At 61.1% G+C, this 46,470-nt stretch carries 39 protein-coding genes and 2 pseudogenes; 30 read left to right on the forward strand and 11 right to left on the reverse strand.

Annotation, left to right across the window (positions count from 1 at the left end; all coding sequences use genetic code 11):
- Positions 1 to 245, reverse strand: a 245-nt coding sequence (locus ACIBST_RS48455) for a hypothetical protein (protein ID WP_397180213.1), incomplete at its 3' end; no start/stop codon positions are given.
- A 167-nt stretch (positions 246 to 412) separates the two neighbouring features.
- On the opposite strand from ACIBST_RS48455, the gene ACIBST_RS48460 reads away from it, so the two are divergent.
- From ACIBST_RS48460 to ACIBST_RS48515, 12 genes are all read left to right on the forward strand, one after another.
- Positions 413 to 1,153, forward strand: a complete 741-nt coding sequence (locus tag ACIBST_RS48460) for a CBS domain-containing protein (protein WP_397180214.1) — start codon at positions 413 to 415, stop codon at positions 1,151 to 1,153.
- A 227-nt stretch (positions 1,154 to 1,380) separates the two neighbouring features.
- On the forward strand, positions 1,381 to 3,207 hold the full coding sequence (locus ACIBST_RS48465; protein ID WP_397180215.1) for a DNA/RNA helicase domain-containing protein: 1,827 nt from the start codon (positions 1,381 to 1,383) through the stop codon (positions 3,205 to 3,207).
- A 384-nt stretch (positions 3,208 to 3,591) separates the two neighbouring features.
- On the forward strand, positions 3,592 to 5,778 hold the full coding sequence (locus tag ACIBST_RS48470; protein ID WP_397180216.1) for an McrB family protein: 2,187 nt from the start codon (positions 3,592 to 3,594) through the stop codon (positions 5,776 to 5,778).
- Positions 5,775 to 6,992: an McrC family protein gene (locus ACIBST_RS48475; protein WP_397180217.1), complete on the forward strand. Its 1,218-nt coding sequence runs from the start codon at positions 5,775 to 5,777 to the stop codon at positions 6,990 to 6,992. Before ACIBST_RS48470 ends, ACIBST_RS48475 begins: the two co-directional genes overlap by 4 nt.
- A 585-nt stretch (positions 6,993 to 7,577) precedes the next feature.
- A complete protein-coding gene (locus tag ACIBST_RS48480; RefSeq protein ID WP_397180218.1) occupies positions 7,578 to 7,928 on the forward strand; it encodes a hypothetical protein in 351 nt (116 codons plus the stop codon).
- A gap of 29 nt (positions 7,929 to 7,957) precedes the next feature.
- Positions 7,958 to 9,589, forward strand: coding sequence for a YDG/SRA domain-containing protein (locus tag ACIBST_RS48485; protein ID WP_397180219.1), 1,632 nt, complete (start codon positions 7,958 to 7,960; stop codon positions 9,587 to 9,589).
- A 286-nt stretch (positions 9,590 to 9,875) separates the two neighbouring features.
- Positions 9,876 to 10,292 carry an HIT family protein gene (locus ACIBST_RS48490; RefSeq protein ID WP_397180220.1) on the forward strand — a complete coding sequence of 139 codons (417 nt, stop codon included), beginning with the start codon at positions 9,876 to 9,878 and terminating at the stop codon, positions 10,290 to 10,292.
- Between the two features lie 518 nt (positions 10,293 to 10,810).
- Positions 10,811 to 12,112 carry a helix-turn-helix domain-containing protein gene (locus tag ACIBST_RS48495; RefSeq protein WP_397180221.1) on the forward strand — a complete coding sequence of 434 codons (1,302 nt, stop codon included), beginning with the start codon at positions 10,811 to 10,813 and terminating at the stop codon, positions 12,110 to 12,112.
- Between the two features lie 17 nt (positions 12,113 to 12,129).
- The gene (locus tag ACIBST_RS48500) at positions 12,130 to 12,861 is read left to right on the forward strand and encodes a toll/interleukin-1 receptor domain-containing protein (protein WP_397180222.1); all 732 of its coding nucleotides are present in this window, start codon (positions 12,130 to 12,132) and stop codon (positions 12,859 to 12,861) included.
- A 56-nt stretch (positions 12,862 to 12,917) separates the two neighbouring features.
- Positions 12,918 to 14,768: a hypothetical protein gene (locus ACIBST_RS48505; protein ID WP_397180223.1), complete on the forward strand. Its 1,851-nt coding sequence runs from the start codon at positions 12,918 to 12,920 to the stop codon at positions 14,766 to 14,768.
- Positions 14,769 to 14,789: 21 nt separating this feature from the next.
- Positions 14,790 to 15,860, forward strand: coding sequence for a hypothetical protein (locus tag ACIBST_RS48510; protein ID WP_397180224.1), 1,071 nt, complete (start codon positions 14,790 to 14,792; stop codon positions 15,858 to 15,860).
- Between the two features lie 4 nt (positions 15,861 to 15,864).
- Positions 15,865 to 16,272 carry a hypothetical protein gene (locus tag ACIBST_RS48515; RefSeq protein ID WP_397180225.1) on the forward strand — a complete coding sequence of 136 codons (408 nt, stop codon included), beginning with the start codon at positions 15,865 to 15,867 and terminating at the stop codon, positions 16,270 to 16,272.
- Between the two features lie 294 nt (positions 16,273 to 16,566).
- Here ACIBST_RS48515 and ACIBST_RS48520 read toward each other — a convergent pair whose 3' ends face one another.
- The 4 genes and pseudogenes from ACIBST_RS48520 to ACIBST_RS48535 form a co-directional block, all read right to left on the reverse strand.
- Positions 16,567 to 17,559 carry an IS3 family transposase gene (locus tag ACIBST_RS48520; protein ID WP_397180226.1) on the reverse strand — a complete coding sequence of 331 codons (993 nt, stop codon included), beginning with the start codon at positions 17,557 to 17,559 and terminating at the stop codon, positions 16,567 to 16,569.
- Positions 17,538 to 18,650 (reverse strand): IS30 family transposase, encoded by a 1,113-nt coding sequence (locus tag ACIBST_RS48525; RefSeq protein WP_397180250.1) that lies wholly within the window; start codon positions 18,648 to 18,650, stop codon positions 17,538 to 17,540. Before ACIBST_RS48525 ends, ACIBST_RS48520 begins: the two co-directional genes overlap by 22 nt.
- Positions 18,651 to 18,732: 82 nt before the next feature.
- Positions 18,733 to 18,963: pseudogene (locus ACIBST_RS48530) on the reverse strand (transposase); the annotation flags it as partial.
- 154 nt (positions 18,964 to 19,117) lie between these two features.
- Entirely contained in the window at positions 19,118 to 19,279 is a 162-nt protein-coding gene (locus tag ACIBST_RS48535; protein WP_397180251.1) for a hypothetical protein, read from the reverse strand.
- Here ACIBST_RS48535 and ACIBST_RS48540 point away from each other — a divergent pair.
- From ACIBST_RS48540 to ACIBST_RS48570, 7 genes and pseudogenes are all read left to right on the forward strand, one after another.
- Positions 19,239 to 19,430 (forward strand): DUF4276 family protein, encoded by a 192-nt coding sequence (locus tag ACIBST_RS48540; protein WP_397180227.1) that lies wholly within the window; start codon positions 19,239 to 19,241, stop codon positions 19,428 to 19,430. The genes ACIBST_RS48535 and ACIBST_RS48540 overlap by 41 nt on opposite strands.
- A gap of 42 nt (positions 19,431 to 19,472) precedes the next feature.
- Positions 19,473 to 20,078: pseudogene (locus tag ACIBST_RS48545) on the forward strand (transposase); the annotation flags it as partial.
- Between the two features lie 350 nt (positions 20,079 to 20,428).
- A complete protein-coding gene (locus tag ACIBST_RS48550) occupies positions 20,429 to 22,123 on the forward strand; it encodes a hypothetical protein (protein WP_397180228.1) in 1,695 nt (564 codons plus the stop codon).
- Between the two features lie 27 nt (positions 22,124 to 22,150).
- Positions 22,151 to 23,293 (forward strand): multiprotein-bridging factor 1 family protein, encoded by a 1,143-nt coding sequence (locus tag ACIBST_RS48555; RefSeq protein WP_397180229.1) that lies wholly within the window; start codon positions 22,151 to 22,153, stop codon positions 23,291 to 23,293.
- Between the two features lie 14 nt (positions 23,294 to 23,307).
- A complete protein-coding gene (locus ACIBST_RS48560; RefSeq protein WP_397180230.1) occupies positions 23,308 to 23,766 on the forward strand; it encodes an NUDIX hydrolase in 459 nt (152 codons plus the stop codon).
- Positions 23,767 to 23,806: 40 nt separating this feature from the next.
- Entirely contained in the window at positions 23,807 to 24,796 is a 990-nt protein-coding gene (locus ACIBST_RS48565) for a hypothetical protein (RefSeq protein ID WP_397180231.1), read from the forward strand.
- A 329-nt stretch (positions 24,797 to 25,125) separates the two neighbouring features.
- Positions 25,126 to 25,248: a hypothetical protein gene (locus ACIBST_RS48570; RefSeq protein ID WP_397180232.1), complete on the forward strand. Its 123-nt coding sequence runs from the start codon at positions 25,126 to 25,128 to the stop codon at positions 25,246 to 25,248.
- Positions 25,249 to 25,291: 43 nt separating this feature from the next.
- On the opposite strand, the gene ACIBST_RS48575 is transcribed toward ACIBST_RS48570, so the two are convergent.
- Entirely contained in the window at positions 25,292 to 25,474 is a 183-nt protein-coding gene (locus tag ACIBST_RS48575; RefSeq protein ID WP_397180233.1) for a hypothetical protein, read from the reverse strand.
- A 925-nt stretch (positions 25,475 to 26,399) separates the two neighbouring features.
- The gene (locus tag ACIBST_RS48580) at positions 26,400 to 27,848 is read right to left on the reverse strand and encodes a PIN-like domain-containing protein (RefSeq protein WP_397180234.1); all 1,449 of its coding nucleotides are present in this window, start codon (positions 27,846 to 27,848) and stop codon (positions 26,400 to 26,402) included.
- Positions 27,849 to 28,938: 1,090 nt separating this feature from the next.
- Between ACIBST_RS48580 and ACIBST_RS48585 the strand changes: the two genes are divergently transcribed.
- The 3 genes from ACIBST_RS48585 (at position 28,939) to ACIBST_RS48595 (ending at position 32,765) form a co-directional block, all read left to right on the forward strand.
- Entirely contained in the window at positions 28,939 to 30,765 is a 1,827-nt protein-coding gene (locus ACIBST_RS48585) for an ATP-binding protein (protein WP_397180235.1), read from the forward strand.
- Between the two features lie 180 nt (positions 30,766 to 30,945).
- Positions 30,946 to 31,233: a hypothetical protein gene (locus tag ACIBST_RS48590; protein ID WP_397180236.1), complete on the forward strand. Its 288-nt coding sequence runs from the start codon at positions 30,946 to 30,948 to the stop codon at positions 31,231 to 31,233.
- Between the two features lie 83 nt (positions 31,234 to 31,316).
- On the forward strand, positions 31,317 to 32,765 hold the full coding sequence (locus tag ACIBST_RS48595; protein WP_397180237.1) for a DNA phosphorothioation-associated putative methyltransferase: 1,449 nt from the start codon (positions 31,317 to 31,319) through the stop codon (positions 32,763 to 32,765).
- Here the strand turns inward: ACIBST_RS48595 and dndA are convergent.
- On the reverse strand, positions 32,752 to 33,909 hold the full coding sequence (gene dndA / locus ACIBST_RS48600; protein ID WP_397180238.1) for a cysteine desulfurase DndA: 1,158 nt from the start codon (positions 33,907 to 33,909) through the stop codon (positions 32,752 to 32,754). The genes ACIBST_RS48595 and dndA overlap by 14 nt on opposite strands.
- 82 nt (positions 33,910 to 33,991) lie before the next feature.
- On the opposite strand from dndA, the gene dndB reads away from it, so the two are divergent.
- The 8 genes from dndB to ACIBST_RS48640 all read left to right on the forward strand — a co-directional run bounded on the left by dndB (position 33,992) and on the right by ACIBST_RS48640 (position 44,373).
- Positions 33,992 to 35,125 carry a DNA sulfur modification protein DndB gene (dndB, locus tag ACIBST_RS48605; protein WP_397180239.1) on the forward strand — a complete coding sequence of 378 codons (1,134 nt, stop codon included), beginning with the start codon at positions 33,992 to 33,994 and terminating at the stop codon, positions 35,123 to 35,125.
- Positions 35,122 to 36,645, forward strand: coding sequence for a DNA phosphorothioation system sulfurtransferase DndC (dndC, locus tag ACIBST_RS48610; protein ID WP_397180240.1), 1,524 nt, complete (start codon positions 35,122 to 35,124; stop codon positions 36,643 to 36,645). Before dndB ends, dndC begins: the two co-directional genes overlap by 4 nt.
- Positions 36,632 to 38,620 (forward strand): DNA sulfur modification protein DndD, encoded by a 1,989-nt coding sequence (gene dndD, locus ACIBST_RS48615; RefSeq protein ID WP_397180241.1) that lies wholly within the window; start codon positions 36,632 to 36,634, stop codon positions 38,618 to 38,620. Before dndC ends, dndD begins: the two co-directional genes overlap by 14 nt.
- The gene (dndE, locus tag ACIBST_RS48620) at positions 38,610 to 38,987 is read left to right on the forward strand and encodes a DNA sulfur modification protein DndE (RefSeq protein ID WP_397180242.1); all 378 of its coding nucleotides are present in this window, start codon (positions 38,610 to 38,612) and stop codon (positions 38,985 to 38,987) included. Before dndD ends, dndE begins: the two co-directional genes overlap by 11 nt.
- A gap of 514 nt (positions 38,988 to 39,501) precedes the next feature.
- Positions 39,502 to 39,834 carry a transposase family protein gene (locus ACIBST_RS48625; protein WP_397180243.1) on the forward strand — a complete coding sequence of 111 codons (333 nt, stop codon included), beginning with the start codon at positions 39,502 to 39,504 and terminating at the stop codon, positions 39,832 to 39,834.
- Positions 39,831 to 40,832, forward strand: coding sequence for a transposase (locus tag ACIBST_RS48630; RefSeq protein ID WP_397180244.1), 1,002 nt, complete (start codon positions 39,831 to 39,833; stop codon positions 40,830 to 40,832). Before ACIBST_RS48625 ends, ACIBST_RS48630 begins: the two co-directional genes overlap by 4 nt.
- A 613-nt stretch (positions 40,833 to 41,445) precedes the next feature.
- Entirely contained in the window at positions 41,446 to 42,132 is a 687-nt protein-coding gene (locus ACIBST_RS48635) for a hypothetical protein (protein WP_397180245.1), read from the forward strand.
- A gap of 3 nt (positions 42,133 to 42,135) precedes the next feature.
- Positions 42,136 to 44,373 carry a hypothetical protein gene (locus ACIBST_RS48640; protein ID WP_397180246.1) on the forward strand — a complete coding sequence of 746 codons (2,238 nt, stop codon included), beginning with the start codon at positions 42,136 to 42,138 and terminating at the stop codon, positions 44,371 to 44,373.
- Between the two features lie 162 nt (positions 44,374 to 44,535).
- Here the strand turns inward: ACIBST_RS48640 and ACIBST_RS48645 are convergent, their stop codons facing one another.
- The 3 genes from ACIBST_RS48645 to ACIBST_RS48655 all read right to left on the reverse strand — a co-directional run bounded on the left by ACIBST_RS48645 (position 44,536) and on the right by ACIBST_RS48655 (position 45,709).
- Complete coding sequence (locus ACIBST_RS48645; protein WP_397180247.1) at positions 44,536 to 44,919, reverse strand: transposase; 384 nt, start codon at positions 44,917 to 44,919, stop codon at positions 44,536 to 44,538.
- A gap of 48 nt (positions 44,920 to 44,967) precedes the next feature.
- Positions 44,968 to 45,093: a hypothetical protein gene (locus ACIBST_RS48650; RefSeq protein ID WP_397180248.1), complete on the reverse strand. Its 126-nt coding sequence runs from the start codon at positions 45,091 to 45,093 to the stop codon at positions 44,968 to 44,970.
- Between the two features lie 115 nt (positions 45,094 to 45,208).
- Entirely contained in the window at positions 45,209 to 45,709 is a 501-nt protein-coding gene (locus tag ACIBST_RS48655; protein ID WP_397180249.1) for a hypothetical protein, read from the reverse strand.
- Between the last annotated feature and the right edge of the window lie 761 nt (positions 45,710 to 46,470).

Below are 46,470 nucleotides of genomic sequence, written 5' to 3' on the forward strand. Positions count from 1 at the left end.
CCACCCGGTACGACAAACTCGCCGTCCGCTACGAAGCCACCGTCCACATCGCCGCCATCAACGACTGGCTCACGATCCTTTGAGACACGGCCTAGCCCGCGCAAGATCATCCCGCACATATCCCCCATCCCGCCATAGCGAGAGAGCGGCTGATGCGGCTTGGGCATGCGGATGCTGTCCTCGGGCGGTGCACTCTTCCTTGCATGGCCGAGCCGGGGGAAGACATTCGAACGAATGTGTTCCACCCGGCCCCTCGAACAGCTATCGTCTCAACATCAGTTACGGCACGCCGGGCTTCCGCCGCGACGCGGTTTAGGAAAGCCCCCAATCCGTAGGAGTAGCTCATGCTGCCCAAGCGCATGGCCGCGTCAGCGTGGCCTTGTTCGCACATCGCCCCACTCAGGGCCCTTTAATGATCAACGACGGCAGTATCGTGCTGCGTGTAGGTGATCTTCCAACCGCTCGTATCGCCAAGCTCGTAAGCCTTTCACCGGCCGATACGCTGGCTCGAGCTGAGACCCTCCTGACGCTCCACAAGTTCGATCGGCTTCCTGTCCTCGTAGACGCCTCGACCCTGTTGGGCGTCGCAACGCTCCGGTCGATCTCCATCGTTCGTATGAGCGCCCGGTCGGCAGATCTCCTCGCTGCGGTGCAACAGGCCCACGTGGTGAGTATCGAGGCCGAGTTGGAGAACGTCATGCCGATCTTGACTTATCACGGCTTCGCCTATGTTCAGGATGAGCAGTCACACGTATCCGGGATCGTTACCCTGAAGGGTGCCTTGTCACTGCTGGAGCGGTTCAGCGGTACCCACCTGCCCCTGGGGGAAATCGAACGTCGTCTGCGCGGGATCGTGAACCAGGCGTTCCATACCATCGCTGAGTTGCGGGACGTGACTGGCCGATCTCGTATTCACTCGGTGGAGGACCTGGACCTGGGCGGCATCGAGCATGTTCTGCGACGTGCCGACTGCTGGCACCGCCTAGGGTGGCAGGTAGACCAGGATGCGTTCATCGAAGAGGTCTCGGCCGTCCGTCAGATCCGAAACGGGTTCGCGCATCATCGAGGTGCGGTGCTCTCACCCCCAAATGATGGCGAAGTCGACCGCTTGGTCACGTTCCTGAGCTGGCTCCGCGCGTTGACAGCTCAGTAATTCCCTGACTGGGAACAGAGCTCTGCAGAGGTATAAGTGATGTCCCAGATGACGTCCTTCGAGGGGAGGCTGCAATGATGGTCCGTAGGTCTGTCGAGGCGAAGAAAACGGTTTCGGGGGGTAGCCCTTCGGCTAAAAATCTCAGTGAGTCCATGGGGGTACCGGCCAGCCTGCCGTCTGGACCCCTTCAGCATTCGGCGGAGAGTCTGGTTCGGCTGACGTCGGAGTTGGCATCCGAACGTACTTTGGGTCAAGAGATCGCCGAGCACCTACGGGCCAGCGCTGGGATCACTGCCAGTCAGGCTGAGCAGCGTCTCTGGGCCCAGAGCCTGCCACTTCTTGCGCGGGATTTGGTCGATGCAGGGCTTGGCGGGGTCGAGATGTTGGTCGAATATCAGATGCCGCTGACGAGCAGGCGGGCTGATGTGGTCCTGGCCGGGATTAATCCCAATACCGGCCGTGACCAGCTCGTCGTAGTCGAGTTGAAGCAATGGACACAAGCCACGGTGTGTGGAGAGGACCAGAGTGTGGTCCAGGTAGCCGGCATGGGCAGTCGTCCCAAGCTTCACCCAGTGATTCAAGCTCGTGGATATTGCGAATATCTGGCCGACTTTCTGGGCGCTGTTAACGACCAATCTGGCGCTGTTCATGGCGTGGTCTACCTGTACAACGCCACTGATTCGGAAATTCTAGATCTTTATGCCATGGAGGATGATCGCGTACAGCTATTCAGCAAGAGTCGGCGCGTGCAGTTCCTCGACTATCTTCGGACTCAGTTTGCCTCTGTGCCAGGGAAACCGGCAGCCGAGCGCCTGTTGAAGAGCCCGGTGCGGGCGTCAAAGTCGCTGCTCAAGGTGGCCGGAACGGAGATTAGGAATCGCGGTCAGTTCGTCCTCATTGATCGGCAGCGGCTGGCCTATGAGTTGGTCCTACAGGCCGTTCGCGAGGCGATGAACAGCGACCGCAAGAAGGTCGTTGTGATATCTGGTGGGCCAGGATCTGGCAAGAGCGTGATTGCTCTCTCTCTTCTTGCCGAGTTGTCTAGTCAAGGTTATCGAACCTTGCATGCGACGGGCTCTAAGGCATTCACGGAGGTCATGCGTCGGGTAGTGGCAAAGGGCTCAGCTCAGACTAAGTCAATGTTCACATACTTCAACAACTTCATGACCGCCAAGCCAAATGAAATTGACGTATTGCTCTGTGACGAGGCGCATCGAATTCGAGAGACGTCGGCTAACCGCTTCAGCAGGTCGGCAGATCGGACTGGCCGTCTCCAGCTCGATGAGCTAATCGCCGCAGCTCGTGTGCCGGTGTTCCTGCTCGACGAGCACCAGGCGGTACGGCCAGGCGAGACGGGAACTGTGCATCGGATTCGGGAGCGCGCTTCCGCACTCGGCCTAGCTGTACAGCAGGTCGACCTAGACGCACAGTTCCGTTTTGGCGGGAGCGATGCTTATACGGAGTGGGTCCTGAGGCTGCTTGGTCTCGACAAGGAGGAGTTGGCGCCCCGACTGTGGTCGGGCGGCGACAGCTTCACTGTTACTGCCGCCCAGTCTCCGCATGAACTGGAGTCGCTGCTTCGGGCGAAGTTGGCTGAGGGTTTCTCGGCGCGGATGACAGCAGGGTTCTGCTGGGAGTGGAGCGCTCCAGTTGGGGACACGCTTGTAGCTGATGTTCGTATCGGAGATTGGGCCCGACCTTGGACTGTCAAGGGTGACCGTCCGATTGGCGACGCTCCAGCAAGCGCTCTTTGGGCAGCTCTGCCAGGTGGGTTCGATCAAGTCGGTACCGTCTATACGGCGCAGGGGTTCGAGTACGACTGGAATGGCGTAATCTTCGGCCCCGACCTAGTCTATAGGGAAGGGCGATTGGTTACAGTGCCGGCGGCGAGCAGGGATCCCGCGATTAGGAGTATTGGGGGAGCCCATGCCGATAGGTTGATTCGCAACACGTATAGGGTTCTACTGACGCGCGCAATGGTGGGCACCGTAATTTACTCGACGGACCCGGAGACGCAGGCGTATTTCACGTCATTGATTGCCGCGTCTAGGTAGTCTGGGCTTGCCATGGTTCGGCCAAAACTAGCGCCTGATCCAGCCCGAGGCTGGATCTTTTTTGGGGCCGAAGGGTCAAACCTGTGGCACCCATTATAGGAGAGCGCGGGCTGTACCATTCAGTTACGCAACCTGACTTGGGCAAGCGCCCTAGACCGATGTCCGCTCTTTCCTGGTTATCCCGTTTATGTCCCGCAATCGATCGTCCTCGCGGGATCCGCTAGAGCGTGCGACATTGGTGGCGGGCCGGCCAGGCGCGGATGACATCTCGACCACGTTCCGGCCCGCCAGATCGTCCATGGGTCAGGTCGCCTTGTGATCAACCTGCGTAACGTCATGCAGGATTCCTGAGGATGTATAGAAGACTTCAGGTGGAAGGGACTCATGGTGGATTGGGACCAGGGCGTGATCGTGTGCCGCGCGGCACGCCAGGTAGTCGAAGCTGGTGTTCTGACCGGGGAGTCGTCGTTTGTTCCTGGCCGGCGCACCTGGACAGTGGATGCCGCGGACGAGTTGTTCCGCCGGTTCGTTGAGAACTTCGACGAGTCGTCTGACGAGTTCCTGGTCAAGCTCAAACGGCAGATCGCCGAGGGTAGCGACGAGGCGATCGTGCTTGCCGCAGAACTGCTCTACCTCAACGTCATGCCGCTCAGCCCTGCCACCATTGGCGTCAATCGCAAATTCGAGATCCTAGGCAGCGTGTTGTCGTGGGCTTCCTTCGAGGCGAAGGTGCCCGACGATTTGGCCGCGGCAGCCTCACCGGGCTACATGAAGGGTGGCCAAGCGTTCCTCAACTACCGCTGGGCCCAGTTCGCCTTCCTCATCCGCCTCACGCAGCTGCTGGTGAAGCTACCGCTCCACGAACGGGAATCGGCTCTGCGGGATCCGTGGTGCTTCCGGGACCTGGCCGAATCGGTGCTCACGGACTACGACGGCAAGTCGCGGGCCCGTGCCCAGTTCCACGTGCTGCTGTTCTTACTGTTCCCTGATGTGTTCGCCCCGGTCTCGGTCGAGCGCAACAAGCAGCTCATCCGGGATGCCTTTGCAGACCGGCTGGCCGAGCCGACTGGGGATCTCGATCGAGACATACACGCCATCCGCCAGCTGATCGAAGCAGAACACGGCGGACGGTTCAGTTTCTATGACGAGCCCTGGCGGTCTCGCTGGGAGCCGCCTCCGCCACCGCGGTCGCAGAAGGGCTGGCTGGTACGCGGAGCCAACGTCGACAGCGTCAACGCGATCCCGCAGTGGCTGGCCGACGGCTTCTGCTCAGTCAGCTTCTCTGAAATCGAACAACTGCCCGCCGGCGCGTCCCGGCAGCAGGTCAAGGACGCTGTTGCCGTGGCGCTTCCCGACGCCAAACAAGGCAAAAGGGACGTCACGGCCGGTCAGCTGTGGCGTTTCCTTAGCGGCTTCCAACCCGGTGATCTCATCGCGACCGTCGACGGCGATGCCGTCTATGTCGGCACCATCACCAGCGACGCGTATTACGACGATTCAGCCGGCCGTGGACTGGCTCGCCGTCGCTCGGTCGAGTGGCAGCCCACCGCCATGAGCCGCCAGACCCTCCCCGAGGAAGCCCAGGCCAAGCTTAAGACCGCGATGACGATCGGTGAGCTGACCAGTGTGATCGCGGCGCTGGCCACCAGCGCAGGGCTGGAAGAAAAACTCACCGACGAGGTGTTGGCCCAGGACGAGACCCGCGGCCTGATCGTGCCCACACTCACCCAGGCGTTCGCCGACGACCTGCTCATGCCGCTCAGCTGGCTGCAGGAGACCGCCGACCTGCTGACCGCCAAGCGGCAGATGATCCTCTACGGCCCACCCGGGACCGGCAAGACCTACCTGGCAACCAAGCTCGGTGAAGCGCTGGCAGGCCCCGATCGCACCAAGCTGGTGCAGTTCCACCCTTCTTACGGGTACGAGGATTTCATCGAAGGCTTCCGCCCCCGGCTCGGCGAGAACGGCACGGTCGGCTTTGACCTGGTGCCCGGCCCGTTCAAGAACGCGGTGGAGGCGGCCGAGAAGGAGCCCGACCGGCCGTATGTCCTGGTCATCGATGAGATCAACCGCGCCAATCTGGCCAAGGTGTTCGGCGAGTTGTACTTCTTGCTGGAGTACCGCAACCACGAGATCACTCTGCAGTACTCGCCGGATGAGCCGTTCAAGCTACCCAAGAACGTTTTCGTCATCGGCACCATGAACACCATTGACCGCTCAGTGGCATTGATCGACGCGGCCATGCGCCGCCGGTTCGTCTTCCGCGCGCTGATCCCAGACCGGCTCCCGGTCGACGGACTGCTACGCCGCTGGCTGGAGCGCGAGGGACTCTCCGTTCTGCCCGCGCTCCTGCTGGAGGAAGTCAACCGCCGCCTGAATGACCCGGACCGGGCCGTCGGCCCCTCGTACCTGATGACGCCCAACGCGGCCACCCGCCGCGGACTGGAACTCATCTGGGCGGCGGAGATCCTGCCCCTGCTGGAAGATCAGCTCTACGGCAAAGTCGACGACATCGAGGCCGAGTACGGCCTGCCGGCCCTGCTCGCCGCGCTCGGTCACACTCTGCCGTGACCCTGCATCTCCACCTCGCCGAGGCCACCGCCAGCCTGCCTCAGCCCCTGACTCCGGCGCAGGTCGCCACGCTGGCCACCGTCCCAGAACTGGTCACCATTACCCCGACTGCAGGCGGACGGTGGCGGCTCGCGGGACGCCAGCGCGTCGGGACCGTACGGCTTGGTCACAAGGACGGCGCCATCGAGCTAAGCATCCAGCCGAAATTGCCCGTCCGGCGGCTCTTTGGCCTGCTAGGTGACTACGACGACGTCTGGCAACACCGCCAGATCACCGCATCGACCGACGATCTGCTCGTGCCCGCACTGGCCACTGTGTTCGCCCGCGCGGCAGAGCGTGCGCTCCGCGGCGGGGTTCTGCACGGCTATGTCTACCGCGAGGACGCTCTCGCCGTCATCCGGGGCCGCATCCGGACCAGCGCTCAGCTGAGCCGCCGGATGGGGCTGCCCACTGTGATCGAGGTCGCCTACGACGACTACCTGGCCGACATTCCCGAGAACCAGATACTGCTCGGCGCGATCGAGCTCGCCCAGACCCTGCCGGGCGTCGCGGACACCACGATTGCGCTGCTGCGGCACCTGGCCGGGCGGCTCGTCGGCGTTGTCTCCGCCCGACCAGGGGCGCTGCCGACGTGGCGGCCGACCCGGCTCAACGAACGCTATGTCCCCGCGCTCCGACTAGCGGAATTGATCCTTGCTGGGGCCTCACTGCAACAGGAGGGTGCGCAGGCGATACAGATCGACGGCTTCATCCTGAACATGGCCCAGATCTTCGAACGCTTCCTCACCCGGCAGTTGACCACTGGGCTTTTGCCGTACGGCTTGCGCTGCGTCGCCCAGCAGGGGCACCGGCTGGATCAGCAGAGGCGGGTGCTGATCCAGCCCGACATCCTCATCTACCGCGACGGGCGACCCACCGCGGTCGTGGACGCGAAGTACCGGACTCTGGACGGGGCTCCGCCAACGGGGCATCTGTTCCAGCTGATCTCCTACTGCACCGCTCTCGGCCTTGCCGAGGGGCACCTCGTCTATGCCTCCGGAACGCCGTCAGCAGAGCCGTACCGGATCAAGAAGTCGGATATCAGGGTGTACGTGCATGGTCTGGATCTCAGCCAAGGGCCCACCGATCTGGCAATCGCGGTAGCCGCGTTGGTCGACCGCCTCGCTGCAGGCCCCGAAGGGCCACGCCAAAGGGTAGATCCAATCCCACTGTAGGAGGAAGCGGTTAATCCGTCCCGTGGGGTGGCTTGAGCTGGGCCAACAGCCCAAGCGTGGAAGTCAGCCGGGATCATCCCGCATGTGTCCCAACACATACAGGCGGCCCACGGCAGTCAGTAGAGGAGTTCAGTGTGCCCCGTGTGCGTTGATGACGAGTCAGGTGTTCGCGCAGATGTGCTCCGACTTGATGGTCACGGTGGATCTCGCCAAGCAGCGGTCTTTGGTTGCCGTCTACCGGTTGGCAGGGGCCACGGGGACACCTGCTGCCACGTTCAGCGTGTTGTGACGGAGCTTGCGGTCAAGAGTGCACGGCGCTCGGATCCGTTGGCATCAAAGAGGCAGCCTCATCGTGGTCCGTGGCCGGGACAACGTCCAGTGCGTTACTAGTGGTGCTCCCTGTAGCTGAGGCCCTTCTAGATCGATCTTCCTATCATGCTCGTGTCCGAGGAAGATTGACGGTGGGGATGGCTGGCGAGGAAGGGGTGCGAGAGGTGCCCGTTTTTCGTGTATTTGGATGCTCATGTGAGGTGGGTGCCGGTAGCATCCCGGATGTAGATTCGTCGTGGATTGGTGGAGGTTGTGGTGGATGAAACAGTGAACCTTCGGATGAGTGGAGGTTTTGCCGAGCAGGAGCTCCGGTCGCTCTACGATTGGTTGTTGAGGGACCTCGATGCCCTTGACTATATGGATGTGCGCCTGCAGTCTAAGGACCCGGAGCCCGGTGAGATGGGCGACACTCTCGATCTCATCGCTCTGGCCGTGACGAGCGCATTGCAATGGCCCGCTTTCATCGAGACAGTGGCGCAGTGGCGTAGAACGCGGCGGCATCGCCCACAGGTAACCATTGAACGTGGGGGAACCACCGTCGTGGTATCCGAGGCGGAGTCGGAACTCGTGGTTCAGATTCTCAAGGCGTTGGAGGGGAACGATTGAGTCTCCCTGATCCCTTAACCTCGCGTGCCGTGCTGATTGGCACGAGCAAGTACACCTATCTAGCGTCTCTCCCTGCCGTTGAAAACAACCTGACGACCTTGGGCGGTCTCCTTCAAAGATCTGACCTGTGGGGACTGCCGGCAGAACACTGCACGATTGTCCATAATCCCACCACGGTAGATGCGATGATGGATCCACTGTGGCAGGCTAGAGAAGAGGCAAAAGACACTCTTATCGTGTACTTCGCTGGCCATGGATTGATGCATTCCGTGGAGAGCGATCTGTATCTCACTCTAGTAGACTCGCATAAGGACCGCATGTACAGTGCGGTGGCCTATGACACGGTACGAAACGAGCTTCGAGCGAGTCGCGCGCAGCGAAAAATCGTAATCCTAGACTGTTGCTACAGTGGACTTGCGCTAGGGCTGATGGGCGCCGAAGACGGTACAGAACGTGTCGCTAACAATGCCCGTGTCACTGGCACATACTTGATGACTGCGACGGCCGAGAATAAGACGGCGCTCGGCGGTCTCGACACCTATACTGCCTTCACTGGCGAGCTCATACATCTCATTAGTACGGGAATCCCGGAACAGCCTGAGTTTCTCGAGCTGGATACAATCTTCCAACATGCGCGCGAGTCGTTGCGAGATAAGGGCCTTCCTATCCCACAGAAGCGCGAGTCACACTTTGCCGCGCGCCTCACCTTGGTGCGTAACCGCGCACATAAAAGCCAGCAACGTATTACGACAAAAGAGTTTTACGGTGTCATCGAGGGGATTCGGCCAGGGACCATTTTCGAGAGCCGTAGAGCTCTGCACGACGCAGGTGTTCACCGGCCGTTGCAGGCAGGCATCTGCGGCACTGCTGAGCGGGGCGGCGCCGAGTCCATCGTCGTTTCGGGGGGTTACAAGGACGATGAGGATTACGGGGATGTGATCATCTACACCGGACATGGTGGGCGTGATCCTAATACTGGCGTGCAGGTCAAAGACCAGTCGGCAGACGACTCGGGCAATGCTGCTCTCATCAAGAGCATTATGACTGGGCTGCCAGTTCGGGTCGTTCGTGGCGCTGGGGGTGTCAAGGAATTTTCGCCGCCAGCTGGCTATAGCTATGACGGGATATTCACGGTAGCTGATTACTGGACCAAACGCAGCGTCGATGGGCCTATAGTCCTCCAGTTTCGACTTGAGCAGATAGATGACGGGACGCCTAAGAAGGCTGGGGCGCTCCATCTGAGTCGCAAGCTTTCCCCTGGACGTAGGGAAGAGGTCGCTCCAGGAGTTTATGCGGACAGGCTGCTCGCGGCGGAACTAAAGCAAGTGTACGACCATGCATGTCAGGTATGTGGCACTGTGCTAGAGGTGCCAGGGGGCCTACGAATTGCTGCTACCGTGCATATCCGTGGGCGAGAACAGCCTCACATGGGCCCTGACAGCAAAGACAACATGCTTTGCCTGTGCCCTAACCATCGAGATCTTTTTAGATACGGTGCGATCACCATTGAGGATGATTACAGCATAATTGATCGTACGGATGGCGAGACAATCGGAAAACTTGTGCTGAAGCATGACGTTGATCGTGACTTTCTCCGCTACCATCGCGAGCATCACGCTCTCGGGCCCAGTGGTTCGGCGGATGGTCAAATGCAGCTCTAAATAGGTGGAGCTTCTGCCTTCAAGGTCGTGCCAATGCGTGCGCAAATTAGAGCGTGTGAATTGAAGCAGGTAAGGAAAGAGGGCGTAACCAGGTTGCGGCGCGCGAACTAGATTGGTCATGGAGGGGTGGGCTGAGACCTTCGTTTGTGCCCGAGGGCATGCCTGGGATGGCGCGCTCGGATCATACGACTTCCGTGGCGCTGCGATCGGCCGCTCCTGACGGATCCTTATGCTCCCATATACGAGCCTCACGAGATGCGGGAAGATCGGAAATATGCCAATATCCATGCCATCCGTCGACCGATGTCCCTTCTGCGATTATCTCACCGGGTTTCACTCTTCCACCATCCTGGAACGAGGGGAGCAGGTCGCGATCCTTGTCACGCGTTGGCAACGTGGGCAGGGACACGTGCTGGTGATCCCGGTGGCTCACCGTCCTACCGTTATGGACGTGGCCCCGGCAGAAGAGCAGCAATTGATGAGCGCCGTGCGGCGCGCGGCCCGTGCCATCACAGCGGCCTACGACCCTGAGGGCATCGCTGTCTGGCAGAACAACGGGGTATCTGCGCGCCAAGCCGTCCCCCATGTTCACTTCCATGTGGCCGGCACTCTCCCCGAGGGTGGCACGCAGTCGGGCGAGGTCCCTTGTCTCGACCTCGATGAGACCGAAGAGATCGCCAAGCGCCTCAGTCCATATCTCTGAGGGTCCCGCTGGTGATGACGTCCCTTGGACTCCTAACCAGCTCAGATCGCCGGAGCATATGCACTAGTTAGGCGCCCAGACTGGTCTGAGGCAGCGCGTTCAGTCTTTCGGATCGTCAAGTCTAGGGGCCTTCGTTGGCGGTCGAGCTCATCAACTGCCTGACACCGCCGTCCCGCCCTCCCATCTGCGATCAGTGGTGGCTCGCTGGCATGGGGCGAACACACGGGCACTGGTGTGGTAGAGCCCGTTTGGCCATGGTCGGCAGTCGGTCGTGTATGTCCTTATCCGGTTCGTCGTGTGGCTCACCTGCCCCCTGAACAGGCTTCCGGGCGGCCGTCTCCCCTCAGCTTCGCTTCCAGCATCGCAGAGGGAAGCCCGTTGACTTCACGCATGGCTTCCCTACCGCAGCCATCCTCCGGCTGGAAACGGGAAACGTGGCGACTGGCCTTGCCCGCGCCGCACCGGTGGCGCACTCTTACAGACAGTAACTCTCGGTGCCGCGGACATGCTGGAGGTCCATGGTGGTCCAGGGGCAGGTCCGCTTCGGTCGAGAATTGCGCAGGCGACGCCTCGCCGCCGGCCTCACTCTCACCAGCCTGTCCAAGCTCGTCCACTACAGCAAGGCTCAGTTGAGCAAGGTCGAGAGGGGCTTGAAAGCGCCCAGCCAGGAGCTGGCCCGTTTGTGTGACACCGCGCTCGGCGGTGGGGGCAGTCTCGCTGCCCTCATCCCCATGCGGCCCGCTGGAACGCGAGTTTCCGAGGCGACAAACGATGACGTGGAGGAGGTGTGGCTGATGCAGTTGTCTGGCGACGGGCAGAGCTGGTTTCAGCCGTTGAGTCGGCGACAGGCGATGACGATGGGCGTAGCGACGGTTGCTGGCATGAGCATTGGCCGCCAAGACACGGCCTTTCCTGTTGAGAACGGCACTCTGCTGGGGATGTCCCGCGCATTATTCGAGCACTACCGGCAGCTTGGGCAGGTGGCCGGCCCGGAGCTGGTGCTACCCGCGCTCATCGCCCAGGTTCACTCGCTTCAGGAGCTTTCCTCCCGTATGGGGTCAACCACCAGAAACGCGCTCTTGCGGCTCGCCTCGCGGTACGCCGAATACGCCGGATGGATGATGCAGGAGTTCGGCAACGATGAGGCTGCCTTGTGGTGGACTCGGCGGGCAATCGATCTCGCGGCCGCCGGCGGAGATCGCGACTTGGCCGCGTACGGGCACGTTCGCCACGCGCTGGTCACGCTGTACCGCGGCGATCCATCACAGACAATTGAGCTGGCGAAGCGCGCGCAGGGCGCCGGATTGCCGCCCCGCATCCGCGGCCTGGCCGCACAGCGCGAGGCCCAGGGGCACGCCCTCGCGGGCGACTATGACTCCTGCATGCGTAGCCTTGACCAAGCTCGCGCGCTGCTGGATCAGCACGCGCCCAACTCGCAGTCGCCCGTCATCGGCACGACGAATCTGTCCGACCCGGTCGGCATGATCACCGGCTGGTGCCTGCATGATCTGGGGCGACCGCAGGAGGCGGCTCAAGTCATCGGTACGCACTTGGCGCTTGTACCGCCGCAAGCGCTGCGCACCCGCGCTCGCTTCGGTATTCGTCACGCACTCGCCTACGCCGTGGCGGGCGAGATCGAACACGCCTGCCGCCTGTCCGCCGAACTGCTGGCCGGCGCTGTCACCGTGAGCTCCGCCACCATCGCCCAGGACATACGCGCTCTTGCGCGGACGCTCGCTCGACACCCTAGAAATCCGGCAGCACGCGAACTGGCGCAGGAAATGGCCGCAGCCGCGCAAGCGGTCAACCTGCAGACCTAGAGAAAGGGCAGCCAGTAATGCACGAGGTGTTCATCAACTATCGCACAGGAGATGGCGAGAAGGTCGCCGCACTGCTTGAGCGGGATCTCTCGCACCGTTTCGGAGACGAGCACGTCTTCCGCGCCTCTAAGTCCATTCCGCCCGGGTCTGCGTACCCTCGCGAGCTGATCAGCGCGGTACATCGCAGCTACGTCGTGCTCGTCGTGGTGGGAGAGAACTGGTCGAGGCGTCCAGAACTGCACGATGAGGACGACTGGGTGCGCAGGGAAATACTGGAGGCGTTCACCTGCGGCATTGAGGTGATCCCCGTCCTGGACGGTAGGAAGACCGAGCGCCTGAACCCGGCCGATCTGCCCGAAGCGCTGAAGCGCCTCGCGAACGTGCAGTCGGAACGACTCGACTTCCAGGATCTGCAGTCAGGTCTCATCCGCATAGGCAACATGCTGGCCACAAAGCTGCCCCAGTTGAAGGCAGTGGATCGGTCCGTCCAGCAAGAGCCAAGGGGCGGCAGCGTGAGCAACTCGGTCGACGAAGTCCAGGGGACCGCCATCCAGAGCCGTGACATCACCGGCGACGTCGGCACAGTCATCAAAGGCAATCAAGGACCCGTCCACACCGGCAAAGGCGACCTCTACCATCATTCCCCCCACGTTTCCGGGACCGGCGGAACATACATCGCCGGCGACAACCAGGGCGGCGTGCGGCACGATTTCGGTGGAGCCCGCCGGCATGAGGGGGACGACAGTTGACCGAGGTCTCAGACGTTCACGGGCCTGTGCATACAGGGACCGGAGATCTCTACTTCATGGAGGCGGCGCGGGGCCGAGGCCCCCGACCGACCTTCATCGAGGAACTGGACTGGCTGTGGCGACATTATGTCCACCCGCCCGGCCATGGGCAGGCGAGCGACATCCTCAAGGCTTGCCGAACGTTGCTCCTGGACGGCGCACCAGGGAATGGTCGGATAGCCACTGCAAGGGTCCTGTTGCGCGAGCTGTCCTCTGGAGCGGAACGGTTCCACGAGTTGACATGGGAGGAGAAGAACGGGCGATACCTACTGGAACCGGCCTCGATCGGCGATGACGACCGCGTGTGGTTGGACCTGTCGCGAGCCGACGAGCGGGCCTGGCGCTGCTTCCAAGACGAGTTGTCCTCGCTACGCAAAATGGTGGTCGAGCACGCCGCGTTCCTGGTGATCGTCCTGCCCGGTAACGGACGCGAGGGGCTCTCGCCCGAGTTCGGGCAGTTCCACTGGACGATCGGCCATCCTCCAGCTCAAGAGGTCCTTCGCCGTTACCTGCGGCTGGCGGGCGTACCAGGCGCTGTGACCATTCCTCCGCCCGAGTTCCTGAAGACCGAGCGGCCCGTCAGGGAGATCGCCAAGTTCGCCGATCTCGTTGTCTCGGCGTACAAGAACGCACCTGAAGCCCCGCACCATGCTTGGTACAAATCCGCAGAAAGTGCGTACAGCGGCTTTGGAACAGGGGTTGCCGAGGCTGTCAAAGAGCTGCGTCACGGCCCCCAGCGCGCCTTGCTCCTGGCCACGGCGATGCTGCACAACGCGCATGTCGACCATGTCCACGATGCCGCCGTGGCGCTGCTTGACATCGTCGGCTACGCGGACGAACGACATTCACTGGAACGTTCCGATCTCCTCACCAGCCTCGGCGAAATCGGCGCCGTCCCCGACGCCAACGGCCACGTACGGTTCAAGGAACTCGGATACGACGCTGCCGTCCGCGCACTCTTCTGGCATCACATGCCGGGCTTACGCGACGGCATCCAGAGATGGGTCGGAAGGATGATCGACGACCCGTGCCTTCCTGATGACGATCGCTACCAGCTGGCGAAGCGCTTCGCGGAGCAGTGCCTGAACCTGAGATACAGACATGTCCTGGTCGAGTCGGTGGCGGAGTGGACCAAGGGACCGAAGACCTACCGCAGGCAGATGGCTGCTGACCAAGCGTTGCGCCGCGCGCTCACAGCCGAGGAACACGGCATGTCCTTCCGCAAGCAGATCTACAACTGGGCGCGCGACGATCACCTGTCCGAGTCGCTGGCGCAGGTGATCATTAGGATGTGTACCGAGGTCATCGCTGTCACCCACCCTGATCAGGCTGTGGTGCGTCTCCACCACCGGGCCCGGCGCGAGAGCCGCAGCACGAATGCTCGTACAGCACTGCTAGAAATGGTCGCCGCGGACCCGTGGCTCCGCCGACTGCTGCTCGTCCGGCTCACCCGGCTCGCCATAAATGGCAGGGAGTGGCGAAGAGACGTCGAGCTCTTCCTCGACGTCGCCGAACCCACCGTTTTCACCGCTCCCGGCGATCGAGATCGGCCGCTTGTCGCGGAAGCAGAGATACGAGCCTTGCTGACCGAGGGGTGGAAGCGCGCCTTCCGCGAGACTGCCGCGCTGGCCTGGTACGACAGGGCGCGGGAGTGGCTCATCACGGCTCTTCATGACGATCGCCATCGTGACCTGCTCGTTGACATCCTCATCGAGGGAAGTGAGCGCCGTGGCGACGTCCTGGGCGGCCTCTACACCGCGGCCCGTAGCCTGTCGCGATTCACGCCGGATGACCGGGCGCGCAGCGCCACCCTTCTCAACGTGGTCCTGTGGAAAATCTGCACCGCCCAAGGCATTCAGGTCAGCTGATCAACCTTCGTGGAGGGCACCATGAGTTCGGGCCGCAACACGGTCATGATCTACCTTTACGCCGTCGGCGTCCTCCTGCTGGCGGGCCTCATCGCCTTTGCTCCACGCCAGATATGGCTGCCGGCCCTCGTGATGGCACTGGCCGCGGGCGCGGCTCCGCCCATCAGGGCTGTGATTCGACGCCGGTCACGTACGCAAAGAGAACCCACGACCCTGTACGTACCTCCGCCACCGCCACCAGTAGAGCCTCGTGAACACCGGGTAGAGAGGGTCCCGCTGCCGAGCCGGGAGGATGACTACGACTTCCTGCTGTCCGCCACCATCCTTTGGGCACCGTTGAAGCGGCCATGGGACGACCGGCGCATCAATCCCGAGGCGCTGGCCGTGAACGCGATCCTCAAGCGCGCACGAAAGATCACGGAACAGTGGGAACCGGGCCGCGCCTCGCTCGTCATGCACGAACTGGGCGAAGTCCTGGGCTCGATGGAGCCGGACAACACCGGCTGTGTCCAGGTGATGGCTCAGGCCATCCAGCTCACTCTCTCCACGGAGGACCAGGAACGCCTTAACAAGCTGGCTGCTGTGCGGAAGGACAAGGTGGTCTGGGAACACGACCGCAAGTATGAGCAAAGCAAGCGGGAGTACCTCGGCGAGGACGTGCTCAAGGACACCGGCAGCGCCGTGGTGTGGTGGCTTGCAAAGAACGACGACCACATTGAGAGAACGGTGAACGACCTCGGCCTGCTTGCCAGACTCACCTCGGCTGCCAACAACAGAGAGCTGCTCGAGTCGAACGGCCACGGGAGCACGCCCTTCGAGCCGTTTGCAGAGACACCGTCGCCGAATGGCAACTCGCCGGTGGACCACCTGGCCGCCTTCGTGCAGATCACGGATCTACGAGAGAAGGACCTGTTCACTCACCAGGTAGCTCTGCTGGTCGGCACGTACGGCCGGCCAGACGTGGCCGATGAGATCCTCAGCAGGTTCGGGCTGTCCGATCCAGAGCCTCCTGACAGCGCGAAGGCTCCGCAGGATGAAGGTCCGGACGACCCAGACGGTTTCCATCAAAACGGGTGGGACGAGGGGATCTGAGGACATGGAAGCAGAGCTCGTGGCGCTGGCAACCTCCGGCGCGACCACACTGATCACACTGATGATCTCCGACGTATGGGCGCAGACGAAGGAGAAACTCGCAGGCATTCTTGCCAGACCTGGAAATGAGGATGACGTGCTGGAGGAACTGGAAGCCTCCCGCGCCGACCTGGTGGACGCTCTTACGCGAGGTGACGGAGGGAGAACGGCTGCGATCGAGGCCGAGTGGCGCGCCCGCCTGCTGAGGTTGCTCCTGGAGGTCCCAGGCTCGGCCGATGCCCTGCAGAGTCTTCCGGCTCCGGCGACGGGCACGGTCTACAACCACATCAGCGGGCCGGTACGGTCTGCTGTGGTCGTCCAAGCCGGGCGGATAGATGGGTCTACGTTCAATGCTCCTTCGGATACGACCTAGAGCGATCTTGCTAGGTGGAAGCAGGCAGTATGGAGAGCCTGGGGCTGTGTCTTCCCGCTAATCCGCCCATAGCTGCCGCTGTGGGACTCTCCGGTCCGTCGTGAAATGATTCTTGCCGCGATCGGCGAGTACGACGCCATGGGGCGGGCTACTTGTCCTAGACATGTCTGGTTGAGCGCACGGCGATTCCTCGTTCTCAAGGGTGTCCAGCCATGCGAGGCTGGCGACTTCGGTTAGACGCCCTCCAGGCCGCGGGGGATGCGTGCATGAACCGCCCCGGCTTCGATGGAGGCCTCAGCGGTTGATTGCTGGGGCTTCGTTGGGACGGTGTTCAGCGTAGTGGTTCGCCTCCAACTTCTCGGGCGGGAGGTGTCCGATGGCTGAGTGCAGGCGGGTGGTGTTGAACCAGGCCACCCATTCGGCGGTGGCCAGTTCCACGTCGGCCAGGCTGTGCCACGGGCCGCGGGGCTTGATCAGCTCGGTCTTGTAGAGGCCGATCTGCGATTCCATCAGGGCATTGTCAAGCGCGTCGCCGACCGTGCCGATGGAAGCGTCGATCCCGGCCGCCAGCAGATGGGTGGGGAACCGGAACGACGTGTACCGACTGCCCGCGTCCGAGTGATGAATCAGTCCCGGCCTGACCGGGTGGCCGGTGCGCTCGCGCCGCGACAGGGCCATGTCTAGGCCGTCCAGCACGAGGGTGGTGTGCTTGCTCAGCGAGGCGGCCCAGCCGACGATCGCCCGTGAGTAGATGTCGACCACGAACGCGACATAGACCACTCCGAACCAGGCCGTCACGTGGGTGAAGTCGGCCACCCAGGTTGCGTTCGGCCACTGGGCGGTGAAGTCGCGCCGCAGCCGGCCGGCCGCCCGTGCATGTCCCGGATCGGGTGTCGTGGTGCGGATCTTCCTGCCCCGCCGGGCGCCTTGCATGCCGAGCGCGCGCATGCGCCGCTCGACGGTGCAGCGCGCCACCTGATGCCCCTCGCGCAGCAGGTGCTGCCAGCCCTGCGGGCGCCGTAGACGCCGTAGTTGTTGGTGTGGATGCGAGAGATGTGCTCGTCGAGCTCGGCATCGCGCAGGACGCGGGCCGAGGGCGGTCGGTTCTTGGCGGCGTAGTTGGTGCTGATGGAGATGGGGCAGCCGTGCTGGGTCAGGACACGGCAGACCGGCTCGACACCGAACACGCCGACGTGCTGGTCGATGAAGCTCACGAGTGCGTGTGTGGCAGGTCGAGCTCGGCCGCGAAGAAAGCCGACTTAGATTCAAAGAGTCAAGGCAACACATTGGGCCGGGGTTCGGTAGCCGAGGCACTTGCGGGGACGGTTGTTCAGTCGGGCGGCCAGGGCATCAAGGTCGGCTTGGCTGTACAGGCTCAGATCGGTGCCCTTCGGTAAGTACTGCCGGATCAGTTTGTTCGTGTTCTCGTTGGTGCCCCGCTGCCACGGGCTGCGCGGTGCCGCGAAGAAGACGTCGACGCTGGTCGCTGCGGTCAGCAGCTGGTGGCCGGCGAGTTCCATACCGCGGTCCCAGGTCAGAGTGCTGCGCAGGCGAGCATCCATCCGTGAGAACGCCTGCTGCAGGGCAGGAATGACGGTCGTGGTGTGACGGCTGGGGAGCGCGACCATGGTCAAGTAGCGGGACTTGCGGTCGACCAGCGTCGCGATCTGGCTGTTCTTGGCTCCGATGATGAGATCGCCTTCGAGGTGGCCGAGCTCGGTTCGGGCGTTGGCTGCCTCAGACCGTTCCTCGATCGGTCGTGCCCCGGTGATCTGGGAACGCCACTGGCCCTTGACCGTGTTCTTCTTGTTCTTGCGGATGGGACGGCGGGTGCGCAGCTTGGTGCACAGTTCACGCGGGATCAGCTTCCACCGGGTCGTGTAGATCGCTCGGTAGATGCTCTCGTGGCTGATCCGCATGAGCGGGTTGCCAGCGTGCATCAGCCGCAGATGTCCCACGATCTGCTCCGGGGACCACTCGTTGTCGAGCAGCTCGATCACCAGCCGGCGCAGCACCGGGTTGTCCTGCAGCGCGGACGGTTTTGGGCGACGTGCCCGCTCCTGAGCACGTTGCTCGGCGGCGAGCGCACGGTACTTCACCCGGCCGCCGTTGCGGGCCGCCTCCCGGCTCACCGTGGATGCCGGGCGGCCGATCGACACGGCGATCGAACGGAGGGAGGCTCCGGCCTCGAGACCGCGAGAGATCGATTCCCGCTCCTCAGCGCTCAACCGGTCGGCCCGGCGCACCCGCTCGGCCGGCGCAATACCGCCATGGTGCTTCAGCACCGTGAAAACCGAGCCCGGGGGCTTGCCCAGTGCCCGGGAGATCACGCTGATGGACTCACCGGCACGCCAGCGCCGCCACAGGTCTTCTTTCATCACGTCCGACATCCCCGGCCGACCCATCCGAGCCACGATCCACCCATCCACGAGCAGTGTTGCGTTGATCGTTTGAATCTAAGGACGCGGCCTTGAGGATCTCATTGGCGCGCCGGAAACCGGCGTTCTCTCTGCGCAGCCGCTTCAGCTCGGCCGACTCGTCCGTGGTGCGGCCGGGCCTGCTTCCCTCATCTATCTGGGCCTGGCGGACCTAGGTACGCAGTGTCTCCGCAGTGCCAATGCCGAGATTGGTCGCCACTGCCTTGATCGTGGCCCACTCGGTTGGGTAATCCGGCCGCACTTCGGCGACCATCCGCACCGCTCGGCGGCGCAGCTCGGCGGGATAGGCAGACTTACCTAGTAAGGACTCGATCCTCTCAAGAGACCAAAGTCTCCACCGAAATCGGGGCGATTCGGTCACTCACGTCGAGCGTGCCATGGCTGCCACTATTAACGGCCCTCGCTTCTTACCACACCTGATACTTCACGAGCTGGAAGCATGGGTTCTGCTGGGCCATGAGGCACGCGAGCTCACCGGCGATGACGCACTCGCCCAGGCCGTCGAAGCGATTGTGGCGCAGGCCCAAGGTGCCGAACTGGTACGACGAGGTCAGGACAGCACCATCCAAGCGTCTACTTCGCCTATATCCCCGGTATCGCAAGACCTCTGACGGCCCGCTCGTTATAGCTGAGATCGGCATTAACACCATGAGGAATGCCTGTCTTCACGCGGACGCCTGGTTCTCCGCGGTGACCACTGCGGTGACGAAAGAACTCTGACGCACCGGATCAAGATGCCTCGGCAAGCCGATAGCCAGCTGGCGGCCCAAGCTGACCGCCAAGCATGGTCCGCATCGCTGGCCGGTCTTGCTCGACCTCACCGCCGGCTCCGTGCACTCCCGTGCGGGGCGGCCGGTGTGGGCCGCCGATGAGACCCACATGCACTGGCTGCCGCACGTCCGGGCGAGTTGGATGTTGCACGGCACCGGCCCGAGATCACAACGCCGGGGCAAGAACCGGCCGGTCACCGTATTCGGTGTGTTGGAGATGACTACCGGCCGGTGGGTGTACCGGCTCGGTCACCGGCGCGCCGCCTACTTCCTGCTCCTGCTCGATGCGGTGCTCGCCGCGTTCCCGGCCGCCTGGGCGATCGTGGTGATCTGCGATAACGACAGCATCCACCACGTCAAGACCGTCATTGCCTCCCTGGCGGAGCACCCTCGCCTGGAACTGCTGTACGGGGTGCGCTATAGCCCGCACGACAACCGGTCGAACACGTCTGGGCCCGGCTGAAGGCGTTGATCGCCAACACAGCTGTCCCCTGGCCCGGCCGGCCCAGACAGATCCACGCCTCTATCGCGCCCGTTCACGCGACCAGTTCCTGACCGCCGTGGCCCCTGAGGCAGCCCCTGGTTCCCCGCCGGTCACAGCACTAGCAGCATGATGAGCACAATTATGAGATACCGCACAGTGGTGTCGTCTCCGGAGCAACTATCCGCGAGCGACTGCGTCACTGCCGCGAATAAAGTAGCAGCCGTCGTACTTGATTCGTCGCGGTCAGGTTGAATCGGTGGCATCTGAGATCGCCTTTCCGAGATCGATGGCCGTCTCGCACGGCGCGTTGAAGCAACTCTGAATCGGGTCTGTATGTGCCCGCTTGTTAATTCCCGGAGGCCGCTCGCTTCCCTCAGCGCCGGGCTTGAATAGGTCTGCAAGCGAACCTGTTAGCTTCTGCCTAACGTCGTGAAGAACGGCACAACAGACAGCGGAGGGATCTCATGAACGCCAATCCGTCAGAGCACTACGTCAACGTCTTCTTCTCGTCCAAGACCATCGAGCTGATGGAAAGGGAACTGATCCTGCAGCCGGGCGGCTCGCCGGACACCCTCATGGTGAACCTGATCGCACGGCTGGCTCGCGCCGAGAAACAGCTGGGTGAGGCGCACCGTAACACCGACTCGGTGCTCGCTGCCTTCTACGACTTCACGCGACGGGGGCTGTGCACGCTCGGATCGCCGTTACTGACGAACATCGCCGCCGGACGTCAGACGCTCGGCTCGTGCTCGGCGGTACCGATCGACGTGGGGGCGCTGTCAGCTTCCGACCTAGACCTTGCTGAGGCGTATTACAACCTGAATATGGGTTCCGGATACGACCTCACCGACTCTCCGGACCCATGCGACACGCTGTTGCGGTTGAACAGGCACGCGACACGCGTCGAGAACTCCGGCAGCTGCGAACGCTACGTTGGCAACATCGCGCATTTGAGCGTGCATCACCCCCGAGTGCTCGAGTTCATCGAGGTGAAGAGGGGCCGCGAGGACATCGTTCACTTCAATATTTCCGTCGACGTCACCAAGGAGTTCATGAGGGCGCTCTTCGCGGGAGCGTACGTCCGCATGAGCGACGGCACAGAGCTGGCCAGCCGGGATATCTGGGACGCGATCGTGGCTGGAGCATGGGAGTGTGGCGACCCTGGAATCATCGCCTTGGAGCGCTACAATCAGGGCAACGCGCTCCGTGCCCACGCGCCCTACGTGACCACCGCCCCATGCGCTGAGGTCGGGCTATCGCCGGGAGAGACCTGTGTGTTCGCCTACATCAACCTCGCGGCGTGTCTGCGTGCGACCCCGCGGCTTGGCGTCGACCTTGAACTTGTAGGCGACGTCGCGGCCTGCCTCACTCGTGTACTTGATGACGCAGTCGAAGCCAACCTCAACGCCTTTCCGACCGCAGCCAGCACGTCAGTGGTAGCGGCCAAGCGGAAGATCGGCATCGGGCTGTGCGGGCTGGCGGACGCACTGCTTTGGCTGGGTGTCCCATATGCAAGTCCGGAGAGCGCACGGCTACTCGCGGACGTGCTGGCCACACTCAACTACCGTTCCAAGGAGGCGTCGCTGCAGTTGGCTGAGCGACGCGGGCCCTTCCTCAGCTTCCATCTGTCGGAATACCAGCACAACACCGACTTTCTCAGCCGTTTTGGCAAGGTCGAATCGGTCATCGGCCCGTCGACCTGGAACGCCCTCGCCAAAAAGGTCTCCCGGCACGGGTTGCGTAACGTTATGACGACCGCACTGCCGCCGTCGGGTCGCAGCGCGTTGCTACTCGGAGTCAACCCCAGCATCGAGCCGTACCTGTCTTTCCGGGACGACAACGACTTCGTCATGCCAGTGCAGATGCTGCTCTCGACTGGTCAGGTACGGCTTGCAGATAACTTAGGAAAGATCGCCGACAACGGTGCCGGGAGGCCGGAAGACGTCTTCCGGACGGCTGCGGAAATCGCTCCAGAAGAACATCTAAGCCTCCTCAGGATAGCCGCGGGAGTCGTGGACGACGGCGTCTCGAAAACGATCAATCTCCCGCCTCACGCGACGCCCGAGTCTATCAGCGATATATTTCAAGCAGCGTGGGACGCTGGCCTCAAGGCCATTTCTGTCTATCGCGTCGGCAGCCGAAATCCGCAAGTATCCTGACCGATTCTGCGGTAGCTGGGAGGGGCTGTGAACCCGTTACGAGCAGTGTCGAAAGATTTCGACGATCGCTTCGGAGCCATACTTCGGCAACTCAGAAGTGAACGCGGCTGGCGGCAGATCGAACTCGCCGTTGAGATTCCCGTGGACCACAGCCTGGTCAGTCGCTGGGAAACTGGCGCGGTGCTGCCGACGGGAAAAGACGTCGACCAGATCTGCCGCGCACTGTCCCTCGACGAGGAGAACGTCGAGCGGCTTCGCTACGCCTGGCGGAGAGAGCGGGATGTCTCACACGGCGATGAGGTCGCTCTGGCCTGGCTCCCCAAAGTTGACTGGGTGGAGTCGATTCAACTGTCGGTGGAGTCCGTGCGCGCGCTACGCAAGAGCGGCCAGCCGCGCACGGCCCTCATGCTTGGTCATAGGGACGCGTTGTACGGCCTCGACTTTCTACGGTCGCACCCGTGGCGCATAGATCACCCAGAGGCGCTGAGCCGCCTTTCCGAACTGCTGCTTGAAGAATGTAAGGCAGGACTCGACTACCTGCCACAACCGGCCGTTCGCGCCGGGTGCCTGTCCCATACCATTAGGGCCCAGGCCATCGCAGCCAGCGGCGCCGCCCGTCCCCTGGCGACGCTGTTCCATGCAATTGCGAAGGAAGGCGTGGCTTATGTCTCGGGGAATATCGGCGATGCTCACGAACTGAGCAGACAGCTTCTCACGAAGTCGGAGGACATCCCCCCCGAATGGCTGCCAGAGGTGGTGCGGGCATGTGCCATCAACTCCGGCAAACTGTCCGATGTGGAGACATTGCAGGCAACCGAACGCGCATTGAAGGTTCTCCTCGACGAGCGGGACGACCTGCCGCCGGGGACACATGCGTTCGTCCTTGAGGGCCTCGCCCGGGGGTGGGCCGGCGTCGAACCACGCCGGGCCCTCGAGGTGCTCGATACAGCCTGGCGTACGCGCAATAGCTCCGAGGACTCGGAGGCGACCTCTTCCCTCCGCTTCGTTCAGCTCGTACGAAGTCAAGCGGAAATCGAGCTCGCCCTGCACTATAGTGGCAACGTCGGTGACACTGCCGCGAAGCTCGAGAGAGCGCTTGATATTTGCTCGCGGAACAAGTACGACAAATACAGTATCGAGTTAGAAAAACTCGCGCAGCGGATAGGCTGACCGAGGGAAGCGACATGACTCAACTGATCTTCCAGTACTGCCCGAAGATTACTGTCTTCAGTCGAGACGGCAGCAGCGTCCTGCTGTGTCGGAGAAAAGACGAGGCGGACTACGATGGCACATTCTCGCTGATCGGCGGCAAGATGGAACACTCCGATATCTCAATCGAAGAAGCGCTGCGGCGTGAGAAGACTGAGGAAGTTGGAGATGCTTTCAAGGTTCGGATTCTGCTGCACTTCACAGTGAATGTACTGTTCGTGAAGGCGGACGGCAATCACATGATTCTCCCGCACCATTACGCGCGCCATGTAGCAGGCGTCCCGGTTCTGAATGAGGAATATTCGGAGGCCGCCTGGGTGTCTCTGGACGAGCTTCCCGAGTTCGGGCCAAAGATCGAAAATATCGCCTGGATCGCACCAATGCTGAAACGGCTCGACGGTGCCGTAGGTGATGACGACTACGTGCTTATCTGATTTCGAACTCGTCCGCAGCATATTCGGAGAGGTGTCGACTTTGCAGTACTACGACGATGTCTACGGTTTAAGCATGGTGCCTGGCGGTTTGCTTCATGACCTTGTCCGTAGTGAAGCGGTGCGCCGCCTACGCAACGTCAGTCAAGCCGGGGCATCCTCATTTGTACGGGCCGGAAGGAACAACAACCGCTACGAGCACAGCCTGGGCGTCATGACCCTTACCAGGCTGCTCGGCGGCAACGAGGTGGAACAGGCTGCGGGGTTGTTGCAGGATCTCTCGCACACCGCCTTCTCTCACACCATTGATTATGTGTTCGATGACCGTGGAGAGGAGTTCCATGAGCGGATCTTCCAGTACGTCATCGAGCGCAGCGATGTACCGGAAATCTTGGAGAGACACGGTCTGGACTGGGGAACGCTCTTCACCAAGGACAATCTCCTCCGCGTCGATGTCTCGGCTCCGCTGCTCTGTGCGGACCGCATCGACTATACGCTGCGGGATCTCGTTCGGTTGGGCGATATCGCGGCCGGCCAGGCCCGTGCTTTCGTGCGGCAGTTGACCTTCCGCGACAACATGGTGGTCTCACGGGACGTAGAAATGGCCGTGAATTTTGTGGCATGGTACGCGCATCTGGTGCGGGACGTCTTCATGAACCCGTTGGAATTGTTCGTACACGACGCGTTCGCCAAGCTCATCAGACGGGCCCTTGAGACGAAAGTGCTGACCGAGTCCGATCTCCTGTCCACCGACGATGCGGTCCTAGCCAAACTACTTGTCGACGAGACTTATGGCCTCGATGTGAGCCTCGCCGAGATCAGACGGATGCGAAAGGTCGTCGTTGGGGATTTTCCGCATGGGGTTCGCGTTTACAGCAAAGGGCGGAAAGTTGACCCTCCGGTGCTGGTCGGCACGCAGATACTGCCGCTGTCTGTGGTCCGGCCGGAGTGCGGAACAGTGTGGGAGAGTATAGAGCGGGTGGCTTCGGAAGGGATTATCGTCAGCGCATTAGAGTCTCGATCGGCGCGATGAGTGTCTCGATCGGTGACCTGTCCGCCCCGAACGCCTTTCTCTTGCACAAGGCGATCGAGGTCACGCCGCGAGCGCTGAACCCGGTCTCATGTCTGTATTTAGGCGCGGCCCTCCGCACAGTGGGTGGGCGGATCTACCAAGGGACGTTCTTCGAGTCGTGATCCTTTCCATCAGGCATCTGCGCCGAATCGGCTACGCTGTGGGCGGCGCTGTCGGATGGAGCACGAGATTTTGAAGCCCTTGCTATCGTGGGGGGCGATCCGCGATCGGGTTGTCCCGGTCGGCCGGTTACACCTTGCCGTGGCTGTAGGCAGCGCATCTTTGACGTCATGGGAAGCAATGCGCTGGAGCTGTGTGCCGATCTAACGCTCTCGAACATCGTGTACTTCAGCATCGGTGACCTGCTGCCATTCCCGTTCAGCCAGAACGACCTGCCGCCCATCGTTTCTTAACCACCATAACCAGGGTCCCGGTATGGATCCGCTATATCTCATTTCATCCGAATTGATCAGATTGTATGACCTCGAAGGCGTCGCTGTAGTTGGAGGATGTCGCGGCGGCATAGCCGATGTTGGCCGTCTGCGCCAGGCGGATGATGCTGATCGCCAGGTTGCGGAAGCCGGCCAGGGCTCTGGGTGCAGTGCCTATCCTAGTTTTCTCCAGTGAGACGACGGGCATTTGGAGGCGGATCCACCGAAGGAGCGGAGCGCTTCCTGGTGGCTTCGGCGCCGATGGACGATCCCGCCGCGCCAGCGGATTCCTCTGACCGGCGGGGACACGTGTATGGTTCCGGGCGCGTCTGGGGCGCCGGGGGATCCCAGGTTGCGAGCGGTTTGACGCCCGCTGTAGGAGGGCGGTAGTTGTATGGGTGGCGCGTACCCTCCCACCTGCGCAGAAGTGTCCAGCGGGCTGCGCCAAGAGGAAGATCGTCTCACGCATGCCCCCATACCCTTCGGGCCACGAGCTCTGCGCGCAACGTACTCATCAGCACCGGGGGGGACACATGAGTTCCTGAGCCCCGGCGCCCGACTGCGCTTCACCGACCTCGACGGATAACACTTCACCTGCTTCGTCGCCGGCCAGAGGCCAGCTCGCCGAACTGGAGCTACGCAATCACGCTCGCGCCAAAGACCGCAGGCCAGCGTCGCGCTAAGGACAGCGCACTGCGCAACCTCCACTGCACAACACCTACAGTCAAAATCAGACCTCGCTTGAGATCGTCGCCCGGGCCTGCGAACTAGCTAGTACTCGCCTGCATGCAACTATTCGCCCTGCATCGCACCGACGCCGGTCTCTACGAGGTCAAACGCCGGCGCTTCGCTAGTAGCTCCCGCTGGCCAGCTGATACACGGCCGCCGTCACTTGAATCACCGCGTTCCCACGCGATGACCCTTGATCCGTTAGATCACCACCGCCTTGGCATGCTTGGACGCTCTACTGGCACCTGACCAGCACCAGCCCGCCCTACGATCGGGGAAGGAACCCACGGCCCGTGGAACCCTGCCCTCCCGCACATCCGGGTTTTCACGCTGACCGCAGCGCAATCGACCTCTAGTCAAACCCGTCAGTCGACCGAGCCACGGTCGACAAAATTCGGGTCGGATTATTGGATCACGTCAAATTTCTGAAGCCACCGATAGACGAGTCTAGCCTGTGTTGCGCTGAGACTCGCGGGCGGCATCGTATGGAGAAGGGAGCGGACCTTTTCGGGTTTATGCTGCTTGGCAAGGTCAACAATCTCGGCCGCCCCAGCGATGCGCTCAATAAGACTTTGTTGAATGATGGAGATTGATCTATCCTGAACGAATTTCTCCCCGAGGTCGGTCAGCCGAACTTGTTTACCCTTGATATCGGCCAGGCCGAGGGAAACAAGGACGCGCATACGGCGGCGCGCGACGCTACGAAGAGTGATGCCAGGGAAGCGTTCTTGAAAAGCGTCAAGATAGGCGTCGAGGTCCGATGAATGCTGCACCAGTGCAGCCATGTCAATAACGATCTCGAGATAGTCGCCGCTGCGCCCTTCCGGAAGCTTATCGAGAAGATACCGATCACCGGGGCCTTTGGGGGAGTCGATGGGATCCTCACTCTCACCCTCCTGCCAGTCTTCGCTGTTCTCTTTGGATAGGTACTTGCCAACGCGGTTGATGTCCTGGACTGAGGTATCACTGACCTCGATGGCGAGGAGCTTTTTAGCATGCATCAGGAGACTTTCTGGACGCAACATCAGAAGCTGGCGACCAGTGAGTACCTTCATCTCTTGGACAAGTTCGAGGCGAGGGCCACGAATCTCCCCTTCTTCCTTCCTCCACCAGTCTTCCTTGACATCTCCGGTGACCAGAAGAACGTCGACCTTGCGGACTTTTACCTCTTCGATAACCTGCATCCACAGCAAGTAGTCGCCGGCAGCCCTAGCTGCTCCTTCGTCACCCTTGTTTTTGCTCCTATCCTTGAAGCCCGGCGGTATGGAATTCTCCATCCGTTCCATCGCCTGCTGGATCAGCTCTGCTCTCACTCCATCGGAAAAGGGCTCGCCTCGCCTTCCCGCGATTAGCTGCTCTAGGTCGTTAACAACCGGATCCTCATGGGTGGCTCGTGATAGCTTAGAGGCTTCCCGATCGGCGACCTGCTTTATGGTCGCGGTGACGTCGACGAAAGCGCTATCAAGTTTGTTTGCCAACTCGGCGGCCACGGATTCGGTGAGCGCGATTCGCTTCGACCAACCCCTTATGATGCCCAAGGAATCGTTCAGCTTTGCTTCTAGTTGCTTGATTGTATCGCGGGCATTCGAAGGGTCGCGAATTGTGTTCTCTCTGTTCCGCCAGAACTCTTCAAGTGCTTGATGGGGAATCCATAGCTGGTCCCCAATCTTATTGAGCACCTCTATGAAGTCGGCCCGGGTACTGCTCGTGTAGCGATAAAGATTGAGGAGTACGTTGGCATCGAGTACCACGAGGCCATCCGTGAGGACATGCTTGAAGTCCCGTTCGCTCGCGGTCCGGTAGCCTTCGAAGCCGTCGTACAGGCCCGGCTTCTTCGAGTGTGCCTTGCTCACATGATCCAGGCTTGCGCAGACAACCAACGGGCGCTACCTCTTTCGTGCACCAGTTTAGGCCCGATGACCTATGTTCCTATCTGTACCGGGACGGTCACCCTCAGTATCTGACTGGGGCGCTGAACCTTCATCCTGACGATGCTTGTCGCAACGAGTGTGCGCGGAGCGGCAGCGGACAGGAGTCTCGGCGAGACAGCAGTCGACCCGGACCCCATGCTCCATTAGGACCTTGTTGCTGTCATACTGGTCCGATTGCTCTGTCCACCCACGCCACCACCTGCCTGGCCGATCTTGCCCTTGCTTGGGGCTGCATCGCTGTCGGTGGCGGAAGCTGGGCCAGCGCTGCTGGTCCTGGTCCACCTGCGCAACGGCGACTTACGCGCCCCTGGCGCTACGTCCAAGCGAGCGTGGATTTGCTGGCCGGAGCTTTGGCTGACGAAGTAGGCACCGCTGCGGTGCGCGTGGTTCGGCGGCCCCTTCGTCATCATGGGACGGCGCCCACATCCCACTCAACATCCTCACGAACGAGCGGGCCGTACTACTGCGGCAAGAAGAGGCAGCGTTCGGTCAACCCGCAACTGCCAGCCGACCAGGCAGGCTGGCCAGTTTAAGCCTGCAACGGGCTGCCATGAGGCAGTGCACGACGTCACAACAGTCTTGGTAGCCGACCCTATCGACGTCCCATTCAGGAGCAGCTCCAAGATCGCCGCGGGCAAGGGCAACCGTGGAGCGGGCGCCACGATACGACACCGTTCGAGTGGTATCACCATCTGTCCTGGCTGCCCCGCAGCCGGCGAGACGTCAACCACGCTTATGTCCGTATCTGCGCCATCGGCGAGCCTGCCGTCTCGGCCTCGAAGGACTGGAAGGTGCTGGCCTAGCTGCGATGCTACCCGTGTCGAGCCACCGCACTTGTGCAGTCCTCGCCCGGTAGCTGATTGAAGAAGACCGATACTTAGGATAAAAGGCTTTCTGGGATGGCAGGCACGCCGGTCCAGAAGACCGGCGGCGTTGAGAGCCCGACCGTAACACCAGCATTGCGGTCTAACAGTGCTGCACTGAACCTTCCTGAACCACATCGCCTCCGCACTTGCTGCGCTACCGGATCCCTCACGTGACGCCATTAGAAGATGCCCACTCTAAACGTCTAGTCATTGTTGGCGTGATGGAGTACCCTTTATTGTCTTACAGCAAAGCGGCCTATATGGAAGGCATCTGGATCGTGGACAAGCCTAACTATCGTATTGGGCGTTGGAATCCCGCCCGCGTTGTCCCGGCTCTCGGTCGCATTGGGTACGATCCAGTGTCCGCGATCCTCGATATAGTCGACAATTCAGTATCAAATCGCGCAAGTCGCGTCAGAGTCGACATCATCACAGAGCAGGAAGTGCGTGACGGGCCCGGCAGGCGCAGAACGCTCATCACGGGCATCAGTATTCGTGATAATGGCACTGGCATGAATGAGGGCAAGTTAGAAGAGGCGATAACTCTCGGATCACCATCGGAAGGCTATCTTGAGGAAAGTCTTTCAAAGTTCGGCCTAGGACTCAAGTCGGCGTCAGCATCCCTGGGCCAGCGGCTGAGTATCACTAGTCGCGGTAGCGATTCTATTGCCCGTACGCTCGTTCTCGACTATAGGGTCATCCGCGAGCTCAACGAATTTGTCTACACCCTAGAAATGGCGTCACAGGGCGAAGCCGCTCGACTGGACGAAGTCGCGCAGGGAGGAACCGGTACGCTCGTTGAGATCAGTAGTATCGCCCATGAAAACATGCCATCGCCTGCTGAAGCGATAGAGACCCTCAAGGAGAAGGCCGGCATTGTATACTACTTCCCTCTCGCGGGGGAGGGGGGGCGTAGCGAACCACTGGTCATGCATATAGGCGAGAATCAGGTTAAGGCCTTCGATCCTCTTTTCGAAACTTCCGCCGATGGAAACCTGGAGGAGTATTCCTGGGATGGAACATCCGTAAAATGGATTGTCACCCCCCAAACGATACAACTGAGTCTTGACGAAAAGGTGACAGCTCGCGTAGCTATGACACAGCTGCCGCATCCGCCGACTTTGGAGAAGGCGGGCGTAATGACACGAGCCCATGCTCGGCGACACTATATGATCGCGGCTAAGAATTATGGGTTCTATATCTATCGCAACGGTAGATTGATTTCCTGGGCAGACTCGCTGGGACTGGTTCCATTGGACCAGAGTCTCTATTCGTTCCGAGGCCGCGTAGAAATCAAGTCCGACGCCGATGAGATCTTGAACATCGACGTAACCAAGAGCCGGATCCAGCTATCAGACATCGCCTATGGCCAACTTTCGCCACTCCTGAGAGAAGCGCTTAAGAAGAGCCGGATGGCATGGGACAAAGCGAAGCGAGATCTCCAGAGCATCCTCGAAAAGTCGCCTCATGAGGACATCAATTTGGTTCTAGATTCGATCAGCGATATAGAGTCGAAGAACGATGAACTAGATGAGGAGATGTCTCCCGAGCCGGAGCGAAGGCGTCTCCGTGCCCGAAGAGAGGGAACGTCTGAGCGCAACAAGGCCACCGCTGAGGAGAGCGAGCGTCTGCGCTCCGCATCGCAACGCGTGCAATACGTGTCGATGCTCCCAAATAATCAACTCTGGGAACGAGCGCATGATCCCGAAAATGGGCTAATAGTTAGGGTCAATCGTTCACACCGCCTAATCAGGGAAATCGTTGAGCCCAATCAAGATAACGAGCTTCTTCTGAAGGTGCTAGATATCCTATTCTTTGGACTCGCATTTGGCGAATACGCTGTAGTCTATAAGTCCGACCATGAGCCTCAAGTGATTGAAGCGATCATGGAGGAGTTCCGTGAGCGGACAGGGGGGCAACTTACCGATGTTGTTCGTAAGCTGGATCTAGGCGATTTCTCTTCCGGTGACTGAATGTTACTGAGGGCCTCTTTAAATAGCGGAGAAATAGGGGCAAGGTGCCCGTATATCTACGGCATTATTGCGCTGGAGTTTCCGGTGCTATATATCGGGCAGACTATTTCCGAGTTAGGTGCGAGCGGCAGGCTCGCGCAGCATCTGAGTAATACTACCGCTAGTACTCTGCGCAAGCGAGTGGCGGACACCTTCGGCTACGACGAGATAGAGCTTGGTCCTATCGAGTTTGCCGCCTTCAAGTTGCCGCCCCGGGCTGAATTTACAACAAGGGTTGCGGACTACAGAGAGGCGGTCGAAGCCATGACTCAATACTGCGTCATTAATATGATGAATGAGACTGACTTCTATTGTCCTGTGGTCAGTCGTGTCGCATTAAACCCCCATACTAGCGAGCCCTTCGTTAAAATCCAGGCGAGGTTCGCTTCGGAGGAGCTATTTGGGTGGGTAGGCTCGCTTCTAGGTTGAACGACTCGCAGGGCCGGCGTAGTTCTTTCGTGGTCTGACACGGCGCTGGAGCATGTTAGAGCCGGATACTCCATCATAGACATATGAGCCTTACAGATCGGGCGGACGAGTTGTGGGAGAGCGAGCGACGCCTTACCGCCATCGGCAGGACTAGCCTTTCTGTACCAGCACGCCAAGCTATCGTTGATCAGCAAATCAGGCCTAACTCGTCTGTCCTGGACTACGGATGCGGGCGAGGCGGTGATGTCCGAGCTCTACGAGAAGTGACCAGTAACGTCGAAGGCTGGGATCCTCATTACCTGCCTGACGGCAACCGCAGGCTTTCAGATGTAGTGCTGTTGACCTATGTGCTCAACGTCATTGAGGATCCGGACGAGCGATGCCGTACCCTCCTTAGGGCCTGGGAGTTGACTAAGGAGACGTTAGTCGTCGCCACTCGACTCGTCTGGGAGAAGTCCAAGCTCAAGGGCACGGGTTTCCGCGACGGAGTCCTTACCAGCCGACGGACGTTTCAGCACCTGTTCAGCGCTGGCGAGCTCCGAAGCTACGTTGAGGACGCCACAGGCGTCCGGTGCGTCTCTGCAGCCCCCGGAATCGTCTACGCATTCAAGCGTGATGAGGCGCGCCTGAGCTATCTTGCTCGTCGGATCGCACCCTCGGCCATCTGGTTGACCTCTGATGACGCGGCATCGGCGATCGCTTCCGTAGTCGACTACACAGAGCGACGCGGGCGAGTGCCGCGCGTAGAAGAGATGCCGACGCAGATGGCGGAGCTCCTAGCCCATCTGAACACTGCAGAACTGCAGCGGATCGTCCGGGTGTCGGCTGATCCAGAAAAGGTGGCCGAAGGTGCAAAGAGATCCACCTTGACCACGCTGCTGTTCCTCGGTGTGGAGCTGTTCAACGGGCGTGGCCCCTTCGGATGCCTCCCTCTTTTCGTGCAGCTCGATGTGAGAGCGTTCTTTAGCTCCTACAAGGAAGCATGCATGCGATCTGATCGTCTGCTGCTCAAGCTGCGTGATGACGCCTACGTCCGTGGCGCGATGAACGGAGCAAAGGTGGGCAAGATAACGCCGACAGCCCTGTACGTGCATCGCCGGGCCATTGATCACATGCCGGTTGTCCTGCGCCTGTACGAGCACTGCGCTTCCCTCGCGGCAGGACGACCACAGGAGTGGACCCTGGCAAAGCTGCGCCATCAGGGTAGGGGAGTTAGTTGGCTGGACTATCCGGAGTTCGACACGGATCCGCACCCGCGGCTGCGATCGTCCTACATGGTCGATCTCACCACGCTCAAGACCTCGCACATGTCCTACGAGCCGTCGCAGAACAGACCTCTACTCCATCGCAAGCATGAGTTTCTTCACCCAGCTGATCCCGATGTTCCGAAGTATCGGCGACTTACCGACAGCGAGCTGCGAGCAGGCTTGTACGCCAATCCCCATCTCATTGGGACCGAGCAGGGCTGGGAGGCCGAGCTGGTCCGCTGTGGCCGCCAGCTCCGTGGCCACCGCCTGATCAAGAGGAACTGATCGGTGCGATGCCGGCTTGGTACTCGGCGATGATACTGACGAACTCGTCGACGTCCAGTATCTGAGCTTGGTCGGGGAACCAAGAGAGGCGCAGTCCATTGCTGGCCTGTTCTGCAGGCAATCCCATCGCCGCGAGGACATGGCTTGGGGTGTATGACGCACTCGTACAGGCGGATCCGGTGGCCACCGCGGCGTAGTTCTTCAACTGCAAGATCAAGGCCTCAGTGTCCACACCTTCGAACGACAGGTTGAGGATGTGCGGGACCACGTGCTCCTGGTCGCCGTGGAGATTGAACCGGGTCTTGTCGAGTCCCTCCAGCAGACGAGCGCGGAACTCGCTGGCCGCATGGAACCATTGCGTACGTTCATTTTCGAACATCTCAAGAGCTCGGGACAGGCCCATGATGAGCGGAACTGGAAGCGTGCCGGGGCGGAGCTTGCGTTCCTGGCCGCCTCCGTACATCAGGGGAGTCAGAGGCACGGAGTCCCGCCCGCGGCGTCTGATGAGCAGGCCGCCCACCCCCTTGGGTGCTCCAATCTTGTGCCCGCTGAAGCTGATGAGATCGATTGGTGCACGAAGGTCGTCTGGCAGCTTGCCGAAGCCCTGAGCCGCGTCAACATGAAGAAACGTGGCAGTGGAGCGGAGATGCTCCGCCAGCTCGGCGACTGGCTGGATGACGCCAGTCTCGTTGTTGACCTGCATGACAGACACGAGCAGCGTGTCGGGACGTAGCCGTTCCAGTACGGCCTCCGCAATCACGCGACCGGAGGGACCCGGCTCGATCAGCTCGATGTCGAAACCCTGTGACTCGAGGTGCTCCAGTGGCTCCAGGACTGCCTTGTGCTCAATCGCGGTGCTGATGATGTGACGGCGTTCACTCTTAGCGCCGAAGGGAGCTAGGCCCAGGATGGCAATGTTGTTGCTCTCGGTTGCACCACTGGTGAAGATCAACTCGTCCGGACGGGCGGAGAGGTGGGCTGCGATGCCTTCACGAGCGCGGGCTACTGCCCTCTTAGCGCGAGTTCCGTACTCATGGGTACGCGAGCCCGCGTTGCCGAAATCTTGGGACATCCAGTGCAGGACGACCTCGGCGACCTCTGGGAGTACTCTCGTCGTTGCAGCGGCATCCAGGTAGGCGACCACGTGCACACCATCTCTCATCTTTGTTGTCCCAGGTCACGTGTGTACGTTAAAACACACACGTACTTACGGTACCGTGGACCGCGTGCGAACACACGCGCTGGCGCAACACGGCGGAGACGCTACAACGGCGGGCTTCGAGTACATCTTCCCAGCCATCCGCGGTGTGCAGGCAGGGCGTGAGTACTACGTATCGATGTGTCCGTTGCGCCTCATCCCCAAGATCTTCTTGTTTGATGAGGACGAGCTCGCACCGGAGGTGCGGGCACAGCGGGTCCTGAACAAGGGGCGAGTCCCAGCGCTGGCGAGGTACATCCTGGAGAACCCCGACGATTACGTCTTTTCTGCGCTAACTGCCTCCGTCGATGGCACCATGCGCTTCGTGGGGGTGGCGGACCAAGGGCCAGGGTTGCGGGTCGGTCAGTTGCACATCCCGATGGCCTCGCGCTTCCTGATCAATGATGGTCAGCACCGACGTGCGGCCATCGAGGCGGCCCTCAAAGAGAACCCCTCGCTGGGTGATGAGACCATCGCCGTCGTCTTCTTCCACGACGCCGGCCTTGAGCGCAGCCAGCAGATGTTCGCTGACCTGAACCGCCATGCCGTGCGGCCAGCGCGTTCCATTGGCGTCCTCTATGACCACCGGGATGAGCTCTCACAGCTAACACGGCTCCTTGCGCTGAAGTGCCCAGTGTTCCGCAACTTCGTTGAGATGGAGAGCAGCAACCTCTCAGCTCGATCGCGCAAGCTCTTCACGCTCAGCGCCCTGTACTCGGCGATGAGTGCCCTTCTTCAAGGGCTGGAGCTGACTGGCGGCAAGGACACTGAACGCCTGTCGTGGGAATATTGGGAAGCTGTAGACGATCTCATCCCAGACTGGGGAGAGGTGCGGAGGCGATCTCTGTCCGCCTCCGAGATACGTAAGCAGTACCTACACACGCATGGGATCGCACTCCATGCGCTGGGGCTACTCGGGAACACACTGCTCCGCGATTCTCTTGATCCAGAGGCATGGAAGCCGCGGCTGGCGCGGCTTCGGGACGTGGACTGGTCACGCACCAATCCTGATTGGGAGGGACGTGCGATCATCGGTGGCCGCGTCTCGAAAAATCACCAAAATGTCGTACTTACCGTGAACTATCTACGCAAGCAGCTCAGTCTCGAACTGACTGCCGATGAGCAGCAGGCAGAAGACGCCTACCAGCGAGGAGAGCGATGAGCACCCCGACGCGCAGTGCCATCATGCTGAACACGCCCACCCGGCGCGCCGTCCCCTTTGAGAGCCAAGGCGGGCTCGCCGCCGTGCTGAATGAGCTGACCGCGGAGATCCGTGAGCTATACCTGGCCGATCAGGTCCCTTGGGTCGTGGGCTACAGCGGTGGCAAAGACTCCACCGCGGTGCTTCAACTTGTGTGGATGGCGCTACAAGACCTAGAGCCCCATCAGCGGACCAAACCGGTCTACGTCATCAGTACGGACACCCTCGTTGAGAATCCGGTCGTTGCTGCTTGGGTCACCCAATCGCTGGAGACCATGCGTAAGGCGGCGGAGAAGCAGCGGCTTCCTATCCAGCCGAATCGGCTGGTGCCTGATGTGAAGGACACTTTCTGGGTCGGCCTGATTGGTAAGGGATACCCCGCTCCGAGACCGAAGTTCCGCTGGTGCACTGAACGCTTGAAGATTAAGCCGTCTAACTCTTTCATTCGCCGAGTCGTGCACGACCACGGTGAAGCAATTCTGGTCCTGGGCATCCGCAAGGCCGAGAGCCAGGCTCGCGCCCGAGTGATGGAGCGCCACGAGAAGCGACGTGTCCGTGATCGACTGTCGCCAAACGGTAACCTCCCCAACTCCCTCGTCTATAGCCCTGTTGAGGCATGGAGCACCGACGAGGTCTGGACGTTCTTGATGCAGCAGCCCAACCCCTGGGGGCATCCGAACAAGGATCTCCTCACCATGTATCAAGGAGCCTCGAGCGACGGAGAATGCCCACTCGTAGTGGACAACACCACTCCTTCCTGCGGCGACAGCCGCTTTGGGTGCTGGACGTGCACCCTTGTCGACAAGGACAAGTCCATGTCGGCGATGATCCAGAACGACGAGGAGAAGGAGTGGATGCTTCCGCTCCTGGAGCTGCGCGACGAGCTCGACGCTCCCGACGACAGCCACCTGCGTGACTTCCGGAAGATGAACGGCACGATTCAGCTCTTCCACGATCGCAACGTTCCTGGACCGTACACACAAAAGGCTCGCGAGGAGTGGCTCCGGAAACTTCTTAATGCCCAGACCTGGATTCGGCAGAATGCTCCAGAGCATGTGCGGAACATCGAACTCATCACGATGGACGAGCTGCATGAAATCCGACGCATCTGGGTCTTCGAGAAGCATGAGGTCGAGGATTCGCTACCCCAGATCTACAAGCAGGAGACGGGGGAGGACTTCCCCGGTGGTCCGCTTGACCAGCACCTTGCAGTGGCCGCGGATGAGGTGGAGCTGCTTCGTGAGGTCTGCGACGGAGATGACCTGCACTTTGAGACGATGCGTGAGCTACTTGCAGTCGAGCGGAAATTCCGTACGATGACTCGCCGCTCCGGGCTCTTCGAAGCACTCGAGAAGGCAATCAAGAGGGGCTACTACACGAATGAGGAGGACGCGGTCGAGCTAGCCAAACGCAATCAGCAGAATAAGATCGCCCCTACCCTTCTGGGATTGGATGAAGAGAGCGCCGATGCTCCTGCATGAGATTACTCTCGAAAACTTCGGAGCGTACCGCGGAAAGCAGGTCCTCTCTCTGAATCCCAAGCCTGGTAAGCCGATCATCCTGATCGGTGGCCTCAACGGCTGCGGGAAGACGACGCTGCTAGATGCTATCCAGCTCGCGTTGTATGGCTCTCGGGCACGATGCAGTGGTAGGGGAAACCGTTCCTACGACGCGTTTCTCCGTGACAGCGTGAACCGTCAGGCAGTGCCTAAGCAGGCGGGAGTGAAGCTCTGGTTCTCGACCACGGTCGAAGGGGAGCAACGTCATTATCGGATTGAGCGAAACTGGTCCATCGCGGGAAAGACTCTCCGTGAGTCGCTGGCAGTCTTTGTCAACGGCGAACACGACAAGGCCGTCAGTGACACATGGGCGGACTATGTAGAGGATCTTCTGCCGTTGGAAGTCGCCTCCCTCTTCTTCTTTGATGGCGAGAAGATCGAATCGCTTGCTGATCCTGAACGGGCGGCTCCCGTCATCGAGTCGGCGGTTCAATCGCTCCTAGGGGTCAGCACGGTTGAACAGCTGCGAACCGACCTACTTGCTCTTCAACGGCGCCAGAAGGTGAGTCAAGAGGACAAAGCCGCACTCGAGCTGATCGCCACCCTCGAAGCTCAGCTTGAGGAAAACGAGGTGGCCAGAGCAGATGCGCTTCAGCGGGTCGCTTCCGCAAAGGCTGGTCTCCTACGCGAGAAGAAGGAGCTGAAAGCTGTCGAGGCTGCGTTCGCCAAGGAGGGGGGAGACCTCTTCCGCCGTCGGGCGGAGCTAGAAGCACAGAGTGCGCACGCGAAAGGTCGGCTCGAAGCTGTAAGCGCGACCCTTGCCAACACCGTCGCGTCAGGACCGCTCCCACTTCTCCTCCTCAAGGATCAGCTGGACGCTTTGCGTGCGCAGGTGGCTCGAGAGGAAGATGCGGTCCGCGCGGAGCAGCTACTCGACGTCCTGCACATGCGGGACAAGGAGCTTCTCTCGCTACTGAGTAACGGCATGCCGGGTGTTCAGCTCGAGCAGATTACTCAATTCATGGAAGAGGACCGTGCCCAACGTGCAGCTGAGGCGGGCGTTCCTAGGCTGATTCAGATGTCTGCGGCGGGCATTCAGCAACTCAACTCTCTTGATCAAGTCCTTAAGAGCGAATCACAGCATGCGCAAGAGCTGCTTACTGAGTCTGGAGAGCTTAGAGCGCAGCTCGACGCGCTGGATCGGCAGTTGGCCGGCGTTCCAGCAGAAGACGCGATCGCTGACCTGATCGCCCGACAGGACAAGGTCCGTCAGCGCGTGGAAGACGTCGAGAGGGAACTGCGCGCAACGGAGGAAGCTCACGCCGCGCGTGTCCGTGAACACGCGCAGATTCAATCAGCCCGCGAAAAGGCATATGCCAAACGAGCTAAGGGATTGGCCGAGATCGAGCACCGAGCCCGCGTGGTTTCATACTCCGACCGCGCTCGTAATACCTTGAACAAGTTTGGAGAGCTCCTGCTGCAACGTCATATCAGTCGTTTGGAAGTCGCTGTACTAGACAGCTTCAATCGCCTAATGCGTAAGGATGGTCTGGTCAAGGACCTGCGTATCGACACTAGTAAGTTCACCTTGACCATGATTGGTGCGGACGGCGAGGACCTCAACCCGGCACGTCTGAGCGCAGGTGAGCGCCAGCTTCTGGCGGTATCTCTCCTTTGGGGTCTAGCTCGTGTAGCGGGCAACAGGCTCCCGAGCGTCATCGATACTCCGCTGGGCCGGCTGGATAGCCGGCACAGACAGAATCTTGTTGAGCGTTATTTCCCGCAAGCGAGTCACCAGGTGCTTCTGCTGTCGACAGACGAAGAGATCGATGATGAGCTGCTGCAGCGTCTCATTCCGTCGATCGCGCAGACATACACGCTGATCCACAATGACACGACGTTCACAACCACGATCGAACGCGGCTACGGATGGGGGAAGACTCGATATGTCGCTTGACACAGTCCGCCTGTCTCAACCGGCCAAGGATCAGTTGATCAAACTTAAGCGAGTCACCGGTATAAAGAACTGGAACGTTCTGTGCCGCTGGGCCCTAGCTGTGTCCTTGCAGGACGAAACGCCCCCGTTGGTGCGCGACGTTGTCACCGACTCCAACATCGAGATGTCTTGGCGAACTTTCGCTGGAGCTTACGGGGATATCTATATGGCGTTGATTAGATCCCGCTGTGTCCGTGATGGCAGCGAACCGACTGAAGAAGCTTGTGGCAGGACTGTCGTCACTCACTTGCATCGCGGCATTGGGTATCTTGCAGGACGGCGTGACCTAAATTCTGTGGACGATCTGATAAAGGCTGTTGTCCCCTAGCTCATGAAGGGCAGTGGTCTACGACCCTCCTTCATTTGTTGGGAAGGCAGGAGGTGTTCGTCCCTGGGCTAGGAAGTAGCCTGGACTGGCGATCAGAGGGCCCTTTGTGTGAACCAAGACCGCTGCCGAGATTCTCGAGCGGTTCGCCGGATATTTGAACAGAATTCCACACTCAGAAGACTAACCAGGTAGAGCTCGTGCCGGGACGGTCCGGTGTCCCTGCCAACAAGCATGGTCCGACACCACTACCCGTGCGGGTCAGTGATGAGCTGGGTGAGCTGTTCGCCGATGCGGAGTTCGCGGCTGCGTTCGCAGCGGAGGGTAACCCGGCTGTCACCGGGCAGGCTGGTGTTGAGCAAGGTGTTGCAGTGGGTGGAGAACCTGACCGATCGGGGCTCTTCGAACTTGATCGGGGTTTGAGGTCCAGCCGGACTCAAGGGGCTTGAGGGCTCGTGGCTCTCGGTGATCCTTCTTGTTGTCGATGCAAGAAAATCACAGCAGAGAAGCCACGAGCATGGTCAACGATACGACGCTGCTGCTCGGCCTGGACGGGGTGGAAGACGAGACGGTGTTGCACCTGGCCACCGCCGATGAACGAGCCAGATGCTGCCCGCAGTGCGGGGTCGCCGCTGTCCGGATGAAGGAATGGGTGACCACCCGGCCGCGTGACCTGCCCGTGGCAGGCCGACGGTGTGTGCTGCGCAAGCGCCGCTGGTGCTGCGACCAGGCCTCCTGCCCTCGGCAGACGTTCACCGAAGAGGTGCCGCAGATCCCCGCCCGCTCGCGGCTGACGGTGGGATTACGCCAGGCGACCGGTTCCGGCGTGGGTGGTGGCGGGCGGCGGTGATCCAGTCGGCGCGTGATCACGGGGTGTCCTGGCCGATCGTGTCGGCGGCGTTCACTGAGCACGCCCGCCGGGTGCTGCCCGCCCAGCCCCAACCGGTCGCCGTGCTGGGCATCAATGAGGTCCGCCGCGGCCCGCCTCGCTGGGTGCTGGAGGAGAGCACCCGCATCTGGACCACGGCGGTGGATCACTGGCACACCGGCTTCGTGGACCTGTCCGGCCATCAGGGGCTGCTCGGCCAGGTCGAGGGCCGCACCACCGCCGCCGTCACCGGCTGGTTCAACGAACGTGACACCGCGTGGCGCGAGCAGGTGGCCTTCGTCGCGATCGACATGTGTGCCATCTTCAAAGCCGCCGTACGCGCCGCGTTGCCGCACGCCGCGTTGCCGCACGCTACGCTGGTGGTCGACCACTTCCACGTCGTGCAACTGGCCAACCAGGCCCTTACCGAGGTCCGCCGCCGCCTCACCGTACAGGTGCGCGGTCGGCGTGGCCGCAAGGCGACCGGGAGTGGGAACTACGCAACCGGCTGTCCCCGCTGCGCGGCCCGGATGCACGGCGCCCAGCTCGATCCCATGGTCGATGACCTGCACGCCCTGCCCGCACGGCTCGGCGCGCCGATCCTGGCTGCCTGGAACGCTAAGGAGGACCTGCTGGACCTGCTCGCCCTGGCCCGCATCCACCCCGACCGCACGGTGATCGCCGACCGGCTGTTTCGCTTCTACGACCGCTACGCCGCCTCTGGCCTGCCCGAACTCCAACGCCTGGCCACCACGATCGACACCTGGTGGCCCGAAATCCTGGCCTTCATCCGCACCGACACTACCCACGCCGGCTCCGAAGGCACCAACCGCTCATCAAACCACCGCCCGCGACGCCCTGCGCGTCACCGACCGCAAGGGGCGGGAGATAGTCCAGCGGTGGCGCTCCCTCGAAGACGATGGAGAAGGACTGCCGCTGAGCAGAGTACGGCTGACCGCCCCTACGATGTCGACGCCTGATGGGCGGCCAAAGACGACGACTTGTTCTGAAACGCTGCAAGCTGCACATCAGCGAGTCCTGCCACACCGCCGCGGACACGAACGGCAAGACGATCGTGGCCCCCAAACTGATCACGAATGTTGCCACCACGGACGCGACCGTGCCGACGGTGAGCCGCTCACGGGCGAGTCGGTGAGCGGCTCACGCCTGTGATCCACCTTCACCGAGGCATCGGTTATCTGGCAGGGAACAAAGACATGGGATCGATCCAAGAGCTGGTGACCTCCTCGGCGGTAGTGGAGTAGGCGCAGTCGGAGGAGGTCGGGGTATCCGAGGGCATTGTCGGATATACCCCGACCTCTTCGGTGACTGCTGGGGTTGGCCCCGCCACGAATACGCTGATCAGCAGCGTGAGCGAAGAAATTGCCCGGATTGTTAGCCCTGTCCCCTACACTCGGCATCGATCTGACAATATCTTCGGATGATCTGCATCTGTAACGGTCCACACGTAGTCGGGAGACCAACGCTGTTGGGGTATGCACACAAGACGTACGGCCCCCTGGTCAGCTTGGAGTCGAGGCCAGGGCGAGGCGACGCCCAGTGACGGACAGTTCCTTTTTGAACCATTTTTCCATGCTGGACGTAGACCAGGCTCCGGAGAGTCCTGGACTCTACGCTTGGTATGTCAGCTTTCGTGCCGGCCCGCACGACTGGAAGATTAAGCCCAGTGCCGATGGAGACCAGGCTATTGAGGGTTTCCTGAACCTGCTCCGCAAGTACGCTGGCTACTATGAGCCCCTGCCAATCGATCTGAGCGGCAGAGGATCGTACGGAGCAAAATGGGAGGGCTCTCTGGAGCTGGACTACCCTCTTCGTGAGCCTGCGGAAGGAGTTCAGGTCGGGGATGACGACTCACTACAGCGCCTCGAAATGCTGATGAGTTCCCTCGACACCGAGGAGCGGCGCCGGGTGATGTCAACCATCCTCCAGAAGGCGTCTCCCGTGTTCTCCGCCCCTCTCTACATCGGGGTCGCAACGAACCTGCAGGAACGGCTTCGCAAGCACCGACTGGATTACACACGGACCCATGACTGGCTGCGTGAGCACCCTGAGGACGCGGAGACCATCCGAGGCCGGGGGAAGAACTTCGGCCAGCGTGCCGCGGCCCGGAACATTGCGATGGAACACCTCGAAGCCTGGATCATTGACCTGGCCGACGAGGAGAACGACGAAGCAACGAAGAAGCACCTGCGGAACACGGCCGAGTCAGCCGAGTGGCTCCTGCATCGGCTGTACTCACCGATTCTGGGAAGGCAGTAAGTGATGTTCGGCACAGGTACCAAGCTCACGTTCCGTGACTGTGTGCAGGGCACGTGGGGGAGCTTCTCCACGCCGGCCGGCCGGGTGGACTACATCATGACCAAGGCCCGGCTCGGAGACGACGCCGACGACCCGGAACGTCAGCTCACCAAGAGCTTGTCCCCGGTCCGGGAAGTCATGGAGGCCGGGGACCTGGACTTCAACCAGCTCCTGCAACGCGACTTGGATGACCACCGAGTTGCAGTCAGTCTGATCCCGTACTTGCTGAAGCCCCAAGCGACCGGACCTGCGTTCTTCCCTCCGATCGTGGCGGTGTTGCTGCCGTTCCGCAACAAGCGCCCATCGCGCTTTCCGGTCTTGGACGCGCCGACGGTGGTCGAAGACGACGGCGCCAGGTGGGAGCAGGAACAGGCGGGGACCTCGTTCCAGGTGCAACGACTCCTCGGCGGAAATGATCGGCTGCATCCTGCGAACGTCGGTAAGCTGTGGTGGAACAGGACCGAGTCGCAGCTAGTCGTTTTGGACGGCCAGCATCGTGCGATGGCGCTGCTCGCTGTCGAGCGCACGACAACGAATAGCTGGCAGAACTCCGCCGGCGCGAGATTCAGGTCGTTCTACGAGAACCAGGTCAAGCAGGCGCTGCAGGACATCAGTCATGGCGAATTGGACCTGAGCAAGGTTGAGGTACCGGTGACGGTCTGCTGGTTCCCTGACCAGGCCGGCGAGGACGCCAAGCCGCACGAGGCCGCACGCAAGCTTTTCGTAGACGTCAACAAGGAGGCGCGCCCTCCATCCGAGTCGCGCATCATCCTGCTGTCCGATGCCGAGTTGAGCAATGTGCTGACGCGGCGGCTGCTTAGCGAGCTCCGGAATGGACAGGACGAGTCTTATCTGCCGCTCTATGCGGTCGAGTATGACAACCCGGAGGTCAACTCCAGCCGCCCAGCTCGCTGGTCGGTGCTGACGAACATCAACCTTCTGAAGACGACGGTGGAGCGTTGCGTGTTTGGTCCGCCTAAGTATCTCAAGGATGTGACCTTGAGATTCGGAAGTCGTCAGAGCCCTGCTGAGCAGGACGCATTCATGCGCGAACAGCTGGATTTGACCAGCCTTTTCCCCGCCCAGTTCGAGGATGGTGGCTTCACCTACCAGCGGGAAAGCCTCGGTAACTCCGAGTTCCCCATCGGCCAGGTGGACACGATCAGCGATCGGTTCGCCGAGACGTGGGGACGCGGCATTCTCACGGTTCTATCGAGGACCGCCCCGTACGCCGCCCACGCGACAGCGCTGACCCGCTTGAAGGACGACTGGCATGTCGACGACACCGGGTTGACCCTCGCTCACGATGCGCTCTTCAGTGGTGTCGGCGTCTTCTGGACGTTGCGGGACAGCTATGAGCACTACCAGGAAAAGAAGGCGCTCGGCGCGAAGACCACCAAGTCGGACGTGATCAGGGCTTGGGAGGCCCTGAAAGTCCGCGAGGAGAACTTCGAGACTTACCGAGCGGTGGAGTTCCTGGAATCCGGTAAGCCTGAGGCACTCAAGAAGTCGAAGGCCGCCTACGCGGTGTTCAACACACATGCCTGCCAGCTCGGTTTGGTGCTGACCCTGGGCACGCTGTGGCAACTTCGTAAGGAGCAGCCTGGCGGCGCGGACACCAAGGATCTGCCCGCATTTGCCGACGCGTTGGTGAAGGGCTGGAACACGTACTTCTCCCAGGATCAGGGAAAGGCGAAGGACCGCAGGCTCGCGTTCAACAAGGCTGAGGTCAACCACCCGCTGAACCAGATTGGGAATATGGACACTGCGCAGTCGGTGTTCTTCCGGTACTTCTGGATGCAGGCACTCGACACTCCGGCTGCCTGGGCGCACATCGCGCCGTGGTTCCCCGATCGATCCGGCTTTGATCGGATGATCAGTGCTGCCCGTGAGCTGTACTTGAAGCTGTGTACCGACCAGCAACTCAAGGCTCTGAAGATCAGCAAGCCAGGCTCTGCCGAGCCAAAGCTCCGTGTCGAAGCTCAGCAGGCGGCAAGCAATTCGATAAAGCGGGCGCTGCGGGACTGGTTCTACCTGTCTGAGGACACGTACGAATCCTGGCTCTCATCGCTTGCAAAAGCCCCGGCAACTCTTACTGCTGACGAGGCTTCCTACGACAATAACGCGTTGATCGCTGAGGACGACGACAGTACGTCCGAGAATGTTCCGGTCACCAGCCTTGATGATCTCATTGGTGACTGATTTGATCACTGGCGATGAGGCTCTTTTCGATGAAGTCCTACCTGCCAGCTGCTTAGTGCTCCAGAGCACTTGGGGCGGCGGGTTCGTGGAGTGCAAGACGTGAGACGGCCACCGGCATGACTATGGATGTGTGAAGATGAAGCCGAGCGGTGGCCGTGCCGGTCACGATCGCCCAGGTCGGCGCTGGCGCACCAGCTGAGGTTCAAATGGTGCCAGCCACATCGCGTGGCACCGGCACCCCACCAGCAACACGTCGGTCACCACCGCCTTGGCGCGGCTGCTAGTGCGACTGTTGCTGCTGTTCCTGCTGGCTGGCTCGTGACGGTCATAGCCAAGATGATCGGTGATCCCGCCCTCCAGCGCCGACTCCAGCACGCGTTTGGTCAGTTGCTGCAGGCCACCCTTACTGGTTAGCTGCAGGCTGTCGCTCCTGGCCCGGTCCACAACATCGAGCCATGAACCGGTATCTTTCTGAGCCTGATGACACCTTGCGGACCGTGGACTTTCTCCAGTTCTCCGATGAAGAGGTTGATGACGTGGCTCCACAGCCGAATCGGGGCGAGCTTAAGCCCCCACCCTATTCTAGGCCGTGTTTCATAAGGATTTGAGCCGCTCGTCGATTGCGGCGATGCGGACAATGGCTTCCCAGTGCACGGCGAGCTTGTCATAGGGGGTGGCCATGCCTCGTTTGCGTTTGAGCAGATCGATCCAGCACTCCACGGCGTGGCGCAGTCGGTAGAGTTCAGGTCGAAGGCGGGTGGGCGTCCGCCCGTCGATCTCCGGGCTAGTGGGAGAGGGGGCTGACTATGCAAGCCTTAGCGCGGGCGCGAAGCGTTCAGTCATTACTGAGCTGCCCCGGAGAGGAGTCGCGCGTAAGAGGGTTCCCGGTTATTCCGAGATCTTTTCTCGCGGATTCCATCATTGAATAGCGTGACTGTCGCCTGGTGTCAGAGTCTAAAATGCGATCGGAGTCTCTTAGTGTGACATGTAATACTTGGGTATAGTTATGTGCACACTGTGCCAATTCGGATGAGCAGACAAGTTCAACGCTCTTCTTGGCCAGCCAGAGCTTGTGAAGATTTTCGTGTGCGGCTATCTCATCCGACTGGTTCTTGGATACCGATCGGCTGTCAAGGATAAGTTCGATGCGCTGAGCCGCATCGAGAAAGGATAGGATGGCCGCTTTCCGCTCAGCCCGCATGGTGGTGAGTTGGTCAAGTTCCAGGCGCTTGTTGTCAACGCGCGTCGCTAGGTACTGGCCCAAGAGGGTGCCGCCTGTGCCCAGCAGCACGCCTAACAGGGGGAGAACAGTAGTGCTGAACGCCTCCCAAGTCATAACCAGATGATCCCGAAGCAATGGCCTCATGTATAGAGGGCGTAGACCCGACGCTCGCCAGCGTCTTGAAGTGATCCCCAGACTCCCTAGCCGAATGACTCAATACGGCCGCTGCTCGGTGAGCCGGTGCTGAGGAACGAAGCATCGGATCGTCGATCGCCCCCAACCACGAACAGCGATCGGCCATCGCCTGGCGATCGTAAGGGCTGCATCTGTGCGGGGCGTGCGGGCGGAGAACCGAGGATGCGGCGGCGCGCCGCACCGCCGCTTTATGTCCTCTGAGCACAACTCGGCAAGCTTGAGGCTGTGTGTCCTCAGAGGTCTGATGTGAGACCACGGGTCCGAACGGTCAAGGCTTGGCCGCGGTACGCCTTTCGCCGTTCAGCTGTTCCCCGTATGGCTGACAGCGCGTGGGTGGTGCTGGCCGCGACCGGCCGAAGAGCCGCAGCGCGGCCAGCGACCGCCCGACGCGCGGCAGCCCGCCGGAGGCGGGCTGCCCTTGAAGCCGTGGAGAAAGTTCTCATCCAATCGTGGATCACGCATCTGTCCTGTCCCGGGACATGCTTGACACGTCGATCCCAAGACATGGGTGACAGGTGCTGCTGTCGGCCAGTCTGGCGTGCGTCGTTGCGGCGTCGTGCGTCAGGAGGCCGGGATTGGCCCTGGTGTGTCGACGACGCGTGAATACTGACCCCCAGGCGACAGCCGAAATCTGACCCCCTTGCAGTTCACTCTGGAGGGTGATCAAGGTGGAGGACTGG

The sequence above is a fragment of the Nonomuraea sp. NPDC049684 genome, assembly GCF_044465345.1.
Taxonomy (GTDB): Bacteria; Actinomycetota; Actinomycetes; order Streptosporangiales; family Streptosporangiaceae; genus Nonomuraea.

What these genes read in the sequence shown, in the direction of transcription:
- ACIBST_RS48525 (WP_397180250.1), bottom strand. Translation starts at nt 18,650, where the DNA reads ATGAAAGAAGACCTGTGGCGGCGCTGGCGTGCCGGTGAGTCCATCAGC.
- ACIBST_RS48495 (WP_397180221.1), top strand. Translation starts at nt 10,811, where the DNA reads ATGGTGGTCCAGGGGCAGGTCCGCTTCGGTCGAGAATTGCGCAGGCGA.
- ACIBST_RS48655 (WP_397180249.1), bottom strand. Translation starts at nt 45,709, where the DNA reads ATGACTTGGGAGGCGTTCAGCACTACTGTTCTCCCCCTGTTAGGCGTG.
- ACIBST_RS48490 (WP_397180220.1), top strand. Translation starts at nt 9,876, where the DNA reads ATGCCATCCGTCGACCGATGTCCCTTCTGCGATTATCTCACCGGGTTT.
- dndE (WP_397180242.1), top strand. Translation starts at nt 38,610, where the DNA reads ATGTCGCTTGACACAGTCCGCCTGTCTCAACCGGCCAAGGATCAGTTG.
- ACIBST_RS48460 (WP_397180214.1), top strand. Translation starts at nt 413, where the DNA reads ATGATCAACGACGGCAGTATCGTGCTGCGTGTAGGTGATCTTCCAACC.
- ACIBST_RS48635 (WP_397180245.1), top strand. Translation starts at nt 41,446, where the DNA reads ATGCTGGACGTAGACCAGGCTCCGGAGAGTCCTGGACTCTACGCTTGG.
- ACIBST_RS48595 (WP_397180237.1), top strand. Translation starts at nt 31,317, where the DNA reads ATGAGCCTTACAGATCGGGCGGACGAGTTGTGGGAGAGCGAGCGACGC.
- ACIBST_RS48510 (WP_397180224.1), top strand. Translation starts at nt 14,790, where the DNA reads ATGAGTTCGGGCCGCAACACGGTCATGATCTACCTTTACGCCGTCGGC.
- ACIBST_RS48640 (WP_397180246.1), top strand. Translation starts at nt 42,136, where the DNA reads ATGTTCGGCACAGGTACCAAGCTCACGTTCCGTGACTGTGTGCAGGGC.
- ACIBST_RS48520 (WP_397180226.1), bottom strand. Translation starts at nt 17,559, where the DNA reads ATGTGTTGCCTTGACTCTTTGAATCTAAGTCGGCTTTCTTCGCGGCCG.
- ACIBST_RS48505 (WP_397180223.1), top strand. Translation starts at nt 12,918, where the DNA reads ATGGAGGCGGCGCGGGGCCGAGGCCCCCGACCGACCTTCATCGAGGAA.
- ACIBST_RS48575 (WP_397180233.1), bottom strand. Translation starts at nt 25,474, where the DNA reads ATGCCCGTCGTCTCACTGGAGAAAACTAGGATAGGCACTGCACCCAGA.
- ACIBST_RS48550 (WP_397180228.1), top strand. Translation starts at nt 20,429, where the DNA reads ATGAACGCCAATCCGTCAGAGCACTACGTCAACGTCTTCTTCTCGTCC.
- ACIBST_RS48470 (WP_397180216.1), top strand. Translation starts at nt 3,592, where the DNA reads ATGGTGGATTGGGACCAGGGCGTGATCGTGTGCCGCGCGGCACGCCAG.
- ACIBST_RS48560 (WP_397180230.1), top strand. Translation starts at nt 23,308, where the DNA reads ATGACTCAACTGATCTTCCAGTACTGCCCGAAGATTACTGTCTTCAGT.
- ACIBST_RS48570 (WP_397180232.1), top strand. Translation starts at nt 25,126, where the DNA reads ATGGGAAGCAATGCGCTGGAGCTGTGTGCCGATCTAACGCTCTCGAAC.
- dndD (WP_397180241.1), top strand. Translation starts at nt 36,632, where the DNA reads ATGCTCCTGCATGAGATTACTCTCGAAAACTTCGGAGCGTACCGCGGA.
- ACIBST_RS48500 (WP_397180222.1), top strand. Translation starts at nt 12,130, where the DNA reads ATGCACGAGGTGTTCATCAACTATCGCACAGGAGATGGCGAGAAGGTC.
- dndC (WP_397180240.1), top strand. Translation starts at nt 35,122, where the DNA reads ATGAGCACCCCGACGCGCAGTGCCATCATGCTGAACACGCCCACCCGG.
- ACIBST_RS48625 (WP_397180243.1), top strand. Translation starts at nt 39,502, where the DNA reads ATGGTCAACGATACGACGCTGCTGCTCGGCCTGGACGGGGTGGAAGAC.
- ACIBST_RS48515 (WP_397180225.1), top strand. Translation starts at nt 15,865, where the DNA reads ATGGAAGCAGAGCTCGTGGCGCTGGCAACCTCCGGCGCGACCACACTG.